This window comes from Bifidobacterium samirii, assembly GCF_003952945.1.
Lineage (GTDB): Bacteria > Actinomycetota > Actinomycetes > Actinomycetales > Bifidobacteriaceae > Bifidobacterium > Bifidobacterium samirii.
In genome coordinates this window covers 1-57,671 of record NZ_QXGK01000012.1, presented here as the reverse complement: position 1 = coordinate 57,671, position 57,671 = coordinate 1, and the positions used below count along the sequence as shown (strand labels likewise).

Sequence of the window (57,671 nt, the reverse complement as noted above, 5' to 3'; positions counted from 1 at the left end):
GTCGCGATCCACGACTCGTCGTACTCGGTCCACGTCACCGGCTCGGCGGTCACGTCGCCGTTCGACCAGGTGACCGACAAGGTCGCCGGCAGGGTCGGCTTCTTGCCGACCGTCGTGGAGACGTTGACGGCGCCGCCGTTCTCGACGCTGACCTGCGTGGCCGGGTTGACGTGCACGCTGACGGTCACGTCGAGGCCGGCGGCGGTGCCGTGCACGGTGAAGTCGCCGCCGTCACGGTTCTTGTAGCCGTCGAACGCGTCCCAGGTCACGGCTTCGGCGGTGGTGTCGCCGCCGTCGCTCCACGTCACGGTCGCGGTCTTCGGCAGCGTGGGCGCGGTGCCGGATTCCACGGTGATCGTGCTGCTGTCCGGGTCGATCGCGGCCGCGGTCGCCGTGGCCGGGTTGACGTGCACGTTGACGCTCACGGTGCCGTCCCAGCCGGCGATCGTGCCGGTGACGGTGAAGTCGCCGCCCTCGCGCTTGGTGTAGCCGTCGAACTCGGCCCAGGTCACGGCCACGTCGGACGTGTCGCCGTTGGACCAGTGCGCGGTCACGGTGGCGGGCAGCGTCGGCTTGGTGCCGGCGTCGGTGGTGACGGTGCCGGTCGGCGCGTCGACGCCGGTGATGGTCGCCGGGACGACGGTCACGCGGATCGTCACGTCAAGGCCGGCGGCCTTGCCGGTGATCGTCACCGGGGTGTCGCCCGCGGTGTCGAACGCGGACTTGTCGGGCATGTCCCAGGCGATCGTCTCGCCGGTGACGTCGCCGTTGCTCCAGGTGACGTCGACGGATGCCGGCAGCGTCGGCACGGTCTTCTGCGGCGTGCGCACGTCGGGCAGCGCGGCGGCCGATTCGGCCGTGGCCGCGTTGACGGTGACGGTGAACGGGATGTTCTGCTCCCAGCCGTCGATGCGGCCGTTCGCCGTCACCTGATGCTCGTCGCGCGGATGGTTCCAGCCGTCGGGCAGGGTGAGCGCGATGGTGCGCTGCTCCTGCGCGCCGTCGTTCCAGACGACGGTCACGTCGCCGTTGACGGCCGGCGCGGCGCCGTCCTTCGCGGTGTCGATGGCGGGCACGGAGGCGGCCGGCGTGACCGCGGTGATCGTGCGCGCCGCGACCGTGACGGTGACCGTCACGTCGAAGGACGCGCCGTCCACGCCGACCGTGCCGGTCGCTTCGAACGAGCCGGCGGCCGCGTACTGGGCGGGCTTGATCTCATTCCACTGGACCGCAGCGGTCGCGCTGGTGCCGTCCGAGTAGGCGACGGTGGCGACGACCTTGCTCAGGTCGGGCGCATGCGTGGCGATCGTGGAGACGGATGCCGGCGACACGGTGGCTCCGGTTGCGATCGGCGCGCCCACGGTGACCTTCACGCTCGCCTCGGCGGTGCGGCCGTCCACGCTGACCGTGCCGGTCGCGTCGAACGACGCGCCCTTCGTCGCGTACGCGGTCTTGTCGATCGCGTTCCATGCGACGGCGACGTCGGTCGTGGTGTCGCCGTTCGACCAGGTGACGGTCGCGGTCTTGGGCAGCCGGTCGGTCGGGTCGACGCCGGCCGGGGTGGTGAGTTCGGCCGGGTCCACGGTGACGTCCGCGATCGTCGCCGGCGTGACGGTGACGGTGAGCGTGACGGTCACGACGGACTGGTCGTCGACGGCGGCCGTGACGGCCGCGTCGGACTGGCCTACGACGCCGGTGAGCGTGAACGAGCCGCCCTCACGGTTCTTCCACGTATCGGGGACGGCCTCCCACACGACGGGCACCTGTTCGGTCTTGCCGTTGCTGAGTTCGGCCTTGACGGTCTTCGGCAGCAGGCCGGTCGGATCGGTGCCGGACTGCACGCTGATCGGGTCGGGATCGTACGCCTTGGTGATGCTCGCCTCGGCGACGGCGACCTTCCACGTCACCTTCAGGCCCGCGGCCTTGCCGGTGAACGTGTAGGTCTCGGCCTTGTCGAACGTGGCGTCGTTCGGGTCGGCGCCGGCGTCCCAGACGATCGGTTCGTCGGTGGCGTCGCCGTTCGACCAGGTGACCTTGGCCGTGGCCGGGATCGTCGGCGCGGCGCCGCCCTTGATGATGGTGGCCGCGGCCGGCTGCGCCACGGACTTGGCGGTGGCCTTGGTGACGGTCACGTGCGTGGTGACGGTGTGGTTCTTGCCGTTCACGGTGACGGTGCCGGTGACGTCGTATGCGCCGCCGTCCCTGTTCTTGTAGGAGTCGTCGGATTGCCATGCGACCGTTTCGTCGGTGGTGTCGCCGTTCGACCAGGTGGCCTTCGCGGTCGTGTCGAGCTTCGGCGCGGTGCCGGATGCGGTCGTGACCTTCGTGTTGGCGACGGTTACGCCGGTCACGGTCGCGGCGCGCACGTGCAGCGTCAGGTCGGTGCCGTCCAGGTAGCCGTCGACGTCGCCGTGGACATGCGCGTCGTGTTCGGCGCGGTTCTGGTTCCAGTCGTCCGGAATCTCTTCCCAGGCGACGTCCACGGTGCCGGTCGTTCCGTCGTCATACGTGACGGTGACCGTCTTCGGCAGCTTGTCGGTCGGCTTCGTCGTGGACGAATCGACCGTGACCGTCGCCGGCTTGGTCACCGACGCGATGGTCTTGACCTTGGCGATATAGCTCTGGAAGTCGGCGAGATAGTCGGCGGCATCATATTCATAGCCGGACGACGCCATGCCTTGCATGCCGCCGTACACCTGCGACACGGTCATGCCGTTGGGATAATCTCTCCAGATGCCGCCGCTTTGCCATCGAGCATGCTTGGCGATGGCCAGACCGGTGGTGCTGAACGGGTGGACCTTGACGCTGGTTTCATTGGCGAAGCAGATCTTGTTGGTCAGCGTTCGATAATGGCCGATCTGCTGTGACGAGCCACACTCCAGAGGATGGTCATCGTAGTTTGCGATTTCGGCATACCAGCTTTTTGCCGCTGTTGATTGGCCGTCAGAAGTCCATGGATTGTAAGAGGAGTTGGCGTGAAGATTTTCGAGTGCGAAATTCCACTGTTGTCCGTTATTTGACGCATGGCCGAACTGATGGGACGAGTAGTTGACGTTCGACTGCGATGCGGCCATCATCTTATCCGTGACTTTGAGCGGGGTAAGTCCGTCTCCGTTGTCATCACAGGCTCGTGCCGGATTGTCCGCCGCAAGATCCGTCCTGCACGGCTCGTTCGTCAACGACGAACGGAACTCGTTGATGGCGATGATCTGCTGGATCGACACTTCCATGTTCGCCAAAGCGGTCGCATCATCGGCGGCGCCGATATTGGTGTCGTCTTTGAAGTGAGCGGTGAGCAGCAGTTCCGCCGCTTCCTTGGCGGTCTGCCGTTCAGCGGAATCCGAAGCGTGCTCGGACTTCCAGACGAAGTAGCCGTAGGACGATTTCTTCTCGGTGTCGGACAGCGTCGACCAGCCGGTCGCCGCCTCCGCAGGGAGGGCGCAGAACAGCATGGCGATACCGGCGATCGCCGCGATGCCTCCCCATATCCGGTGTGTGGTTGCTCTCATAGGTACCCCTTCGAGAAACGCGGTCAGCAGCGGATCCGTCACTGGCCGCGAGGTTGCGTTACGTGTCCCACGATAGTTACCGGGGTCGGCAATTGCGGCGTGTTTCCCGGGTGCCGGAAGGGGGCGGAGACCCGGATCGGGGGAGGGCTGAGGGTACGCTGGTGAGCCGCTGCCATGATTCCGGCGTCGCATCGTCGCGGCGAACGGGACGCGCAGCCGGCCATGTCGGGGAACGGTCCCCGATGGGGCCGGACGTAATCGGACAATCGTAAGGATATTCAATGGTGACTCATCCTCATCACCCTCGTGGCATCATGCGCCGTGCGGTGACGGTCGTGGCGGCGCTCGCCATGGGCGCCTCGTTCGCCGCGCCCGCCATGGCGCTTGACGACGCCGGCATCCAGCCCGGCGAAGCCGTTCCCGCCACGGGCCAGTACAAGATCTACCCCGGAGTGCAGCACATCGATTACGGCGACGGCGCCGTCATCGTGGGGGATGCCGCGACCACGGTGGTCGAACCGGACGTGGATGCCGACACCCGGGCCCGTCTCACGGAGGTCCTGGACGTGAAGGGCGTCGCGGCCCAGGAGTCCGCCGCGGTGCCCGACGGCGCGAACGGATTGAACGTGCTGGTCGGCATCAACGGCTCCGGCGGCGTGGTCGACGCATACGCCAAGGCGCTCGTCGCAAGCGGCGAACTGGACATCGACGCCGACACGTTCGAGAAGACCGACTCGTACGTGCTGTCGGTCCTGCCGGGAACGCAGGGCCGGGCGGACACGGTCATGGTGCTCGGGCGCGACACCGACGCCGCGTTCTACGGCCTGACCACGCTGTACCAGATCGTCCAGCAGGTCTCCGGCAACAAGCTGACCGCCCTGACCGTGGCCGATTGGGCCGACGTCAAGTCGCGCGGCTTCATCGAAGGCTACTACGGCAGCCCGTGGAGCACGCAGGACCGCGTGAACCTGATGACGTGGGGCGGCTACTACAAGATGAACACCTACGTGTACGCCCCGAAGGACGACCCGCTGCACCGCAACGACTGGCGCACCTCCTACACGCAGGAGCAGATCGACGACGAGATCAGGCCGCAGGCCGAGGCCGGCAACCGCTCCAAGGTGCGCTTCGTCTACGCGATCGCCCCGTTCCACGACGCCGACGCGGCCCGCGGCAAGCAGTTCCGCTTCGACACCGAGGAGCACTATCAGGAGGACCTGCAGGTGCTCAAGGGCCGCTACCAGCAGGTCATCGACGCCGGCGTGCGCCAGATCGCGCTGCTGGCCGACGACTCCACCGACTGGGGCCGGGTGTACGGCAACGAGCAGACCTACGTGCGTCTGACGCAGGACCTCACCGACTGGCTGCATGAGCTCCAGCAGGAGAGGAACGAGGACGGCACCACCACGTACGAGGGCCTCAAGGACACGCTGCTCTACTGCCCGGCGCTCTACAGCTACACCGGCGGCGGCGAGTCCTGGTACGACAAGTTCCCCGCCAACGTGCAGATCGTGATGACCGGCCGCCGCACCTTCGGCTCCGCGACCCCCGAGTTCGCCAAGGAGTTCAAGGAGAACACCGGCCGCGCCCCCTTCATGTGGGTGAACTGGCCGTGCTCCGACATGAACCGCAACACCTCCTACCAGTATCTGGTCATGGGCGGGCAGAACAACTTCCTCAAGCCCGGCGCCGCATCCGGCGCCTTCGACGGCATCATGCTCAACCCGATGCAGCAGTCGGAGCCGAGCAAGGTCGGCATCTTCCTCGCCGCCGACTACAGCTGGAAGCTGTGGCAGACCGAGGACGAGGGCCGGCAGGCGTGGGAGGACTCGTTCAGCTACGTCGAACACAACTCGCCGGTCTCGACCCCCGGCTCCCGCGCGCTGCGCGACCTGTCGATGAACATGCGCATCCTCAACGACGGCGGCATCGACGGCCGTCACGATGACGCGGACTACGATGCGGCCAACAAGTGGTGGATCAACCAGGAGTCCATCGACTACACCGGCCGTGACGACGTCAGGGAGGCGCTGGGCGCGCTCAAGACCAAGCTCGACGCCGGCACCGCGACGGTCGCCGACCTGTCCTCGGCCAAGCGCATCTACTCCCGGCTCGCCGCCGCCGCGAAGACCTATCGCGCCGACCACGGGGACCAGAACCTGTTCGACCAGGTCGAGCCGTGGATCGGCTTCTGGGACGACATCACCGAAGCGGCGCTCGACTACATCGCCTCGATCCGGGCGTCGCTGACCGGAGACGAGACCGCCGCGCAGGAGGCTGCGACCAAGGGCCAGGAGGCGCTGACCCGATCCGACACCCACACCATCGCCGACTACTACCAGAAGAACAAGCCGGCCCAGGGCGGCCTGGTGGTCGTGCGCCCGACCGTGCTGTCGCTCAAGTCGTACGCGACCACGCTGTTGCAGCACGACACCCCCGCGCCCGCCCCGAGCGAGGCGACGCTGACCACGTCCGACGTGCACGCCGCCTACTGGAACGCGCACGTCGACCCGAAGGCCGTGACCGACGGCGACGACACGACGTTCTTCTGGATGCAGTCCGACTCCGGCGACTGCGTCGACGCCGGCGCGACCGTGACCGTCACGTACGCCGCGCCGTTCCGCTCCGATACGATCCGCTTCGTGCAGGCGGCCCCGAATCTGGACGCCATCGTCAACGGCACGGTCGAATACCAGACCGCCGACGGCAGCTGGGTGAAGGCCGGCGACATCGATGCGGACACGACGACCGAGGACGTTCCCGGACTGACCGGCAACGACCGTGCGGTGATCGCCACGTTCACGCTGCCGTCCGCGGTGACGGTCAAGGCCGTGCGCGTCACCAACACGACGAAGACCAACAAGTGGTGGAAGCTCTACGACCTGTCCGCGGTCGAAAGCGCCACGCCCGGCCCGGTCGACAAGACCGAGCTGAACAAGGCCATCGCCGACGCCGAAGCTATCGACGTGTCCGGCTGGACCGACGACACCAAGGCCGTCCTCGACGCCGCGCTGGCGACCGCACGCGACTACGCCAAGGACGACTCCATCGTCACCGATGCGCAGATCGACGCCGCCGTTGCCGCATTGCAGGCCGCGATGAACGGCACCGCGCGCTACACCGGCATGACGCTGGAGCAGCTCGAAGCCGACCGCATCGCCAACGGCGACGGCACCTACACGGCGACCAGCTACGCGGCCTACGACGCCGCCTACCAGCGGTTCGCCGTGGCGCTGGAGTATTATGCCGGCGACCTGACCGAGCAGGAGGGCGCCGATCTGGCGGCCGCCTACGAGGCTGCGAAGGCCGCGCTGCAGAAGACGGACAACAGCACCCCGGACCAGCCCGTTCAGCTCGACAAGACCGAGCTGAATGAGGCCATCAAGCGCGCCGAGGAGAAGGATCTGGACCTGTACACCGACGAGTCGGCGGCCAAGGTCGAGGAAACCCTCGCCGAGGCCAGGAAGCTGGCCGCGGACGACGCCCAGACGACGCAGGAGGAGATCGACCGGGCTGCGACGGCCCTGAACGCGGCGATCGACGCGCTGACCGAGAAGCCGGGCAACCCCGATACGCCGGACCAGCCGGACCAGCCGGACACCCCGGACCAGCCGGGCGATCCCGATACGCCGGGTACGCCGGGTACGTCGGACAAGCCCGGCACGTCCGACGGTAAGCCCGGTAAGCCCGGCAAGCCCGGCACGTCCGACACCGGCGGCAAGCTCTCCGCCACCGGTTCGTCCGTGATGCCGATCGCGGCCGTCGCCGCGATGCTGGCGCTCGCCGCCGGCGCGGCGCTGGCGATGCGTCGCCGCGCATGACGGGCGGTGTCGGGGCGTCGGCGTGATGCCGGCGCCCCGACACCCGAATCCTCCTTCATCATGCGCACGGCGAGACACGTGCCGCGGTCTTCCTTGACACGCCTGATGCGCTGTGTATAATTGCTCAGGTCGCCAAAAGCGACACCTTTCACGCGGATGTAGCTCAATGGTAGAGCCTCAGTCTTCCAAACTGATTACGCGGGTTCGATTCCCGTCATCCGCTCCACGTCGCAGGGCCACCGTCTCCGGTGGCCTTTCCGTTATGTCGTTCGTCGCGTCCGGCGGTGTCCGGTTCGGCGTTGCATTCGCGTCATACGACTCGCCATTCGCGCTCGGACGGGGTTTCCGACGGGCCTGTTTTCGGGGGGTATCTGTCTGCTGTAAATGGCGTGATTCTTGCGTTCTCGTGATTTTCGGGGATTGTTTCCCCTCTGCTGGGGTGGATGGTCGCCGTGCCGCCGTTGGTTATGTTCGCTGTATGACGCCGTGGTCGGGGAAGGGCCCCGTAGCGCGGCGGGGTGGAGTGTGATGGATATGCGTGATGTAAGAAGGCACCGGGGCAAGGGAGCCTCGCGCGCCGCGGCGGCCGTATCCGCCGTGTCGTTGCTGTGCGCTTTGGCGGTGGGCGGTGTCGCCTCCGCCGAGGACCTGTCCGGTGATGTCGTTTCCTCCGATCAGACGATCTCGGGTCAGCTCGATGCGCCCACCGTCGTGCAGGAGTCGTCCGATGACGGCGCCGGTTCCGGCGACACCGTCGTGACCGACGATCCCGGTACGTCCGGCACCGTGTCCGACGGTTCCGGCGAATCGTCCGACGGCACCGGTTCGGCCGGATCGTCCGACGATGCGTCGTCGGACGGCACCGACGACGCCGGCTCGTCCGGCGATCAGGGCGACGCCGATGATGACGGCACGTCCGACGGCGACGCCGCGGACTCGGACGCGGACGGCGACGGCGACACCGTGGGCGATGACGCTGTCGCGGACGCCGATGACGCCGCGAACGATGCGGCCGCGAACACCGTCGCGAACGACGCGACCGAGGACCTGACGAAGTACCCGCTGGTCGAATGCAAGGTCGACGCCAAGGATCCCAGCTACCGCGGCGACTACATGAAGTATGCGAACTGCAAGCGTCCCGAGGCCACGGTGGACAACAGCGTCTTCGACGGCCACATCAAGAGCGACGACGTGTCCGATCCGAACGGCACCACGGTGAACCTGTTCGACTACTGGGTGTTCCGTCAGGATGCGTCCGACCTCGTGTACAGCGAGAACGGCACCCTCAAGTCGTGGCTGGTCAAGACCGATGACGGCGTCAAGCGCATCGCCAACGGCTACGCGGACATCGGCATCAACGAAGGCCATCAGCTGAAGTTCCGCCGCTGGCAGAACGGCTGGGAGACGAACGCCAACCGCTATACGAACGACGTCACCGACCTCAAGAAGGGGTCATGGCCGTTGCAGCGCATGGTGAAGCGCGCGCTGACGCCCGACGGCTTCCCGGAGCTGTGGGAAAGCGACGACTCCAAGTCCTGGCAGGTGCCCGGCATCACGGGCGAACCCGGCACGACCGGCATCACCGACGAGGATTCGCTGGCGTACCTGTTCAACACGAACGACGGCAACGGCAAGAAGGCGTACACGAACGTCAACGGCCTGTTCCGCATGGTGGACGGCTACTACACGTACGACAGCGAAACCAACTTCGCCTCCTACGACGAGGCCACGAACCGCTTCCGCCTGTACGACGCGCACGCCGTCGCCACCAGCAGCAGGACCGAAAAGGGCATGTTCTTCCCGTTCAACAAGGCCAACGAAGTGTTCCAGACCAGCGACGGCGAACCGGTGACGAACGCCGACGGCACGCTGAAGATGGACGGCAGCGTGTGGTCCCTCGACGAGTCGATCAACCACTACTTCGGCCTGTCGATGAGCAGCCGCTTCGAGCAGGCGGACGGCGGCACGACCTCCACCGGCACGCCGGTGACGTTCCACTTCTCCGGCGACGACGACACCTGGGTGTACATCGACGGCGTGCTCGTGGGCGACCTGGGCGGCATCCACGACGCGGTGGACCTCACCATCAACTTCCAGGACGGCACGGTGCTGGTCAAGACCCAGTCGGGCAAGACCATCCAGCAGACCACGCTGCGCACCCTGTACGAGGCCGCCGGCATGGAGCACGTGACCACCTGGAGCGATGCCGCCCCCGCCACGTTCTCGGACGGCTCGGTCCACACGCTCAAGTTCTTCTACATGGAACGCGGCAACCTCGACTCCAACATGAGCCTCCAGTTCAACCTCGTGCCGGTCAAGGAAAGCTACCTCCTCAAGGTCGACCAGGCCGGCAAGCCGCTCGCCAACGTCGGATTCGAGCTCTACCGCGCGCGTAAGAACGACGCCGGCCAGTACGAGTACGACAAGACCGCCGACCTGCTCGCCGCAGGCACGACCGACTCGAACGGCCAGCTCCAGCTGCTCGCCCAAGGCTCGCAGGAGCCGATCGTCTTCGACGACCTGTACGAGCAGGATCCGGACAAGACCAGCCACTCGAACAGCACCTACTACGTGCTGAAGGAGACCAGGACCCCCGCCGGATACCGCACGCTCGCCAACGAGATCGACCTGGAATACCATCCGGCCACCGCACCCGGCTTCAAAGGCTACGTCGTGTCCTCTACGGACAGCGCGTACATGACCGGCGCCTTCGCCAACGTGTCCGTGCTCGTCACCGCGCCCAGCAGCGTCTACGCGCTCTCCGACGGAGTCAAGGACACCGACTGGCTGGGCGAGACGCTGGACGATCCGACTTACGCGCACGGAGACATCACCAAGGCGCTCGCCGACCGCAAGGGCACGATGTTCGCCGTCATCCTCGCCTACAAGGGTCCGACGATGGAGAATGAAAGCCAGATCGGGAATCTGGCGGACGGCAACAACTGGGTGGCCGTCACCGGCGACTCCGTCTCCGGATGGACGACCTCCAAGGGCCATACGATCGACGACATCATCGACGCGGCGGAGAAGCAGCCGATGACGTTCAAGCTCAAGTCGTCCGGCTCGTACGCGGTGGACATCGACGAACTGCCCGGCAATGCGGAGACGTACTACCGGCTGCTGCCGGACGGCGAGAAGCACAATACCCGCTACACCGTCGCCTACTACTACACGACGGCGAACAGCTTCGCAGACGCGACGTCGAAGAACACCACCCGCCTGTACATGGGCGAGGCCGGCGGCGACCCCGGCACCGGCGCGGACGACGACGTGTTCAACCGCCAGTTCGCCGTCAACGTGCACGTGCCGAACATCAAGAACGAACTCGTCGTACGCAAGGTCGACGAGAACGGCAACCCCGTCTACCAGGAAGGCAAGCCGGAGACGTCGGCCGAGTTCAAGCTGTACTCGGAGGAGAAGCCGTGCGTGTCGGATGCCGTCTATGGCGACAACGGCGTGGGCGGGGAGGTCGACTTCGACTATGACGCTCTGGTGAAATGCAGTGAGTCCGACACGGTCACGACCGGGACGCTCGACGTGACGCCCAGCGGCTCCGCGGGCGGCTCCGCGATGACGCTCGCCAGCGCCGCAAAGTTCCCGTCCGCGGGCAACGTGCTGTACAACGGCACGTACTGGATTGTGGAGACCAGGGCTCCCGAAGGCTACGAGCTGAGCCGTGAGGCGACCAAGGTCATCGTGAACGACACCGGCGTCTACGCGGACGCGGGCAGTTACAAGGACAACGTGAGCGTGCTGCTCGGCGTGGGTACGATCCTGCCGACCATGTCGCAGTTCGCCGCGGTCGACGATCTGGACCGCACCCTGAGCGACATCACCGCGCAGGTCAAGACCAGTTTCGAGGAGCCGGGCGATACCGGCAGCCTCGATTGGGGCGTCAATGCCGGTATAGGCGAGCCGCTGTACCTTACGTACGGTGCGCGGAACGACAAGGGCGAGACGGTGCCGTACATGTACAGTCCGCTGCGCGGCGAAGACGACGACAGTCCGATCGACGCGATGAGCGTGATGCGCAAGGTCGAGTCCGGATGGTCCGACATGATCGTCAGCCAGCTGTACAAGGGCACGGTGACCGTCAACGACCGCGAGATCACCGTCAGCAGCGATCTGAAGACCAACCAGACCGACGAACGCCGCGGCATCGTGGGCGCGATGACCAACCTGTTCACCGGATCGGTGGTCGTGCAGATCGGGGACGCCCGGTCGCTCGCCACCGCCACCGCGGCCGTGCGCAAGACCATGCAGGACACGCGCGGCAAGGACATCGCCTGGCCGGCCGGCCTGCAGTCGTTCAGCTTCGTGCTCGACTCGACCCCGTCCGGGGAGGACGTCGGCGCGCAGGTGACGACCGGCGGCCCGCTGCCGACCGGCGGCGCCGGCACAGAGACGGAGCCGGTCGATACCTGCGTACGTCCGGACACGTCGTCCGGTGACGCCGAGAACGGCGATGCGACGACCGCCGCGCCCACGACGTGCACCGTCACCGTGGAACGCCCGGCCGAGGAGACCGCGTCGACGAACGCGGTCACGCTCGGCACGTTCACCTTCGACTGGAAGACCGTCAAGGACGCGCTCGGCAAGGCCGACGCGGACGGCGTGAGGACGGCGACATACCGGTACCGCATCCGCGAGAACGGTACCGACGGCAAGCCCGGCACCGGCGGCGTGAAGAGCCTGATCCGCTACTCGCAAGCCGACTACTGGCTCGACGTGACCGTCTCGTACAAGGCCGGCGACGGACTGGCCGCGACCACCGCGCTCACCCAGATCACGGACGACGACGGCGATCCCGCCGGTCCGGGCGGCAAGGGCGATGCGATCACCACGGAGGAGAGCGGCGCCTTCGACGGCGTGCACGTCGCCGGATTCGTCAACCGCGAGGGCGAGCCGGTATCGCAACTGCCGTTCACCGGTACCGAACGGTCGGCGCGCGACTGGGTGATCGCCGGTGGCATCGCCGTCGCCATCGCCGCACTCGCGACGATGATCATCCGCGACCGCCGCCGACGCCACGGATTGGCGTGACGAGGGCGTGACCACCGGACGCCCCTCACGGGGCGTCCGCCGAAACAGAAATGTGCGGTCGCGGCGGCCTGACAGCTGCGGCCACCGCGATTGCAAAGCAGCAATCACCACCATAACCAACCAGAAAAGGAGCATCTCATGAAGATGAGGAAGCTTTTCGCCGGCCTCGCCGCCGCGGCAACGATGCTCGGCGGCCTCGCGCTCGGCGCGACCACCGCCAATGCGGCCGTCGGCGACGTCAGCATCACCCCGGCCGACATCACCATCCAGCTTCCGGAAGGCAAGGCCGACTTGCTGACGAACCGTACCGGGTTCCGTTTCGTGAAGCTGGCCGACTACGTGCTGACCGAGGCCGAGGGTGCCAAGAGCACGCTCGAACTCAAGACGACGGGCAACGAAAAGGTCGCCGCGGCCATCAAGGCCGCAGCCAAGACCGCGAACGAAAGCAAGGACGTCACCGGCGATCCGATGATCTGGGTCGCCACGAACCTGCTCGACAGCGAGACCTCGCCGTACGCGGGCAGGCTGCGTGACTTCGTGACCAGCCTCAAGGATCTGAACAAGGACGAGTTCAATGCCACGGTCACAGCATCCTCCGCCGGCGAACCGGCTACATCAGCGAGCTTCACCCTCGCTGAGCCGGGCCTGTACCTCGTGTTCGACAACACCGGCAAGGTCATGTTCGACAAGGATGGCAACGTCACTGAGAACGAAGCCGATGCCGTGAAGTCCGTGGGCGAGTCCATCCCGATGCTGGTCGGCACCAAGATCACCGTCAAGGAAGGCGTTGCCGCCGATGACGTGCAGATCCCGACCACGAACATCAACGGCGTGGTCAACATCAAGAACGACATCACGATCGTGAAGAAGAACGTTTCGCAGGCCGCCGCGTCCATCGGCGAGGAGAAGTCCTACACCGTGGAGGGCGAAGTGCCGAACTGGGTGGGCAAGAACCTGGACGCCTCCTACTACAAGTTCCGTGATGTGCTGGGCGTCGGCCAGACCATCGACTTCACCAGCATCAAGGTGACCGTCGACGGCGTGGACGGCGAGCAGGCCTTCACGCTGGCGAAGCCGGAAGGCGTGACCGCGGACACGTGGCGCGCTAACGGTTCCAACGCCTTCGAGGTCGACCTCACCGAGGTCATGCAGACGCTCGCCGTGAACGCCAATACCATCGGCAAGAAGGTGACCATGACCTACACGACCACCGTGAACAGCGACGCGCTGAAGACCAGGACCGTCGGCAACAAGGTCACCGTGTACAACAACGGCAACCCGGCCACCGACACCACCGAGTTCCCGACCAGCGAATTCAAGTTCACCAAGGTCGGCGGCGACGGCGCCACCGCTCTGGCCGGCGCCGAATTCCAGATCACCAAGGGCGATGCGACGCTGAAGTTCGTCACGCAGGCCGACGGCTCCTATGCGCTGGCCGAGGCCGGTGCCGAGGGTGCCTCCGAGACCATCGTCTCCCCGACCGGCGGCGTGGTGAAGGTGATCGGCGTGGGCGCCGGCACCTACACCGTGACGGAGACCAAGTCCCCGGAAGGCTACTGGGATTCCGGCCTCCCGTCCTTCATCGTCACCATCGACGACGAGGGCAAGGTCACGATGTCCAAGGACGTCGACCTGCTGGGCCTCGTCACCGTCAAGGATGACAAGACCACCGCGACCGTGAAGAACGTCACCAAGATCACCGAGCTGCCGCTCACCGGTGGCGCCGGTATCGCGATGTTCACCGTGGTGGCGATGCTGCTCGCCGGTGTGGCCGGCACCGTGTTCATGAAGTCCCGCTCCACCAAGCGCGCTCTCATGGCCTGACCCGTCCCATCCCATCGAGGCGGTCCTCCCACCCCGGCGCCTTCCGGCGCACCGGCCCGCCTCGACGAAACCGCCCGCCGCCCGTCTCCATCCCGGGCACGGCGGGCACCCGGCCCCCTCTGACGGCGGCCCGGCCCTCCCGGCCTTCCGTCAGAGGGGGCTACTCATGCCGGGGACGCACATCGACTCCCTACTCAACTCTAAAACGGGGGTATTGAACCCCCGATATGGGGTGTCATCACTGACGGCAGGCCACTAAGATTGGCGATACCCCAACGATGGAGCAGTCATCCCCCATAGGGGGCATCCGCGTACCGTACGGTCCCATCCGACCGGCGGCACGCGGCCGGACCATACGATCGCCGACGACGAAGCGGATGAAAGGAGCGCATCATGGCCAATGGAGGCGGCATGTTCACACCCGAGGAGATCCGATACCTCGAATCACTGCCGGCGGTATCGGCGGCCACCGCGAACCGCATCACCTACGCGGACGCGTTCAAACGCCACTGCCTGCGCCGCTACCGCGAAGGGGCCAGCCCGGTGCGGCTGTTCCGCGAAGCCGGCCTCGACCCGGCGCTCGTCGGCCACAAACGCATCGAACGCTGCTTCGCCCGCTGGCGCGACAACGAAGCCGAACTGCTCGCCGGCGAACCGACGTCATCGCAGGGAACCCGCCCCGGCGCATGGTCCACGGACCTGCAAGGCGACGACGACGGCGACCGGTTCGTCGTGGATCCACGGCGCCGAGCCGTCATGATCCCCCCATCCGACGGCGGCGTCCAGGACCTGCGCGACCTGCTCATCGCCCAGCAGATCCGCCGCATCGACGCGCTGGAACGACAGAACGACATGCTGCGCGCGATGCTCGCCGGAACGCATACGCCCGCCGAACCGGGCCGGCCGTCCGACAATGCGCCCGACGCGCCCGACGCCGCCGTGCAGGCGGGACGTTCCGGCGATAGTATGGGTCGCGGCATATCGGCTACGATCGGCGGCGATCGATCGCAATGACGGAACGAGGTGACGCATGACGCGCGAATCCACATCCCGCCACCCGGACGCGTCGATCCCCGAATCGACGCTGTCGCTGGCGGACATCGAACGCGGGCGCTCGCACCCGGTGCAGTGGGGTGCGTACATCATCGCAGTGCTGACGGCGGTCATCGCGCCGTACTGGGTGGGCCGCCTGTTCGCCGTGCAGCGCACCGACTGGCTGGTCGCGCACATGAGCGCGTTCGACCCGCGCGGTCTGGCGTTCCTCTCGTGGACGGTCACGCTCGTGGCGCTCACCGGTCTGGGCATGGCGGTGGTCGAGTCGCGCACGTGGCTGTGGCGCATCGTGTTCGTGGTCGGTCTCGCGGCGGAGCAGCTCGTGGCCGGCGTGAGCCTGCTCAACTTCAACTTCTGGAACTCCACGTACGTCGTGTACGGCGACGCGGCGCCGCTGGCGAACGCGACGAACCTGGGCATCGTCGCCGCCGGATTCGGCGTGGCCGTGTACGCGGTGCTGTGGGTCGGGCTGCTGGTGGCGATCCCGAAGCGTTCGCCGCTGAACGTGCTGACGCGCAGCTGGGCGTCGTTCATCATGTTCTTCCTGATCGAGGCCGCGGCCCTGCTCGTCGTCCTCTTCGGCGGTCTCCTCACCGCCGTCTGACCCACCCCGCCCGCAAATAAGCTACTCACGAGTAACATACTCACGAGTAGCTTACTCGTAAGTAGTATACTTACGAGCATTATCCGCGTTCTCGGGAGCGCGTAGGGAAGGGGGGATACGCATGGCATTCGTAGGTCGTGAACGGGAGCTGTCGGTGCTTCGGCGCATGTGGGGGCGCGACGGCTTCCAGATGATGGTGCTGTACGGCCGACGCCGCATCGGCAAGACCGCGCTGTTGGACGAGTTCTCGCGTGACCGCGACACGTTGTACTTCACCGCCAAGCAGCAGACGTCGGCGGCGAACCTGCGCGACTTCTCCCGCGCGGTGTACGCGTTCTTCGGCGCATCGTCGGTGCTGCCGCCGTTCGCGCTCTGGCAGGACGCGTTCGATTTCATCGTCGAACGGGCGAAGGGGCGGACCGGGGAGCCGTTCCTGTTCGTCTTCGATGAATTCCCGTATGCGGCGATGAGCGAGCCGTCTCTGCCGTCGGTGCTGCAGGTCGCCATCGACCACGGATTCGCGCAGACGCAGGTCATGATGGTGCTGTGCGGCAGCAACGAAGGGTTCATGGAAAGCGAGGTGCTCGGGTACAAGAGCCCGCTGTACGGCCGACGTACCGGACAGCTGCACCTGAGTGCGTTCGACGTGTTCGACGCGGCCCTGATGCTGCCGTCGATGTCGCCTTCGGACATCGTCCGCTACTACGCCACGTTCGGCGGAACGCCCTACTATCTCAAGCAGATCCAGTCCGACCTGACGTACGAGGCCAACGTCGAGGAGCTGCTGTTCGACACGAGCGGCCTGCTGTACGAGGAGCCGCTGATGCTGCTGCGGCAGGAGCTGCGCGACCCGTCCACCTACAATTCCGTGCTGGACGCGATCGGCATGGGGGCGACCCGGCAGAACAAGATCGCCGATCGATGCGGCATTCCCGCGTCGTCCGTAGGCAAGTACCTGAAGATCCTGTCCGACCTGGGCATGGTGGAACGTCAGGTTCCGTTCGGCGACGACTCCACGCGCTCCCGCAAGGGGCTGTGGACGGTGAAGGACCCGTTCTTCGCGTTCTGGTACCGCTTCGTGAGCCCGAACATGGCGAGCGTCGAATCGGGAGACGGCGACCTCGTGGCGCGGGGCGAGGTGTTCGGCCCCGCACTCGACACATACGTCGGTCAGCAGTTCGAGACGATGAGCCGGCAGTGGCTGATGCGGGCGAACCGCGCGGGCGGACTGCCGTTCACCGCCACCCAATTCGGCAAATGGTGGGGGACTGACGCGCGCATCCGCAAGGAGGCCGACATCGACGTGATCGCCGCCGACCCGCGCGGCCGCAGGATCCTGCTCGGCGAATGCAAGTGGAAGAATGAGCTCGACGTCGCGCAGACGATGGACACGCTGCGCTCCCGCGGCGACCTGATCGCAGGCTACGACGACCGGTCGTTCGCACTGTTCGTCAAGACCGAGGAGCTGGCCGAACGGGCCCGCCGCCGGATCGGCGACGACGGCGACTTCATGGTGGTGTCCGCCGCCGATATGTTCGCCGCCGGCGATTCGCCGGCAGTATCGGCGGACTGAGCGATCGTCCATCGGCCGTTCGCGCCGTCGTCCGGCCCGGCCCGTATAGTGTCCCCTTGGCGTGTTTCGCCCGCGGATTGAGAGCGCGCCGGCAGTGGGCCGGCAGCACCGCGCAGCAACATAAGGAGGAAGCCGTGGCACTTACGGCCGATCAGAAGCAGGAAATCATCGCCAAGTACGCTACCCACGAGGGTGACACCGGCTCCCCCGAGGTCCAGGTCGCTCTGCTGAGCAAGCGCATCGCCGACCTGACCGAGCACCTCAAGGAGCACAAGCACGACCACCACTCCCGTCGTGGTCTGCTGCTGATGGTCGGTGACCGTCGCCGTCTCCTCGATTACCTGAAGCGCGTCGACATCAACCGTTACCGCGCCCTGATCGAGAAGCTGGGTCTGCGCCGATAACTGAAATTCTTCCGCCCGGGCGTCGCATAGACGTTCGGGCGTTTTACATGCGGGCGCGTCAGCCCCGCCACCGGCCGGCAGTACGGGCTGGGAACGGCGGGGGAGGGCGCGCGACAGAGGCAAGACAGAGGTTGGGCGGCACGGTAGGCCGCGGCATGAGGTGTCGAGCGCATTCGGCATGTGAAGCATGATTCAGGTCCGCTGACAGAGGACCGTCAGAAGTAGGTATTGGAAAGCAAGCAACAAAGGAGGAACCCCATGGAGGGTCCCGAAATCAAGGCGGTTGAGGCCGTCATCGACAACGGCTCGTTCGGCACGCGCACGCTGCGCTTCGAAACGGGCCGACTCGCCCAGCAGGCGGACGGCGCCGTCGCCGCCTATCTCGACGACGACACGATGGTCCTGTCGACCACCACCGCCGGCTCCAGCCCGAAGGAGAACTACGACTTCTTCCCGCTGACCGTCGACGTCGAAGAGAAGATGTACGCCGCTGGCAAGATCCCGGGCTCGTTCTTCCGCCGCGAAGGCCGCCCGAGCACCGAGGCGATCCTCGCGTGCCGCATCATCGACCGCCCGCTGCGCCCGCTGTTCCCGCACACGCTGCGCAACGAGGTGCAGGTCGTCGAGACGATCCTCGCCGTCAACCCGGAGGATGCGTACGACGTCGTGGCCCTCAACGCCGCGTCCGCGTCGACGATGATCTCCGGCCTGCCGTTCTCCGGCCCGGTCTCCGGCGTGCGTCTGGCGCTCATCGACGGCCAGTGGGTCGCGTTCCCGACGTGGAGCGAGCGTGAGCGCGCCGTGTTCGAGATCGTGGTCGCCGGCCGCGTCGTCGAGAACGGCGACGTCGCGATCGCGATGATCGAGGCGGGCGCCGGCAAGAACGCGTGGACGCTGATCTACGACGAGGGCCAGATCAAGCCGGACGAGGAGGTCGTCGCCGGCGGTCTGGAAGCCGCCAAGCCGTTCATCAAGGTCATCTGCGAGGCTCAGGACGAGCTCAAGCGCATCGCCGCCAAGGAGACCAAGGAGTTCCAGCTCTTCCCGGAGTACACCGACGAGCTGTACGCCCGCATCGACGAGATCGCCCACGCCGACCTCGACGAGGCGCTGTCCATCGCGGAGAAGCTGCCGCGCCAGGACCGCATCCACGAGATCAAGGAGCACGTGCGCGAGGTCCTCGCCGGCGAGTTCACCGAGATGGACGACGCCGAGAAGGAGAAGGAGCTCGGCAACGCGTTCAAGGAGCTGCAGCGCCAGATCGTGCGCCGCCGCATCCTGACCGAGGACTACCGCATCGACGGCCGCGGCCTCAAGGACATCCGCACCCTGTCCGCCGAGGTGGACATCGTGCCGCGCGTCCACGGCTCCGCCCTGTTCCAGCGCGGCGAGACCCAGATCCTGGGCGTCACCACGCTGAACATGCTCAAGATGGAGCAGCAGATCGACGCGCTGTCCGGCCCGCAGTCGAAGCGCTACATGCACAACTACGAGATGCCGCCGTACTCCACCGGCGAGACCGGCCGCGTCGGCTCCCCGAAGCGCCGCGAGATCGGCCACGGCGCCCTCGCCGAGAAGGCGATCGTGCCGGTGCTGCCGGGCCGCGAGGAGTTCCCGTACGCGATCCGCCAGGTGTCCGAGGCGATCGGCTCCAACGGCTCCACCTCGATGGGCTCCGTGTGCGCGTCCACCCTGTCGCTGCTGGCGGCGGGCGTGCCGCTGAAGGCCCCGGTCGCGGGCATCGCCATGGGCCTGGTGTCCGGCGACATCGACGGCCAGCACGTCTTCAAGACCCTGACCGACATCCTGGGCGCCGAGGACGCGTTCGGCGACATGGACTTCAAGGTCGCCGGCACCTCCGAGTTCATCACCGCCCTGCAGCTCGACACCAAGCTCGACGGCATCCCGGCCGACATCCTCGCCGGCGCGCTGCAGCAGGCCAAGGAGGCCCGCACCACGATCCTCGACCTCATCAACGAGTGCATCGACGGCCCGGCCGAGATGAGCGAGTTCGCGCCGCGCATCATCACCACCACCGTCCCGGTGGACAAGATCGGCGAGATCATCGGCCCGAAGGGCAAGATGATCAACCAGATCCAGGAGGACACCGGCGCCGAGATCGCGATCGAGGACGACGGCACCGTCTACATCTCCTCCGAAGGCGGCGACGCCGCGGAGAAGGCGAAGGCCATCATCGACCAGATCGCCAACCCGCACGTGCCGGAGGCCGGCGAAACGTACAACGGCAAGGTCGTCAAGACCACGTCGTTCGGCGCGTTCGTCAACCTGACCCCGGGCACCGATGGCCTGCTGCACATCTCGCAGATCCGCAACCTCGCCAACGGCGAGCGCATCGACGCGGTCGAGGATGTGCTCAAGGAAGGCGACACCGTCGAGGTGATCGTCCAGGGCGTCGACGACCGCGGCAAGATCTCGCTGGCGATCCCCGGCTTCGAGGATCAGGAGTCGGGCCGCGGCTCCCGTGGCGGCGACCGTGGCGAGCGCCGCGGCGACCGTGACGATCGTCCGCGCCGCCGCCGCGAGGATCGCGACGACCGCCGCGACCGCGACTATGACGACCGTCCGCGCCGCCGTCGCGACGACCGCGACGACGACTACGACGACCGCCCGCGTCGCCGCCGCGCCGAGCGCGACTACGACGAGCGTGACGACCGCGACTACGACGATCGTCCGCGCCGCCGCCGCGACGACCGCGACTACGACGACCGCGACGACCGTCGTGACGACCGCCGCGCCCCGCGTGCCGACCGTGACGATCGCGACGACCGCCGTTCCGAGCGCCGCGACGACCGCGACGAGCGTCGCTCCGAGCGTCCGCGCCGCCGTCGTCTGGACGACCGCAACCCGCGCTACGCCGCGGACGAGAACTACGACGAGTACCGTGCGGAGCGCGTCGAGCGTACCGAGCGTCCGCGTCGCCGCGTCCGCCGCGACTTCGATCCGTTCGAGGACTGATCGAGACCCTGCGGCCGGCCGTCATCGGCGTCGGCCGCACCCGGTCCGGTGAACCGGACCGCATGAATCGCGCCATGTGATGTGTTGGGAGCATCGCATGGCGCGATTCGCGTATGTGGAGGCGATACGGATGCAAGGGCGCATCCGGACCGCCGTCTCACCATTCGGTTCCGGGAGTCGGCTGGCACACGCCTGAGTGCCTGTTTGTCCGCGGGGGGGGGGGTAGATTAACAGCCGTTGGTTTTCTTGTGAGGGGGAGAATCAGCAATTCCGGGCATATTCGAAGGTGTCCCGCTCGGAACGGCTATAACTAACTACTGAAGGAAGACTGCGAAGGATTCCAAAAATGGCTTTTAAGAAGAAAATTGTAGGCGGTGTCGTCGCAGCTGCCATGCTGGCTGCTGTCGTGCCCGCCGCCACCGCGCTTGCGACCGATGCGGCCAAGTACAAGGTGAACTTCTGCCTGGATACGGATAACACGAACTGCATCGCGCTCGAAGGCAATGCGACCGATTCGTTCTCCAACATTTGGGGTGAGGCCGCCGAGTTCGCCGCCAAGAACGCCGCCGATGGCCAGACGCTCGCCGGCTGGTACTATTACGGCTCCGGCACGCTGATCAACGCGACCGACCCGATCGCCGACGGTGTGACCGTGTACGCGAAGTACGAGGCCGCCGAAACCCCGGCCGCCAAGTACACCGTGACGTTCCGTCTGGATGCAGACGATGAGTCCGGCGCTTCCGACGTCAAGGCCACCGGTGAGTCGACCGCGTCGTTCGCGGACGTCTGGGACGAGGCCAACGCGGCCGCCGCCGCGAAGGCCGCCGCCGATGGCAAGGAGTTCGTCGGCTGGTACTACTACGGCTCCGGCACGCTGATCAACGCGACCGACCCGATCGCCGACGGCGTGACCGTGAACGCGAAGTACGAGACCGCCGAGACCCCGGCCGCCGAGTACACGTTCCACTTCGTGAACGAGGACAACAGCACGATCAAGGACGTGACCCTGGAGAACACCGAGTCCGGCCTGTCGTTCTGGGACTTCTCCAAGGACGTGACCGCTCCGACCGTCAAGGGCAAGAAGTTCGTCGGCTGGGCCAACGTCGCCGGTGACCGCATCAACGCCACCGACACCTTCACGGGTGCCGGCGAGGCTTGGGCCTACCCGGTCTACGAGGCCGAGACCCCGGCCGCCAAGGAACACACCGTGACCTTCTACATGGGCGCTGACGACGAGACCGGCACCCCGGTCAAGGCCTCCGGCTCCTTCATGAACTTCTCCGCCAAGGTGACCGCTCCGGCCGTCGAGGGCAAGAAGTTCGTGGGCTGGGCCGCCACCGGCTCCACCGATGTCATCGCTGACGACACCGAGGTCACCGGCAACTGGTACGTCACCCCGATCTACGAGGACGCTCCGGCCAAGGTCGTCTACTACACCGTCTCCTTCCTGAACGCGGACGGCAACGTGTTCGCCACCACTTCCTACGACGCTGGTCGTAAGTTCGGCGAGTGGGCTCAGCCGGCTCCGGAGGTCGAGGGCAAGGTGTTCGCCGGTTGGGTGAACGCCGAGACCGGCGAGGCCATCGATCCGGACATGGCCGTCACGTCCGACCTGCAGGTCGTCGCGACCTACAAGGACGCCCCGGCCGAGACCGTGTGGCACACCGTGTACTTCCACGACATCAACGACGAGCTGTTCGCCACCACTTCCTACGATGACGGTCGTGCGTTCGGCGAGTGGGCGCAGCCCGCTCCGGCCGTCGAGGGCAAGGTGTTCGCCGGCTGGAAGTACGCCACCGGCGAGGACGTCGATGCGGATACCCCGATCAAGGGCGACATCCACGTCTACGCGACCTACAAGGATGCCCCGGCCGAGACCGTGTGGCATCAGGTCTCCTTCTACGACGGCGACGATACGCTGATCGCCACCGTCACCTACGACGACGGTCGTGCGTTCGGCGAGTGGGCCCAGCAGGCTCCGGCTGTCGAGGGCAAGGTGTTCGTCGGCTGGAAGTACGCCACCGGTGAGACCGTCGACCCGACCATGCCGGTCAAGGGCGACATCCACGTCTACGCCGCCTACGAGGATGCTCCGGTCGAGGAGGATAAGACCGAGAACGTCGTGTCCTTCTACGATGCGGACCAGAACCTGATCCAGACCGTCGGCTACTACGCCAAGGACAAGGTCGCCTTCTCCACCTACGCCGCTGGCATCCAGGCTCCGGCCGTCGAGGGCAAGGTGTTCACCGGTTGGGGCTTCGCCTCCAACGAGGGTGACGTTGCCGTCGACGTCGATGCCGTCGTGACCGGCAACTGGGCCGTCTACGCGATGTACGAGGACGCTCCGGCCGAGGATGACACCACCCAGAACGTGGTCTCCTTCTACGATGCGGACCAGAACCTGATCCAGACCGTCGGCTACTACGCCAAGGACCAGGTCAAGTTCTCCCAGTACGCGCTCGGCATCCAGGCTCCGGCCGTCGAGGGCAAGGTGTTCACCGGTTGGGGCTTCGCCTCCAACGAGGGTGACGTCCCGGTGAACGTCGATGACGTGGTCACCGGCGATTGGGCCGTCTACGCGATGTACACCGACGCTCCGGCCGAGGACGACACCACGCAGAACGTCGTGTCCTTCTACGATGCGGACCAGAACCTGATCCAGACCGTCGGCTACTACGCCAAGGACCAGGTCAAGTTCTCCCAGTACGCGCTCGGCATCCAGGCTCCGGCTATCGAGGGCAAGGTGTTCACCGGTTGGGGCTTCGCCTCCAACGAGGGTGACGTCCCGGTTGACGTTGACTCCGTCGTGACCGGTGATTGGGCCGTCTACGCGATGTACGAGGATGCTCCGGCCAAGGAGGATCCGAAGGACGACACCAAGAAGGCCGACACCAAGGCCGACGAGACCAAGACCGACACCAAGGCCGAGCAGAAGACCGCCAAGAAGGCTGCCAAGAAGCTCAGCTCCACCGGTGCCGCCGTGGTGTCCGTGGCCGTCATGGCCGTCATCGCCCTCGCCGGCGGTGCCGCCGTGCTCACCATGCGCAAGCGTGCGTGAATGATTGAGACTTGATTGCCTCCCGATGCGACCCTCAACCTTGCAGATGAGAACGTGACATAGCCTTCGAAACATACTCACGTTTGATGCATCGCGCATCGGGGGCAACCAAGGGGGCTTCCGGACCTCACTCCGGAAGCCCCATTTTTGTATCCGGACCCCGGGACGAGCCGTCATCCGACGCGCCCCGGGGTCCGGTCATATCCGGTCATGCCTGTTCGGTCCGTTCGGCCCGTTCAGGGTTCGCGATGATGGGATGGGCCATGTCGAAGAAGTCGAGCACGTCCTCGCCGTCGTCGAACATACGGTCCAGTTCTTCGGCGCTGATGCGGCGCTTGCCGTGTTCAGCGCCGATTATGGATTGCTTCCTCGTTCCGGCTCGAACGGCGCGATGCTCATATGGGACTGTGGGCGTGGTTCGTATGGTCATTGGCTGTACTGCTTGCGTACGGCCTCGCCGCTGATGTTCATGAGTTCACCGATGGCGTTCCATGATGTGCCACGGCGGCGTAGTTCGTCCACGATGATACGTGTCTGCCGTTTGTTCTCACGCTCGAAGACGCGCTTCTGGTAGACCAGTCGTTTAAGACGCGCGCCTGGGTTCGGGTCGTCGGAGATGTCGGTCGGCTCCGGATATTCCGTCGCCGTCATGTCCATGTCGATCTGCTCCCCGAGTCGTTCGTAGTAGGAGAGGTCGGCTGCGGTGCCGTGTGGCGTGTCGGTCATCGTGATCACCTCCGGATCGCGTTCCAATACCGTATCTGATAGCTGTGTCGCGCCGGCATGGCATGACAGATCATGATGCTGCCGGTGTCGGCTCCGTAGGGAGCCTCGAAGTAGCCGATCTCGTAGAGTCGGTTGCCTTGCGGGTCGGGACCGACCACGATGTAGGTTGGTGGGTCCCGGTCGGTGTTCGCGCCTACGTCCTCGCCGTGCGCGTATGCGTGCAAGATGATGTCGTCCGGCACCGGCGGTACGACGGTTCCTCTGATCAGATGCGGTTTGCGCGCGCTCCTGAGGATGATCGGCTGGTCATCATCATAGCTCATGTCGCAACCTTGGTTGTCGTTGAGTGGGTGGGGATGGGCGTCCATGTCATCGTGATCCTTTCGCCGTGCGGTATCCGATACGGCGAGCGTAGGAAAGCCACGCGTTGCGCGCAGCGAAAAACGGCCTATGTGGTCGAATGGTAGAGGCGCCGGCGTGTTGTGGATAACTCGCTGTGGATAACCTGCGGCCTGTGGACAACCGGTCGTGCACCCCACCTGTCAGCGGAAACGGACGGGACATGCCGAGGCGAGCACGCCCCTGCGATAATGGAACGACGTGACCGCACGCCGCGATGCAGCGACGACGACGGTCGCACGCAAGGGAGTGGTCATATGCGTATCGGGAAAGCCATCGGCGCGGCGGTTACGGGACTGCTGGCCGCCGTCGTCACCATCGGCATCATCGTCGCGGTCGGCATCGCCGCCGGCGACGACGCCGACCTCACCTACCGCACCCTCGACTACGAGACGACCATCCTGCCCGACGGCGGCCTGCGCATCGAACAGCACATCGACATGCGGCTGCGCGAACGCGACGACGATGACGGCGACGCGCGCCCGTGGAAGCAGCTGTACCAGCAGTACCGGCTCAGCGCCGACGGTCTGGCCGACATCACCGACATCAGTGTGCGCAACGTCACCGACGGCACCGACTACACGCGCACCGACCCGGCCACGCCGGACGGCATCGGCGACGCGCAATGGGACGCCGACTACGCCGGCCACTGGTACATCGCCGACGTGACCGACTCCGCCGCCGACCCGCAGCTCTACGAACCCGGCCGCGACGGTTACGCGCTCGACGGGCCCGGGCGGCTGCCGGACGTCGGCGGCGACAGCGGCGACACGGCAACCGACGCATCCGCTGACAGCCGGCTCATCGAAATCGGATGGAACATCCCCGTGACCACGGAAGCTGACTCGCTGCGCTTCGACGTGACGATGACGTTCGTCGGCGCCGTCACCCGCTACGATGACATCGCCGCCTTCCAATGGGAACCGGTCGGCGTCACCAACCCGATTCCCGTCGGCACGCTCACCGGCGTCGTCCGCTTCCCCGACGGCGTCGCCGCCTCCGACGCGCCCGCCTGGCTGCACTCCGCCGGCGCCGCCGACACGACGCGCGACGACGACGGCACGCTGCGCTTCACGATCCGCGACATCCGCGCCGGCCAGTACGTCGACCTCGTCGCCGCCTACCCGGCCGACGCAACCCGCGCGCCGGACGGATGGGCGGACACGGCCGTCGGCACCGGCGGCGACTGGATCCGCCGCGGCGACGGCGACCGGCTCGACGCACTCACCGCCTCCGAAACCGTGCAGGAACAGGCATGGCGCGATTCGCAGCGCGTCCGCGCGCGCATCAGCGTCATCGCATGGTCGATCGCGGCCGTGGTCGGCGTCTCGATCGCGGTCGCCGCGCTCGTGCTCGCCATCCGCAACCGTCGCGCCGCCCAATACCACGGCGACGTCGACATCCGCTACGATCCGCCGGCGATGAGCCCCGCCGCAGCCGCCCGCATGGCCGACTTCCTGCACCTCGACGCCACCGCCGCGACGGAGCACGGTGACGACGACCAGACGCTCGAAACCCGGCAGCTGACCGCCACGCTACTGTCGCTCGCCGCCAAACACGCGATCGCCATCCACCCCGGCCCCGCGAAGCTCTACCGCGGCATCGACCTCGCCGCAGCCGCCCCCGCCCGGCTCGCCCTCATGATCAGCGCCGACAGCGGCCGCCTCCACGACGCCGGCACCACCAGCACCATCGTGCTGTTGCGCGACGACCCCGGCAGATACGAGAGCGACGACGCCGACGCCGACGCGGCGGGCGGGACTGCCGGCACGCAGACGGTGGACGGATCCGGCCGTTCGACGGCCATCGACGCCTCCACCCAGTCGGTCCTCACCGCGTTGGACCCCGCCCGGGACCTCACCCCGTCGGAACGCGCGCTCCTGCACCTGCTGCACAAGATCGGCCGCCGCCTGAACACGCGCGTCTTCGACATGCGGCAGATGCGCAAGACCTGCAAGAAATGGAAAAGCGGCTACAAGACGCTCGCCGACTACACGCAGGCCTGCACCGACGAATACGACGCCCTCGACGCGACCGAACCCCGCCGCGGCGCCACCATCATCGGACTGGCCGGCTGCGCCATCGCAGTCATCGGCGCGATCGTCGCCGTCGCCGGCGGCAACGCGACCCTCGCCATCATCTTCGGCACGCCGCTGCTCGCCGTCAGCGTGGCCGCACTGTGCGTCACGTCGCAGACGGTCCTCACCGACCGCGGCCAGGCGCTCGCCGGCGACGTCATCGGATTCCACCGCTACCTCGCCGCATACGGGACGGTCGGCGGCGGGACCGCGTTCGGCGGGACGGCCGATGACGACCGCGCCGCAGTCCCGCAGCTGCAACGCTGCGACCAGTACCTCGTGTACGCGACCGCGTTCGGATTCTCCGGCCGGTTGCTCGCCGACCTCGCCGACGCCTACCCGCAGCTCGTCGACCCCGACTGGCTCGACGCGTACGCCGCGTCGTCGCCGCTCTACTGGAGCTACCGGCCGTACGGATGGTACGGGATCGGCTGGGGGTACAGGTACGGAGATGACTTCGACGGGCCGTCCGACGGGCGCGCCGACGGCAGGCAGGTCGCCGGCGACGGCATGAACCGCCGCGCCGGCGCCGGCTCCGACGGCGATTCCGGAATCAGCGACGGACGCGGGCCGATCGGCGGCGTCGGACCGTCCGCGTTCGGACTGGACGTCGGCGACTTCGGCACCCAGCTCGCCGCCGGCTTCGCCGACCTCACCGCGACGATCCAGGCCGCGGCGCCCACCTCCGACGGCGGCTCCGGCGGACTGGGCGGATCGGGCGGATCGTTCTCCGGCGGCTCATTCGGCGGATCATCCGGCGGCGCCGGCGGCGGCTCCTTCGGCGGTCGTTGATCGGGCGCGCGGCTCGGTCCGAATCTTGAGGGCAGGATGCGGTTGCCGGTTCTGCGCCAGTGGGTGAACGGGCGTTCGCGCGGGCATGGGACGGTCGGCTTCCACCGATTGCGTCTCTCCCGATAAGACAGGCCCTGATTCGATCCGCCGAATCGTCCCAGCCTCGTCTGCCAGGTGCCGGGGCGGTCGAATCTGCATGAATTCCCGGTCTGAGGGGAAGAATCGGGGCCTTGCACGCTGCTTTCGGCTAACTGAGGGGAAAGATTCCCGTGATCCGAGGGACGGATTCCAAGGGTTTCCGGACGAAATGGCGCAACTAGGCCGGGGGTCTCCGAGAGGATTGTCCCCTCAGATCGCGAAAAGAAGCATGCAAGGCCCCGATTCTTCCCCTCACTTGGCGAAACGCATTCCAGCCGTGTCTCGGAGAAGCCTGCGGCGCCAGCCATCCGCATCATCCAACGGGACGCCTACGCTGGGACGGAAGGGTTCGCGCCGGCCGACACCGGCCGCCATCGACGAACCGACGAACGCCACGACCACCAAAGGAGCACGTCATGCTGTACCGCGATCTCGGACCGTTCCGCACCACCGCCATCGGCCACGGCGAAATGCCGCTCACCATCGAAAACAACCGCGGCCACGACGTCGGCATCGACACGCTGCACGCGTCCCTCGACGCTGGCTGCCGCCACATCGACACCGCGTGGGCGTACTACACGCCCGGCGAGGAGGAGCAGACCGGCGAAAAGCTGGTGCGCGAGGCGCTCGCCACGTGGAAGGGCCCGCGCGAGGAGGTGACCGTCGCCACCAAGATCGGTCTGCGCCGCGCGTGGGAGGGCGACAAGCCGGTGTGGCCGCGCGACGGCAAGCCGGAGCACCTCATCGCATACGGCAAGCAGTCGGCGATGGCGCTCGGCGTCGACACCATCGACCTGCTGTACATGCACCGCCACGATCCGGAGGTCCCGTACGGCGAGTCCATCGAAGCGCTCAGGCAGCTGCTCGACGAAGGCGTGGCGCAGTACGCGGGCGTGTCGAACGTGACGATCGAACAGCTCGACATCGCGCGCGCGATCTTGGGCGACCGACTCGTGGCCGTGCAGAACCAGTATTCGCCGATCCATCTCGATACGCAGGACACGCTCGACTACTGCGCGAAGCTCGGCCTCGCGTTCGTGTGCTGGAGCCCGCTGGGCGGCTACCGCCACCCGTACGACGAGTCGAAGTTCGACCCGTTCCGCCAGGTCGCGGCCGCGCACGGCGTCAGCTACCAGCAGGTCGTGCTCGCGTGGGAGCTCGCCAAGGGCGACCACATGTTCGTGATCCCCGGCGCGCACCGTCCCGAGACGATTCTCGACTCGCTCAAGGCCTCCGACCTGGAACTCACCCCCGACGAGCTCGCCTTCCTCGGCTGAGCCGGGCTTCGCTACATGCCGCGCACCACGTCGGCGAGGGTTTCGGCGGCGGCCGCGAACTCCTCCGGCGTGGTGTACGAGTAGCTCAGCCGCAGCGAATTGTCGCCCTCGAAATCGTAGATGTCGCCGGGGTTGAGCAGCACGCCGCGCCGCAATGCGAGCTGGAACAGGCGGCTGACGCGGATCGGCCGGTCGAACGTCAGCCAGATGTAGAATCCGCCGCGCGGCGTGCGCCAGTGCGCGATCCCCGACGCGCCGAACAGCCGGTCGAGCGTCTCCAACGCGGCGTCGCGGCGGCGGCGCAGCTCGCGGCGCAGGCCGACCAGATACTCGTCGTAGAGTCCGCTGGTCAGGAACCGCGCGTACACCCACTGGCTGAGCACGCTCGCGCCGTAGTCCATCTGCATCTTCACGTCGCCCAGCCGCTGCACGATCGGCTCGCTCGCCACCAGCCAGCCGATGCGCAGACCCGGTGCCAGCGCCTTCGACGCGCTGCCGAGCATGATCACCATGCCGGTCTCGTCGAGCGCCTTGAGCGGCGCCGGCGTCTCGCCCTCGTACACGAGATCCTGATACGCGCAGTCCTCGATGATCGGCAGCCGTTCGGCGACGCACACGTCGATGAGCGCGCGCCGCCGTTCGGCGCTCATCGTGATGCCGGTCGGATTGTGGTTGGTGGGGATCGTGTACAGCAGCGCGTTCCCGCCGTGGCGGGCCGGTATGGTCATCGGCGCCGACGATGCGGTCTGCGGCGCTGCGGCTCCCGGACCGTCGCCGACGACGGTCGCCGCGTTGCCGGCCGCGTTGCCGCCGGGCCCGCCGTCGGGGGAGAGGAGGTGGTGCAGCGCGTCGGCGCGGATGCCGTCGTCGTCCATCGGGACGCCGGCGAGCCGCATGCCGGCCGACTGGAACACCTGCAGCGACTTGATGTAGCTGGGCGCTTCGGCGAGCACGGTCGAACCGGACGGCAGCAGGCTCACGGAGATCATCTGCAGCGCCTGCAGTGCGCCCGACGTGACGAGGATCCGGTCGGCGGTGCACGGCACGCCGGTCGCGGTCATGCGCTCGGCGATCGCCTCGCGCAGCCACGGCATGCCTTCCGGCGGCGGGTAGCCGAGCGAGTCGATCTCGGCGGCCGCCTCGCCGGCGATGCGCCGCCACATGGCGCGCGGGAAGAGCCGCGGGTCGAGTTCGCCGGTGCCGAGCCGGGTGACGCCGTCGACGAACTCCTTGCGGTTGATGGTCTGGATGGTCGCGTTGTTGGCCTTGAAGAAGCCGGATGCGACGTAGTCGGCCCAGTCGGGTGCGCCGGGCAGCATCAGCGACCAGGTGTTGCTGACGATGCGCGTGCCGGCGCCGTGCATCCCTTCGACGATCCCGTAGTCGGCGAGTTCGTCGATGGCGGCGATGACGGTGGACCGGTTCACGCCGAACGATTCGGCGAGCGCCCGCTGCGACGGCAGTCGTGAGCCGATCGGCCACGCGCCGCTGGACACCTGCCGGCACATGTAGTCGACGATCTGCTCGGTGACGGGCGTCGCCGACGTGCGGTCGGGCGTCCAGTCGATGGTGAGCGGCGCGATGCGTGCCATGCGGCTCCTTTCGGTTGCGGGGCGGGTTGGGGCGGATGGGCGGTTCGGGCCGGCTGGGTTGATTGTGCCGGTTGTGCCGGTCGTGGCGGTTGTGCCGGTTATGCCGGTCGTGGCGGTCGGGTGGTCGGGCGTTGAGGGGGCTGTCCGTGGATTTGTATGCGTCCCGACGTGACCGCCGCATGCAAATCCACGTTTTGGCCGGCCGTTTCGTGGATTTGTATGCGGCCGTTTCGTTCCGCCGCATACAAATCCACAGACTCTCACGTTTCCGCTTCCGCTTCCGGTTGGGGCCGGTCTTGTCGGGGCCGGTCGAACTCCGGCCGGGTTCCGGTCCTGCGTCCGGGTTCCGCCTGTTCGGTCGCCACCTCCACCGTTGTTTGGTGGGGCGACGGCCTGCGGTTTTGGCTGGTTGCTGCTTGTATTGTAATCCATATACTGAAATTCCGTGGCGTCGAAAGGCGCTTATTTTATGCATTCATGCCGGATTGCCGATCATATGCTTGGTTGATTTGGCTGGGTGCATTAGACCCAGCCAAACGGTTTGGCTGATGTTCGGAAGGTGGTGCGACATGGGCTTCTACTTGCAGGGACTGACGATGGGACTGGCGTACGTCGCGCCCATCGGCATGCAGAACCTGTTCGTCATCAACTCGGCGCTCACCAAGACGCGACGCAAGGCGCTGCTGACGGCGCTCATCGTCATCGTGTTCGACGTGATCCTGTCGCTCGCCTGCTTCTTCGGCGTCGGCGCGCTGATCCAGCGCTACGAGTGGCTGCAGCTGGGCGTGCTGGCCGTCGGCGGCGCCGTCGTCATCCGCATCGGCCTGGGACTGCTGTTCCCGCGTCTGTTCGACCGCTCGGCGACGAAGGACGACGCGGCCGGCCCGTCGTCGTCCGCTGAGTCGTCCGCCGTCGCCGCGGCCGCCGACGACCATACGAGCTGGTGGAAGACCATCTCGACCGCGTGCGTCGTCACCTGGTTCAACCCGCAGGCGATCGTCGACGGCACGCTGATGCTCGGCGCGTTCAGCGCGACGCTGACCGCCCAGCAGTCGACCCCGTTCATCACGGGCGTGGAGACCGCGTCGGTGGTCTGGTTCATCGGCGTGACGCTGCTGATCTCCGCGTTCAGCCACAAGTTCAGCCCGAAGGTCATCGAGGGCCTCAACAAGGTGTGCGGCGGCATCATCGTCGCCTACGGCCTCAAGCTGCTGTTCGACTTCGCCGTCGCCGTCATCTGACCGCGGCCCGTCACCCGGTCCGACGTGCGTCATCCGACCGACGTACGCCGGCCGACCGCCGCGCGTCGCCGTCCGCCGGCCGGGGCGCGGCTGACGGTACACTGGCGGTCGTGTCCGATACCGTCAACCCCGATACCGTCAACAACGTGAAGAACGCCATGAACCGTCGAACCAAACCTGAAGTGCTCGCCCCCGCCGGCAACCTGCGCGGGCTGAAGACCGCCGTCGATTTCGGCGCCGACGCCGTCTACTGCGGCGGCAAGGCGTTCGGCATGCGCAGCGCACCGAAGAACCTGACCCTCGAGGATTTCGAGGAGGGCTCCCGCTACGCGCACGAACGCGGCGCCCGCGTGTACGTGACCTGCAACATCCTGCCGCGCAACGCCGAGGTCAAGGCGATGCGCGAGTACATCGGCCAGCTGAAGGACACGGGCGTCGACGCGCTCATCGTCACCGACATCGGCATCCTCATGGAGGCGCGCCGCATCGCGCCGGAACTCGAACTGCACGTCTCCACGCAGGCGGGCGTCACCAACTGGGGCGCCGCGAACGCGCTGTACGAGCTGGGCGCGCGCCGCGTGGTCCTCGCGCGCGAGATGGACATGCAGGCCGTGCGCGACATCCGCGCCAACATCCCCGCCGACATGGACGTCGAATGCTTCGTGCACGGGTCGATGTGCATGGCATTCTCCGGCCGCTGCCTGATCTCCAACTACCTGACCGGCCGCGACGGCAACCACGGCGAATGCGCGCAGCCGTGCCGCTGGAAGTATTCGCTGGTCGAAGAGAAGCGCCCCGGCCAGGTGTTCCCGATCGAGGAGACCGCCGAAGGCACGTACCTGTTCAACTCGCAGGACATGTGCATGATGGAGCATCTCGACGAGCTCATCGACTCGGGCGCCACGAGCCTCAAGATCGAAGGCCGCGCGAAGAGCGCCTACTACATCGCCGCCATCACCAACGCGTACCGGACCGCCGTCGACGAGTACATGGTCCAGCGCGGCTTCGAATCGCGCGACGGCGAGATCCTGCGCCCGTTCCACGACCGCGTCGTCGTGCCCGGGCAGCCCGCCCCCGCATGGCTGCTCGACGAGCGCGCCGCCGCGGCGGACGTTGACGCCGCCGTCGTCGCCGATGCCGATCCGTCCGTCCCGACGGCCGTCGCCGACGGCGACGCGCCGGTCGACGCCGTCCTGCGCAACGCCGACGCCGCCTTCTCCGGCGTCCCCGACCTCGTGTCCGAGGATCCGGCGGAGCCGACCGACGCGACTGCGTCGGAAGGGGCCGATGCTGCGGATACCGCCGTCGTCGCCGACTTGGTCGCGACGCCGTCCGCCGCGACGTGCGCGTGCGGTCGCACCGACGCGACGCAGTCCGACGGATGCTGCGGCGGCCATGACGACGCCGCGTCGTCCGACGGCTGCTGCGGCCGCGGCGACGGATCGTGCCGACGTGCCGATGCCGACGCTGCCGGCGTCGCCGAGTCCACCGCGCCGTCCGCCGGCGACGACCCGCTCGCGCCGGTCGAATCGGACGAATCCGGCTGGATCCACGCGCGCGTCGTGCCCGCGCCGAAGGTGACGCTGCCCGACTGGCTGAAGGAGGAGCCGTACAAGGTCGCCCACCGCGACTATTCGACCGGCTTCTACTATCCGGAGCAGAAGGTCGTGCAGAACACCGACCGGTCCGCGTACTTCCGCTCGTGGCTGATCGTCGGCGAGGTACTCGACTGGACCGCGGACGAAGGCGGCCGCGTCACGATCATGAGCCGCAACAAGATCGAAGCCGGCCAGGAGATCGAATTCCTGCTGCCGGGCCGCGCGCCGCTCGCGTACACGGTGCCCGGCGGCGCGTTCCGCGACGAGAACGGCGAACCGGTCGACGCGATCAACAATCCGGCGCACGTGTTCTCGTTCCCGTGCTCCGAACCGGTCCCGCACAACGCGGCGATCCGCTCGCGCACCAAGCGCCCCACCCTCAAGGCCGCCTGAGGCCGGCCTGACATCGGCCCGACCCCGGTCTGTGCCATACGAATCCCGACGCGGACATCATCCCCCCGCGTCGGGATTTGCATATTCGGGCCGCCTCCCATACAGATTGCGACGCTAACGGGCGGTCCCGCGTCGTAATCCGCACACTGAACCGGATTCCCATGCGGATTGCGACGCAAACGGATGTACCGGCGTCGTAATTTGCATGTGGGATCGGCTTTCCATACAGGTCGCGACGCAAACGGGCCCGTCTGCGTCGGGAATCGCTGCGATGTGAGACCTTCCAGTGCGCGGCCGCGAAGCAATTGGCCGAGTGAGGGGAAGAATCGGGGCCTTGCACGCTTCTTTCGGCGATCTGAGGGGACGGCCTGACGGGAGATCTCCGGTCCCATCGGTCACTTTCGAACGGAAATCGTTGGTTTCCGGGCTTCGGTTCGAGGGAATCCTTCCCCCTCAGTCAGGAGAAAGAAGCCTGCAAGGCCCCGATTCTTCCCCTCAGATCGAGAATTCATGCGAATCCGATCGACTATGAAGACGCACGGCCCATGCCCGCCACAATACGAAGCGCCCGCTTCCCGTACCGAGATAACGCAATCCGCCGCCAAACCCCGGATTCACGGGCCGGGATAGAGTAGGGAACCATGACCAAGCAGCAATACGACGACGCGATCCTCGACAGCAACGAGATCAGCCCGACCGACAAGGCCGGCAACCCCATCCCCGTGACCATCCCGATCGCGCTGGCCCCCGGCGTGACCGTCACCTACACGACGCGCCTCGGCGGCGTGAGCGGCGCCGACTTCGGCGGCTGCAACCTCGGCGGCAAGACCGGCGACGCCCCGACCGCCGTCGCCGCCAACCGCCGCGCGCTCGCCGACCAGCTCGGCCGACGCCTGTCGCTGCTCAGCCAGGTGCATTCCGGCATCGCCGTCGACGTCGACGACCTGTGGGAGGAGAACGCCGACTACGGGTTCGACGCGTCCGGTTTCGCCGCCGCCGATACGTCCGACGATACGTCCGACGCCGCCGGCGATGTCGCCGTCCCGCGCCTGATCGAAGCCGACGCGCAGGTCACGTCCCGCCGCGGCATCGCCCTCGGCGTGTTCGCCGCCGACTGTCTGCCCGTCCTGCTCGCCGACGCCGAAGCCGGCGTCATCGGCGTCGCCCACTGCGGCCGCCGCGGCCTGGAGGGGGGCGTCATCGGCGCGACCGTCAATCTGATGACCGCCAAGGGCGCGGCGACGGAACGCATCGTCGCCACGCTCGGCCCGTGCATCTGCGGCGACTGCTACGAGGTCGGCGGCGACATGGCCGACGCGTTCGATGCCCGGTTCCCCGGCACGTTCACGCTGAGCCGCTTCGGCCAGCCCGGCATCGACATCGCGGCCGCGGCGCGCGCCGAACTCGCCGCCGCCGGCATCCCGCTTGACAACATCGTCGAATCGCGCCCGCGCGTGGCCGCCGCCACCCAGTACCTGTGCGAGGATGAGGAGCTGGCCGGCCTGTGCGACACGGACGGCGAAGGCCCGGCGCTCGCCGACCGCATCGGTCAGGTGCGTCACAGCATGTGCACGGTCGAGAACCCGCTGTGGCATTCGCACCGACGCGCCGCGCTCGCCGGCAAGCGGACCGAAGGCCGCATGCTCGCCCTGATCGCCCTCGACTGAGCCGGGGGCGGCGGCCCATGTGACGTCGCGCCTCCCATCATCCTGATGCGACACGCCCGGAGTGGTCATACAGAACCCCGGATATGGTCCCGATTCGCCTGATTCAGAGACCCATCCCTCGTTCTGTATGCCCACTCCGGGCGCGTCGCATATCGGGGAGTCGAGAAAGGGTCGTTCGAGAGAGGGACTACGTCGTCTTCGAGGGCTGTCCAAGGCGGAATGGGGTGGGACGGGATATCCCGGAAACACGCCCGGAGTGGTCGTACGGAACGTCCGATACCTCTCGAAACACCCTGTTTTCAGGACCCATCTCCGGTTCTGTATGCCCACTCCGGGCGTGTCGCCGTATGGGATCGCCCCGCCGGGCGCGCGCCCGGCACAGTCCGTGCCAAGGCGACCACGCCGGGGACTACGGTTGAGCACATGAGCCAGAGAGAACATGCCCCCCAGTCCGTCCCGGTCGTGGCCGTCGTGCTCGCCGCGGGATTCGGCACCCGCTTCGACCCGGACAACCCCAAGCAGCTCGTGTCGGTCGGCGGCAAGCCGATCGTGTGCTGGAGCATCGAGGCGTTCGACTCGAATCCGCGCGTCAGCGACGTCATCGTCGTCGTCAATCCGGCCGTGCGTGACGCGGTCGAACGGCTGGTCGACCGCGCCGGCTATCCGAAGGTCCGCATGATCGTCGACGGCGGCCGCGAACGCGTCGACAGCACGATGGCCGCCCTCGACGCGCTCGCCGCGGCCGGCATCCCCGCCGACGCGAAGATCCTCATCCACGATTCGGTGCGCCCGTTCGTCGAACGCGAGTCGGTCGACGGCTGCATCGACGCGCTCGACGAATTCGATGCGGCGACGGTCGCGCTCGCCAGCACCGATACGATCCTGCTGACCCAGGACCGCGACGGCCGCGAGATCGTGTCGCGCGTGCCGGACCGTCCGCATACGTTCCGCGCGCAGACCCCGCAGGCGTTCCGATTCGCCACGATCCGCCGCGCGTACGAGCGCGCCGCCGTCGACCCGTCGTTCCACCCGACCGACGACACGCGCGTCGTGGTCGACTACCTGCCGGCCACGCCGGTCGCCGTGGTCGCCGGCAGCGAGTCGAATCTGAAGATCACGACGCTCGCCGACATGCCGCTCGCCGAGCGCATCGCCGCGGCCCGCCTAGGCGAACCGACGGCCGCCGCGACGACGGCCGCGACGGCCGTCCCGGCCGTCCCGTCCGACATGGCCAAGGAGGAGGCGCGCGCCCGCATGCACGCGATGCTCGCCCAGGCCGCCGCCCAGCTGCACTGACCGGCATCGAACGACACAGACCGACACAGACCGACACCGACCGACGTGAAGGAGCATGACATGAGCGAACCCACCGACGACAGGCGCGAACTGACCGTGGTGATGTCCGGATTCGACCATTACGACGGTGTCGCCGTGAACCCGGCGCTCGAAGTGCCGCGGATGCTCGCCGCCGAGCCGATCGACGTGGACGGCGTCACCGTGCGCGTCCACCCGGTCGCCCTGCCGGTCAGCTTCGCGAACGCGTGGCCGGAGCTGCGCGCGGCGATCGACGCGACGCACCCCGACATCGTCATCGCCACCGGGTTGAAGCACGAGGCGCGCGGCGTGATGCTGGAACGCTGCGCGACGAACCTGATGGACGCGAGCACGCCCGACGCGGACAACGCGACGCCGCGCCGCGAGCCGATCGACCCGTCCGGCCCGGCCGCGTACTGGACGCGCCTGCCGCTGCGTTCGATCCTCAAGGACTTCGCCGGCGACGGCATCCCCGCGTCGCTCAGCTCCGACGCGGGCACGTTCGTGTGCAACTCGCTGTTCTACAGCCTGCTCGCCTGGACGTCGACGCAGGACCGCGTGCTCAGCGGCTTCGTGAGCCTGCCGTGCGTCGCCGCGGGGGAGCGGCGCGCCGACGACTCGGCATCGCCGGCCGCGCCGGCCACCTCGTCCGCGCCGGCCGCCGTCCCGTCGCCGGCCGCGTCGCGCGGACTGACGTTGGAACGCCTGACCGAGGCCGTGCGCGACGTGGTGCGCGAGACGGTCCGCTACCATCTGGCCCCGTCCGCCGGCGACGTGGTCCTCGTCTGACATCGTTCCCCGCGGCCGTCCTCCCGCCGTCGGTCTGCCATGCGACCGCGAGCGCGGCCGCCGTGCGACGCCCGCCGCGTCCGCGTTCCGTCCACACTGCGACGCGCTCTGTGTGGATAAGGTGTGCCCCAGCATTTCTGGCGCGGCGTATGCGCTAGAGTGCCTGTAGTGATGTCCTGATGGGGGTCGTCAGGACGCGCCGTATGGTGATGAAAGGAATACAGGCATGGTGGATCGCTTTCCGATCACGTTGCGCGGATACGACAAGGACCGGGTCGACGAGGCCTTCGACGCGGCCCAGGAGACGCTGACTTCGCTGCGCGAGCAGGTCCGTCAGTACGACGAGCGCATTCTCCGACTTCAGGCCCAGCTGCAGGAGGAACGCAACAAGAAGGCCGGCCAGCCCGCCACCTTCGCATCGCTGGGCGCGAACGCCCAGCAGATGCTCGCCTCCGCCGAGCAGACCAGTTCCGAACTGCTGTCGCGCGCCAAGCAGGACGCGACCTCCACCCGCCAGGCCGCCCAGGCGCAGGCCGAGACGCTCATCAACAACGCCAAGCTCGACGCCCAGCACATCGTCGACGAGGCCTCGTCCAAGGCGAAGGCCACGCTCGACGCCGCCAACGAGAAGGCCGAGACGATCACCGTCGCCGCCCAGGAGGAGGCGGCCCAGCTGCGCGCCGAGACCGCGCGCATCGTGTCCGAGCAGCGCCAGTCCACCGACCTGGAGCTGTCGAACTCGCGCGAGGAGCACAAGAAGCGCATGGCGTCCGAACGCGCCACGCAGGAGCGCGAGCTGTCCGACATGAAGGCCGAGGCCGCGCAGCAGATCGCCGAACAGCGCCGCACCGCCAACGAGGAGATCTCCCGCCTCAAGAGCGAGACGAACGACCAGATCGAGTCGGCGCTCGCCGAGGCGAACCGCAAGCTCGCGGACGTGCGCGAGCAGGTGTCGAAGATGATGTCGGAGGCGCAGCGCAAGGCCGCGGAGATCACCGACACGGCCACGTCGAAGGCGCAGGAGATCGTCGACGACGCCGAGGTGCACCGCACGAAGACGATGAGCCAGGTCAACGCCGAGGTCGAGCAGATCCGCGCCGACATCGCCGCCCAGCAGGACGAGGCGACGAAGAAGGTCGACGAGCTGCTGGAGCATCTCGAGGAGCGCCGCACCGCAGCCAAGGACGAGGTCGACGAGCAGATCGCGCAGGCGAAGACCGTGCGCGAGGAGGCCGACGAGTACGCGCAGTCCAAGCGCGCCGAGGCCGACGCGCAGGCCGCTGAGATCATCCGCCGGGCCGACGAGGAGGCCGCCGCGCAGGTCGAGGAGCGCCGTCAGGCCGCGCAGGTCGAGATCGACGGTCTGGAGAGCCACATCGCCGACCTGCAGCAGCGCGAGTCGAGCATCACGCAGCGCGTGTCCGAGCTGCGCGCCATGTTCGCGAACGTGTTCAGCGGGTTCGCGGCCGAGACGATGCCGCTCAACCCGGCCGTCATCGAATCGTCCGTCGTCGACGCGACCGTCGACGATGACGACGCCGACGACGCGACCGTCGCCATCGGCCAGGGCGACTGACATCCGTCCGGCACCGGCGATCCGTCGCCGATCCGCCGCCGTCGTGACGGCGTCATGACGCCACGAACGACCCGCCGCGGGATTCCCGCCGGCGGGTCGTCGCATATCCGGCGCGCCGACGGGGCCGCGCCGACCCGGTCGCGGCGGTCGTCATCGTGTCAACCGACGCCCGGCGCGTGGCGAGTACACTATGTAGCTGTTTGTCGGTACGGCATCCGCCGTGCGACGCCCGACGCCATGCGCGCCGGCCCGCCGCGCTGCGGATGCCGTCGTTGTGTCGGCCCACAAGGCCGGCCGGATCAAAGGAGAATCGCATGAGTGACATCACCGCGCTGAGCGCCGAGGCGCTCGGCAGCCTGCGTGACGAATTCGACGCCAACGCCACGAACCGTCTGGCGATGAACGCCGTCACCGCCGCCGGCATCGACAAGGTGGCCCGCAACTACGATCGCGCCCGCCAGCTGCAGCGCCGCTTCTCGACCGTCGTCGACAACGGCGAGGCGACCCACCAGGACCGCTCCGGCCGCTGCTGGCTGTTCAGCTCGCTGAACGTGGCCCGCTTCGTCGCCAAGAAGAACATGAACCTCAAGGAGTTCGAGTTCTCCCAGAACTATGCGATGTACTTCGACAAGCTGGAGCGCGTCAACTACTTCCTCAAGGACGTCGCCGCACTGATCGAGGCCGGCGAGACCGCCGACTCGCGTCTCATCCAGCACCTGCTCGCCGACGTGATGGGCGACGGCGGCCAGTGGACGATGGCGATGAACGTGTACAAGAAGTACGGCGCCGTCCCGAAGGACCTGTTCCCGGAGACCGAGTCGTCGAAGAACACCGGCCCGATGAACACGCAGCTGCGCCACCTGCTGCACACCGCCGTCGCGCACCTGTTCGACGCGGCCGGCGACGCCGAGGCCACCGCGAAGATCGTCGCCGACGCGACCGCCGCCGGCCACCGCATCCTCACCATCCACCTGGGCGAGCCGCCGGTCTCCTTCGACTGGGAGTGGACCGACAAGGACGGCGAGTTCCACCGCGACGGCGAGATCACGCCGGTCGAGTTCTGGAACAAGTACGTCGGCCCGGCCGACCTGGAAAGCTACGTGTGCCTGGTCGACGACCCGCGCCGCGAGCATCCGAAGGGCAAGAAGATCGGCATCGAGCACCTGGGCAACGTGGCCGGCGGCGACGCGACCGAGTACCTGAACGTGCCGAACCAGTTCATGAAGGACTGCGTGCGCCAGATCCTCACCGAGCAGGGCATCCCGGTGTGGTTCGGCGCCGACTGCGGCCCGTTCATGGACCGCCAGTCGGGCGCGTGGGCGACCGACCTGTTCGAGTACGACCGCGTGTACGGCGTCGACTTCGACATGGACAAGGAGGCGCGCGTGCGCTTCGGCGACTCGGCGATGAACCACGCGATGGCGTTCGCCGGCGTCGACGTGGCCGAGGACGGCGTCACCACCCGCCGCTGGCGCGTCGAGAACTCGTGGGGCACCGACATCGCCGACAAGGGCTACTTCACGATGAGCGACGACTGGTTCACCGAGTACGTGTACGAGGTCGCCGTCCCGAAGGCGATGCTCCCGGCCGAGTACCAGGCCGCGCTCGACGAGCCGGCCCAGATGCTCCCGGCCTGGGATCCGATGGGCGCCCTCGCCTGATCGTTTCCCCGGTTCCCACGGTCTCCTTGCGTCGCAATCCGTACACGACCCGACGGTCCGTTACGGATTGCGACGCGGGGACTACATGCAGCGTCGCAATCGGTACGTGATCTGACCGTCGGTTACCGATTGCGACGCGGAACACCTGCGTTGCGTCGCAATCCGCATATGATCAATGACGGACATACGGATTGCGACGCGACCGTCCTGCCCTGTGTCGGGATTCGTACGGGATGGGCCTGATTTCATACGACTTGCGACGCGGGAGTCGCGTGTTGCGTCGTGATTCGTATGGGATGGTCCCGATTCTTACGACTTGCGACGCGCACGGCCTGCGTCGCGTCGGGATTCGTACATGACAACCCGGTTCCGTGCGGATTGCGACGCAACCATCCGTCGTCCGCCGGTCCCGCCCGTGCCGGTCCCGGCCGTGCCGGCCCCGGCCGCGCCGCCCCCGTCCCACGTTGCGGTCGGGCCGGGCTCCGACGCCGACCCATCCGTTAAGGTATGGTCGATATCGGCGGCCCGCCCGCGGGCCCGGCCGCCGCATCCGTATGACCGCAAGGAGAGGAAGAGGCACGATGGCAGGGTTGCGAGGTCCGGACAGTTCCGAGGACGCGCGTCGACTGGACGAGCACGCCGTGTTCCCGGAGACGGTGGATGTGAACATCCGTCAGCTCGACCCGATCCCCGCGCCACGGTATTTCCTCAAGGAGCTGCCGCTGACCGACGCGATGAGCGACCTGGTGCTGCGCTCGCGTCAGGAGATCCGCGACATCCTGCACGGCCGCGACGACCGTCTGCTGGTGATCGTCGGCCCCTGCTCGATCCACGATCCGAAGGCCGCGCACGACTATGCGACCCGCCTGGCCGCCGTCAACGAGGAGCTGCGCGACCGGCTGATGATCGTCATGCGCGTGTACTTCGAGAAGCCGCGCACGACGATCGGCTGGAAGGGTCTGATCAACGACCCTGATCTGGACGGCCGCTTCAACATCCGCAAGGGCATGTGGCTGGCGCGCAAGGTGCTGACCGACGTGCTGGAGCTGGGCCTGCCGACCGCGACCGAATGGCTCGACCCGATCACCCCGCAGTACATCTGCGACCTGATCAGCTGGGGCGCGATCGGCGCGCGCAACACCGAATCGCAGGTGCACCGCGAGCTGGCGAGCGGCCTGTCGATGCCGGTCGGCTTCAAGAACGCCACCGACGGCTCGGTCAAGCCGGCCGCCGACTCGTGCTATGCGGCCGCGTTCGAGCACCATTTCCTGTCGATCAACCTCGACGGCCGCGTCATCTCCGCCGAGACGAAGGGCAACCCCGACTGCCATCTGGTGCTGCGCGGCTCCAACCACGGCCCGAACTACGACGCGGCATCCGTCGCGCAGGCGCTGGCCGATCTGAAGCGTTCCAAGGCGGCCGGCCCCAGCGAGCACGGTCTCGTCATCGACGCGGCGCACGGCAACTGCGGCAAAGACGAGACGGTCGAGGCCGAGGTCGTGGAGAACATCGCCGAGCGCGTCGCCGCCGGCGAGCAGGGCATCCTCGGCGTGATGATGGAAAGCTTCCTCAAGGCCGGCAACCAGAAGCCCGCGCCGCTCGACCAGCTCGAATACGGCAAGTCGGTCACCGACTCGTGCGTCCCGTGGGACCGCACCGAACAGCTGCTGCACACGCTCGCCGACGCCGTCGCCGCCCGCCGCGCCGCCTGACCGCCGCGGGCGACGCGCCCGACACCCGGCCCGCCGACCGCGCCGACCGCGCGCCGGCGGGCCGATCCGTGACGACCGAAGGAGGTTCCGTCATGCACCCCGTCCTGCGCTGCGCGATCGTCGACGACGTCGCCGACCACCGCGACCGGCTCGCGTCGTCCGTGGCCTCCTACTGCGCCGCGCGCGCGATCGGCTGCGGAATCGAACGGTTCGACTCTCCCGCCGCATTCGTCGCCGCGTTCCGCGCGGCCCGGTTCGACGTGGTGTTCCTCGACGGCTACTTCGACACGCTCGACTCGCCCGACGACGCGCGCACGACCGGCATGGACGCGGCCCGATGGCTACGTCGCCACGGCTTCGACGTGCCGGTCGTGTTCACCACGGTCAGCACCGACTTCGCGGTCGCCGGCTACGGCGTGGACGCCGCCGGCTATCTCGTCAAACCGTTCCTGCAATCCGAACTGGCCGTCGTGCTCGACAAGATCGTCTCCCGGATGCCCGGCGTCGGCGCAGGCGCCGGCGGTGCGGCGACGGCCGGATCCGCCCCGCCGGTCCCGCCGTCCGTCATCGACCTGCCGATCGGCGCGCACGACGCCGACCTGCTGCGCACGCGCGTTCTCGACGCCGCGGCGATGGCCGCCATCATCACCCCCGAGCCGACGGACGCGTCCGTCGCGTCCGTCGCATCCGTCGCATCCGGGGCATCCGGGGCGTCCGTGGCATCCGCCGCATCGTCCGCATCCGCGCCGACGTCCGTATCCGACGCGCAGCCGGTCCTGCGCGTCGATACGGAACGGCTGGCATACTGCCGCGCCGACCTGCACCGGGTCGCGTTCCACGACGCGCTCGACCCGGCCCGACCGGCGTTCAGCGTGCGCATGAGCTTCTCCACGCTCGAATCGGCGCTCGCAGGCATGCCGTGGTTCTTCGTGTGCGCCCGCGGCTACGTCGTCAACCTCGACTGTGTGGCCGGACTCGACGGCGACGCGTTCGTCCTGTCCCGCGGCGGCGTGCGCGTGCCGGTGAGCCGCCGCCGCGCCGCCGAGGCGCGCGCCCGCTACGCCGACCACGTCTTCAGCATGATGCGCGACGATCCGCCCGCCGCATTCGCGTCCGCCGCGCCCCCATCCGCCGCGTCCGCCGCGTCCGCCGCGCCCCCGTCCGCCGCGTCCATCACCTCCGGGAGCCGCCCATGATCGCCTCGATCCACGTCGCCGCGACCGTTCCGGCCGTGGCCTCGCCCGTCCCGTCCATCTTGGCCGCCATATACGTCGTCGCGCCGCCGCTCGCGTTCCTCTACGATTCGTCGACGATCGCGCCGCTGACGCCGTCCACGCTGCTCATCGTCCTGGCCGAGCATGCGACGCTCGTCCCGGCGATCGTCCTGTGCTTCGCGATCGCGTGGGATCTGCTGCGCGTGCCGCATCGCATGGTGGTCGTATCGACCGTGGCCGCGGTCGTCGGCTACCTGCTGGCGTCGGTGTGGCTGTACTTCTTCGCCCCCGTGTCCGATGTGGTGGGCGCGTCGCTGTCGCTCGCGTTCGCCGCGTTCGTATGCCTGTGGTTCTGGCATGTGACGGACCTCGACCTGCCGCGCGCCCTGTTCACGTCGCTGTCGTGCGCGGCGATGATGGCCGTCTGCGTGTTCGTCGGCCAGATGGCCGACATGGTCGCCAACGACGAGTGGCGTGCGCTCGGCCCGTACTCGTCGTTCGCGGGCGTCATCGCCGAATACGGGCTGGCGGTCGCGGCGGTGGCGCTGCTGTGGCGGCCGGCGCGCACGATGATGCCGCGCATCCTGCGCAGTCCGGTCATCGAACCGGTCGCGTGGCGCGTGCTGTGGCTGGCGCCGTTCGGCCTGTACGTGCTGCTCATGATGTACCACGGCCGTCAGATGGACGTGATGACGGATGCGACCGCCCAGCTGGGCGTGTTCGCGGTGACGATGTACTGCGCGCTGCTGCTGATGCTGTACTGGCTGCTTGCGAAGGTGGACTGCGAGGCGTCGCGTCGCGTCGAGGCGGAGCAGTCGGCCCGCCAGCTCGAACTGGGTCGCGCGCAGGTGAGGTCGCTCACCGATCGCATGGCGCAGGCGCGCCGGTCGCGCCATGACCTGCGGCAGCATATGGTCGCGTTGCACGGGTATGCGCGCAACGACGACCTGCCGGGATTGCGTCGCTATCTCGACGCGATGGTCGCCGACCTGGGCGTCGATGAGCCGCTCGCGGTATGCGACCATGTGGTCGTCAACGCGGTCGTCTCGTATTACGTGGCGGCGGTCCGTTCGCTCGGCGTGCGTCCGGATGTGCGTCTCGACGTGCCCGCCGACCTGTCGTTCGACGCGACCGACCTGACCGTCGTGTTCGGCAATCTGCTGGAGAACGCGCTCGCCGCGCTGCGCGGGCAGTGCGCGCAGGAGGCGCGCCCCGCGTTCCTGACGGTGCGCTCGCGCACGGGTCGCGGCGGCGAACTGTTCCTCACGATCGACAACTCGTTCGTGGGCGGACCCCGCCGCGACCGGTCGGGCCATTGGCTGTCGTCGCACCATGACGGTGCGGGCGTCGGTCTGGAGTCGGTGCGTTCGACGGTGGAACGTCTGGGCGGCGAGATGCGCGTCGACGCGTCCGACGGGATCTTCCGCGTCTCGATCATGCTTCCCGACGGCGGGCGCACGGCCGTCGCGGCCTGAGCGGCCGGCCGCCGACGCATCCGTGTGCCCCCGTCGTGGGCGTCCCACGCCGTCGCGCGCCGACGCGGCGACGGCCTGATGCCGGCGTCCTTGCCGTTCATGACGCACGGGACGCCATTCGTGCCGCGTCGGGACCGTTCGTGCCGCGAGCGTGGCGGACCATGCCCCCGAAACCGTACCCTCGAAAGGGACGCCGGATGCGCTCTGTCCCGGCGTGGGGGAGGTACGATCATGACGGATGCCGAGATGACGATGCCGGGCGACGGCGCCGGTGCCGTCGATGGCGCCGCGGGCGGAAACGGCTCGCCGGCAAGGGACCATACGGTCTGGGAGCGGCTTTCCCGGGAGGTGATCCACCGCTTCTACACGGGCGACGTCGTCTGGCTGTCGGAACGTTTGGACGGTGATTTCGCCGGCATCGGCGCGCAGCCGGAACAGTACCGCATATCGACGCAGGGCATCCTGTTCAACGCGATCGCCCTGCCCGATCTGGTGTTCACGTCGGAACGCTACGAATGGGTCGCGTCCTGCGACGGACTGACGGTCGTGATGGGCCAGTACGAGGCGTATACGGCGCCCGATCAGGGAATCGTGTTCGCCGATACGCAGCGGTTCACGATGGTCTGGCGCGGCGAGCCGGCCCACGCGCGGCTGGTCCACTGGCATGTGTCGAACCCGCTGCGCGCGGCCGAGGAGGGCGAGCAGTTCCCCTACCGGGCCGGCGCGGCCGGATTGCGCGCGGTGTCGCTCATGGCCGAACAGAAACGGTACCGTCGCGAACTGCGCATCCAGGACGTGGCCGGCGCGATCCACCGGCTGCTGCCGTTCGACCTGCGCTACCTGTCGGTCGACGGGCATAACACGGTGCTGCACATGACCGACGGCAGCACGTACACGGTGCACGAGGGGCTGTCGTCGTTCCTCGCCGCGAACGGACTGGACGGTCCGGACGGCGGATTCGTGCGCATCCACCGCGGATACGTGGTGAACGCCCTGTACGTGCGCAGCGTGTCCGACAAGGTGGTGATGACCGACGGCATGGAACTGCCTCTGCCGTCGCGCCGGCAGAGCGAGATCCGCGAGGCCATCGCCGCCGCCCGGCGCGACTGACCGCGGGCGCGCCCGCCCGTCCGCACCGCTTCGGCCGGGCGTGAACAGTGCATGGCCTATCCTTGGGGAAGACCAACGAGCCAAGGAGAGACCATGCCGTCGCAACAGCATCAGCAGCCGTGCGCCGACGCCGCACTGTGCGGCGCGCCCGCATCGGGCGAAGCGCCCGCGTCCGCGCACCCGCTGCACGTCGGCCAGCAGCCGCTCAACACCCCCGAGGACCTGCACGTCATCCGCAAGGCGATCCGCGACGGCAAGAACCCGCTGACCGCCACCGACGTGCCGCGCTGGGAGGACCAGGTCGGCATCGACCGCATCATCAACCGCCGCGTCGTCGAACTCGAACCGCTGCCCACGCCCGCCCAGGTGCTCGCCGACCTGCCGCTCGACGCCGCCGCCCAGGCGGTCGTCGCCGGCTCGCGCGACGAGATCCGCGCCTGCCTGTACGGCCAGGACGACCGCCTGCTCGTCATCGTCGGCCCCTGCTCCGTGCACGACCCGGCCGCCGCGCTCGACTACGCGCACCGGCTCGCCGGCGTCATGGCCGACGTCGACGGCGAACTGCTCATCGTCATGCGCGTCTACTTCGAGAAGCCGCGCACCACCGTCGGCTGGAAGGGCCTCATCAACGACCCCGACATCGACGGCTCGCACAACATCCGCAAGGGCCTGCTGCTCGCACGTCGCACCCTGCTCGGCGTGCTCGGCGAAGGCCTCGCCGCCGCCACCGAATTCCTCGAACCCACGTCGCCGCAGTTCATCTCCGACGCGGTCAGCTGGGGCGCGATCGGCGCGCGCAACACCGAATCGCAGGTCCACCGCCAGCTCGCCAGCGGCATGTCCATGCCGATCGGCTTCAAGAACGCGACCGACGGCTCCGTCAAGGCCGCCGTCAACGGCTGCTACGCGTCCGCCCAGCAGCACACGTTCTTCGGCATCGACCATCTGGGCCGCGCCTGCGCCGTCGAAACGCTCGGCAACCCCGACTGCCACGTCGTGCTGCGCGGCTCCATCCACGGCCCCAACTACGACACCGCATCCGTCGCCGCCGCCATGGCCGACGTGCGCGCCATGATGCCCGCCGACTCCGCCGCCGCGCACGGCGTCATCGTCGACTGCTCGCACGGCAACTCCGGCAAGGACGAACGACGCCAGGCCGAAGTCGTGCGCGACATCGCCCGCCGCATCGCCGACGGCGAGACCGGCATCACCGGCATCATGATGGAAAGCTTCATCGAACCCGGCAACCAGCCCGCCGGGCCGCTCGACAGCCTCGTCTACGGCAAGTCCATCACCGACAAGTGCATCGGCTGGGACGAGACCGAACGGCTTCTGCGCGAACTCGCCGACGCCGTCGCCGCCCGCCGGCGCAAGTGACGACCGCGACGCACCAGCAGCGGCAACGAGCGGACCAGCCGCCGGAACCAACGAACGAAAGGAACGACATGACCACCATCGCCATCATCGGAGCCATGGACGAAGAGGTCGCGCACATCGCCGACAGCCTCGAGCACGTCGCCCACGACCACGCCGCCAGCCTCGACGTGACCCGCGGCACCATCACCGCCGACTCCGGCACCGTCATCGACGTGGCCGCCACCGTCGGCGGCATGGGCCTCGTCAACGCGGCCGCCACCACCCAGCACCTCATCGACACGTACCATCCCGACGCGATCGTCTTCTCCGGCATCGCCGGCAACCTCAACAAGACGCTCCACATCAACGACGTCGTCCTCGGCGGCACCCTGCGCTACCTCGACACCGACATGCGGCTCGTCGGCCAGTGGACGCCCGGCACGCACGACGCGCCCGTCGAGGAGTTCCACTCCGACCCGCGGCTCGTGGCGCTCGCCGACGCCGCCCTCGACGACATGGGCATCACGCATGTGACCGGCACGATCGCGTCCGGCAACTACTTCGTGGACGACCCGGCCAAGGTGGCCGAGGTGATCGCGCTGACCGGCGCCGACGCGGTCGAGATGGAGGGCGCGGCGGTCGCGCACGTCGCCGCCCGCAACGGCGTGCCCGCGCTCGTGATCCGCGCGCTGTCCGACAACGCCGACACCGACTACGAGGTGTTCCGCGAGTTCGACATCACCGAATACGCGGACACGGCGGCGCGACTGACCGTCAACATCCTGCGCCGGTTCTGACCGGTTCGCGGCGTCCTGAGGGGCGCCGCTTTTCGTAGGCGCGGGTGCGCGTTCCGCCGGCCGGTCGCGGCGAAGGTGAACGGAAGGCGAACTCGCGGCGACGGCTGGGCGAGCGCCGCGTTGCCGCCGGGTGTCCGCCGGTAGTCTGGAAGCGGAAGCGATCGTGGCCGCGGCGTGACGTGGCCGACGGGCATGGCATGGCCGATGACGGTGACGAAGGGAGGCGGCATGGACTGGTGGCGGGTCGCCCTGCTGGTGGGCGTGGCGCTGGCCGTGGTCGGCGTGATCGTGTTCCACGCGTACGAGCTGGGCCTGGACGCGGGGGAGCGGCTGGCCCGTTCCGGCGGCCGTCGCGGCGGCCGGCGTGGCGGCCGTGCCTCCGACGGTCCGTCGGGCGACGGCGGCTCGCTGTTCGACGACGCCCGGTCCGACCGCCCGGTGCGGGCGTTGGAACGCGGGCTGATCGAGGCGATGCCCGAGGCGGTGATCGTGCGCAGGGGTGACGGCCGCATCGTGTACGCGAGCGACAAGGCGGCCGATCTGGGCGTCGTGGCCGGCGGCCGCGTCGTCTCCTCCGAACTCGAACGGATCACGCAGCGGTTCCTCGCCGACCGGATCGCGCGCGAACGCGAGATGGCGTTGTCTGGTCGGTCGGATGCCGGCGGGCCGCGTGCCGACGGCCGCGGCGTGCGGGCGGGGGAGCGGACCGTGGCGGACGGCCGTCATGTGCGCGTGCGCGTCAGGCCGCTCGGCGACGACCTGTACGTCGTGTTCCTCACGGACGTGAGCGACCGGCGGCGGTTCGAGTCGATGCGCCGCGACTTCGTCACCAATGTGTCGCACGAGCTGAAGACCCCGGTGGGCGCGATCGCGCTGCTCGCCGAGACGATCGGCGACGCCGCCGACGACCCGGATGCGGTGCGCTACTTCGCGGGCCGTGTCGCCAAGGAGTCGGAGCGTCTGTCCGCGCTGGTGCGCCGGCTCATCGACCTGCAGAAGGCCGAGTCGATGGACGAATCCGTGACGCTTGCGCCCACGTCCGCGACGGCGGTCGCGCGCGCCGCGATCGCGGAGAACCGCGTGCAGGCCGACGCGCACGGCATCGCGGTCCGGCTGACCGTCGGCGGCATCGACGTCGCCGCCGAGGGCGACGCCGCGCCCGGCGGCGACGCCCTCGACGAGCCGTCCGATGTGACGGTCATGGCCGACCGCGAGGCGCTCGTCATGGCGGTGAAGAACCTCGTGGAGAACGCGATCCACTATTCGCCCGACCATACGACCGTCGTCGTCGTGGTCGACAGGCGCGACGACCGCGCGACGATCCGCGTCATCGACCAGGGCATCGGCATCCCCGCCGACAAGCTCGACCGCGTGTTCGAACGGTTCTACCGGGTCGATCCGGCCCGCTCGCGCGAGACCGGCGGCAGCGGACTCGGCCTGTCGATCGTGCGGCACTGCGTCGAGCAGTGCGGCGGCACCGTCTCGGTATGGTCGCACGAGGGCAGCGGATCGACGTTCACGATCGAACTGGACGCCGCCTAGCCGGCGGCCGCATCGCCCGCCGGCGCGTGCGCGTCACGGCGGGGAAGGAAAGGAGAAGGACATGACGCACATTCTCATCGTCGAGGACGAGGAGTCCTACCGCGAACCATTGGTCTACCAGCTGACGCGCGAAGGCTACGACGTGTCCGCCGCGGCCACCGGCGAGGAGGGGTTGGAGACGTTCACGCGTGGCGGCATCGACCTCGTGCTGCTCGACCTCATGCTGCCCGGCATCGACGGCACCGCGCTGTGCCGGCGCATCCGCGAGCAGAGCCGCGTGCCGATCATCATGCTCACCGCCAAAAGCGCCGAGATCGACAAGGTCGTCGGCCTGGAGATCGGCGCCGACGACTACGTGACCAAGCCGTACTCGTTCCGCGAACTGCTCGCGCGCATCCGCGCCGTGCTGCGACGCAACCTGATCGTCGAGGAGCGCGCATCCGGCGGGCCGGACGCGGAGCCGCCGCTGGTGTGCGGCGACGTCGTCATGCGCGTCGCCCGCCACGAGGTGAGCGTGCGCGGCACCAGCGTGTTCTTCCCCCTCAAGGAGTTCGAACTGCTCGAATACCTCATGCGCAACAAGGGGCGCGTGGTCACCCGCCACCAGCTCATCGACCGCGTGTGGGGCGCCGACTACGTGGGCGACACGAAGACGCTCGACGTGCACGTCAAACGCGTGCGCGCCAAGATCGAACCCGACCCGTCGCGGCCCGTCCACCTGACCACCGTGCGCGGCCTCGGCTACCGCATCGACGACCCCGCCGCGTGACGGACGTCTGTCCGCCGGATGGGCGTCGGACGGCCGCGAACTGTTCACCCGGCGTTCACCCAAACCGGTCCGGACGGCGCTCCGGCTCCCATAGGCTTGAACTGTCAAACGAAATGCAGACAGCACAGATTGACAGCAAAGAGAGACACGATCATGCGTAAGAATGTTGCGATCCGTTCCATCGCCGCCCTGTCGGCGCTTGCGATGCTGGGCGCGCTCGCCGCCTGCGGCGACAACGCCCCCGCCACCTCCTCCGGCCAGACCACGACCGATCAGAACACGACGGCCGCCGAGATCTCCGGCAAGTTCTCCGGAGCGGGCGCCTCCTCCCAGCAGGCCGCCGTCGAGGCGTGGATCAACGGCTTCCAGGAGACCAACCCCGACGCCGACATCTCCTACGACCCGTCCGGTTCCGGCGCGGGCGTCACCACCTTCCTGACCGGCGCCACCGCGTGGGCCGGCTCCGACAAGGCCCTGTCCGACGACGAGGTCGACAAGTCCGCCTCCGTGTGCGCCGACGGCACCGCGTTCGACGTGCCCGTCTACATCTCCCCGATCGCCGTGATCTTCAACCTCAAGGGTGTCTCCGACGCGGGCAAGCACGTCAACATGGACGCCTCGACCATCGCGAAGATCTTCGACGGCAAGATCACCACATGGAACGACCCGGCCATCGCCGACCAGAACAAGGACCTCGACCTGCCCGACACGCCCATCACCGTCGTGCACCGCTCCGACAAGTCCGGCACCACGCAGAACTTCGTCAGCTACTTCAAGGACGTCGCCCCCGACGACTGGACCTACGACCTGTCCGAGAACTGGCCGAACGAGGTCGGCCAGGGCGCCAAGGGCACGTCCGGCGTGGTCAACACCGTCGGCCAGGCCGACGGCACCATCGGCTACGCCGACCTCTCCCAGGTGGGCGACCTGGGCACCGTCGCCGTCAAGGTCGGCGACTCGTACACCGAGATCTCCGCCGACGCCGGCTCCAAGGTCATCGAGGACTCCCAGCTCGACGAGACCGTCAAGGGCGAGCACCGCGTCGTCGTCACCATCAACCACACCACGCAGGCCGACGGCGCGTACCCGATCGTGCTCGTCTCCTACGACATCGCCTGCCCCGCCTACAAGGACGCCGACACCGCCGCATTCGTCAAGTCCTGGCTCACCTACGTGACCAGCGACGCCGGCCAGCAGACCGCCTCCGCCAACGCCGGATCGGCGCCCCTGCCCGCCAACATCGCCGACAAGGTCGCCGACTCCATCGACGCCATCGCCGTCAAGTAAACCCCGGCCCCAAGCCCCCTTCGCCGAAGGGGGCCTGCGGCGCGTCCGGAACCGCCGGACGCACCCGCCCACGCACAAGGAGAAGCTGTGAGTTCACAAGCATCATCGCCGGCCGCACACCCCACGCGGCCCGCGCGCGCCGCCGGTGAAGGCAGATCCGGCAAGACCGCCGACAAGGTCTTCCGCGCCGTCGCCAACGCCGCCGGCATCCTCATCCTCGTGGTCCTCGCCGCGGTGTTCCTCTTCCTGCTGTACCGCGCCTGGCCGCTCATCGGCGGCGACCGCGACGCCAACGTCGCCACCATCGAATCGTTCACCGGCGGCAAGGCCCACGGATTCTGGCAGTACGTCGGACCGCTGGTCTTCGGCACCGTGCTCGTCTCGGCGCTCTCGCTCATCATCGCGTTCTTCGTCGCCCTGGGCATCGCGCTGTTCATCTCCCACTACGCGCCCAAACGGCTCGCCGCCGCGCTCAGCTACGTCGTCGACCTGCTCGCCGCCATCCCCTCCGTCATCTACGGCCTGTGGGGTGGCCTGATCCTCGTGCCCGCCATCCACCCCTTCTGGAACTGGGTGGCCACCTACCTGGGCTGGATCCCGATCTTCGCCGGACCGGCCGCCAACCCGTCACGCACCGTCGCCACCGTCTCCGTCGTGCTCGCCGTCATGATCCTGCCGATCATCACGTCCGTGTCACGCGACATCTTCCTCCAGACGCCCCGCCTCCAGGAGGAGGCGGCGCTCGCATTGGGCGCCACCAAATGGGAGATGATCCGACTGGCCGTCCTGCCGTTCGGCAAATCCGGCATCATCTCCGCATCCATGCTCGGCCTGGGCCGCGCCCTCGGCGAGACCATGGCCGTGCTCATGATCCTGTCGCCCGGACTCAACTACTCCATCCGCCTGCTGCAGGCGTCGCAGAACCAGACCATCGCCGCCAACATCGCCGCCCAGTACGGCGAAGCCAACGAACTGGGCGTCTCCACGCTCATCGGCACCGGTCTGGTGCTGTTCGTCATCACGTTCCTCGTGAACTTCATCGCCCGTAAGATCACCGAGAAAGCGAGCGCGCAATGACCGCCGAACCGAAATCCGCGATGGACGGCGCGCCCGTCATCGACTTCGACAAGTTCACCCCCACCCGCTCGTTCATCGCCTCGCGCAAACGCCGCGACGCGATGATGCGCGTGTTCATCTCGCTGGCCTTCCTCATCGCCTGCATCCCGCTCGTCTCCGTGCTGTGGACCACCGTCGCCAACGGCGTCAAGCGCTTCAACGTCGACTTCCTGACCCACAACATGCGCGGCGTCGTCGGCGGTGCCATGACCGGCTCCGGCGGCTACGGCGGCGTGCTGCACGCGATGATCGGCACGCTGGAGATCACGTTCGGCGCGATGCTCATCTCCGTGCCCGTCGGCCTCATGTGCGCCGTATACCTCATCGAATACTCGCGCGGCAGCCGCCTCGCCCGCTCGATCGAACTGCTCGTTGACGTCATGAGCGGCATCCCCTCGATCGTCGCCGGCCTGTTCGCGTTCTCGATGTTCACGATCTTCTTCGGCCCCGGCACCATCAACGGCATCGAAGGATCCGTGGCGCTCTCCCTGCTCATGATCCCCACCGTTGTCAAGACCAGCGAGGAGATGCTGCGCATCGTGCCCAACGACCTACGCGAAGCCTCCTATGCGCTGGGCGTCACCAAACAGCGCACCATCACCAAGATTGTGCTGCGCACCGCCCTGCCCGGCATCGTCTCCGGCGTGATCCTCGCCATCGCGCGCGTCATCGGCGAGACCGCGCCGCTGCTCATGACCGCCGGCTACACCGCCTCCACGAACCTCAACCCGTTCGACGGCAAGATGACCACCCTGCCCGTCTACGTCTACCAGGAGTATTCGAAGCTGCGCGCCAACTGCCCCGCCGGCTCCGACGCCACCTGCGTGACCACCATCCCGATGGAACGCGCATGGGCCGCGGCGCTCGTGCTCATCGTCATCGTGCTCATCCTCAACCTGATCGGCCGGCTCGTGGCGAAGGTGTTCGCCGTCAAGACGGAACGCTGACGCCGCCCGCTCCCCATCCGTCCCCCGCAACCGCAAGCAAGCAAATCCAAGGAAATCCCATGGGACAACGCATTGATGTCAACCATCTGAACATCTACTACGGCGACTTCCTCGCCGTGGAGGACGTCAACCTCAACATCGAGGCCAACAAGGTCACCGCGTTCATCGGCCCGTCCGGCTGCGGCAAGTCGACCGTGCTGCGCAGCCTCGACCGCATGCACGAAATCATCCCCGGCGCGCACGTGACCGGCGAGGTGCTGCTCGAAGGCCGTAACCTGTACGCCAAGGACGTGGACCCGGTCGAGGTGCGCCGCGACGTGGGCATGGTGTTCCAGCGCCCCAACCCGTTCCCCACGATGTCGATCCGCGAGAACGTGCTCGCCGGCGTGCGCCTCAACAACCGCCGCATCAGCAAGTCCGACGCGGACGATCTGGTCGAGTGGGCGCTGCGCGGCGCGAACCTGTGGAACGAGGTCAAGGACCGGCTCGACAATCCGGGTGTCGGCCTCTCCGGCGGCCAGCAGCAGCGCCTGTGCATCGCGCGCGCCGTGGCCGTGCATCCGCAGGTGCTCCTCATGGACGAACCGTGCTCGGCACTCGACCCGATCTCCACGCTCGCCGTCGAGGACCTCATCGAGGAGCTCAAGGGCGACTACACGATCGTGATCGTCACGCACAACATGCAGCAGGCGGCGCGCATCGCCGACTACACCGCGTTCTTCAACCTCAAGGCCGTGGGCCAGCCGGGCCACCTCGAATACTTCACCGACACGGTCACCATGTTCAACAACCCGCAGAACGCCGAGGCCGAACGCTACGTCTCCGGTCGCTTCGGCTGATCGGCCGCCGCCATGTCCGCATCGCCGCGTCCCATGACCCGCGGCGATGCTATGGTGAGCGTGTCCGTCGCCGATTGCTCCGCGGCGGACGTGGGCGAGTCGCAATTCTCGCCGGGGCCCGCGGCATCGATGATGCAGTGGCATCGCCGCGCCGTCCCTAACAACCCACGATAAGGACAGAAAGAAGTTATGGAGAAGTTCTTCCATCTCAAGGAGAACGGCACGACCGTGTCCACCGAGGTCATGGCCGGTCTGACCACGTTCTTCGCGATGAGCTACATCATCGTCGTCAACCCGCAGATTCTGAGCCAGACGGGCATGCCGTGGGGCGGCGTGTTCCTGGCCACCATCATCGCCGCGATCATCGGCACGCTGGTCATGGGCCTGTTCGCGAACGTGCCGTACGCGCAGGCCGCCGGCATGGGCCTGAACGCGTTCTTCACCTACACCGTGTGCTTCGGCCTGGGCTTCACCTGGCAGGAGACGCTGTGCATGGTGTTCCTGTGCGGTCTGATCAACATCCTGATCACCGTCACCAAGGTGCGCAAGATGATCATCAAGTCGATCCCCGAGTCGCTGCAGCAGGCGATCGGCGGCGGCATCGGCCTGTTCGTCGCGTACGTCGGCATGCTCAACGTCGGCCTGATCACGTTCACCACCAAGGACGCCGAGTCCGCCGGCCAGGGTCTGGCGACCGCCGCCACCCCGGGTCTGGCCACGTTCGACAACAAGACGCTGTGGGTGTTCCTCATCGGCCTGCTGCTGGCCGTCGTGTTCACCGTGCTCAAGGTCAAGGGCGGCATGCTGCTGGCCATCGCGATCACCACGGTAATCGGCATCCCGTTCGGCGAGACGAACTTCGGCTCGTCCGTGTCGATCGGCGAGACGTTCTCCCAGCTGCCGACCACGTTCGGCGCGATCTTCTCCGCCGACGGCTTCCCGGCCCTGTTCTCCGACATGTCGCGTCTGCCGCTGGTGCTGGTGACGATCTTCGCGTTCTCGATGTCCGACACGTTCGACACGCTCGGCACGTTCATCGGCACCGGCCGCCGCACCGGCATCTTCTCCGCCGAGGACGAGAAGGCCCTGGAGAACGGCTCCGGCTTCTCGTCGAAGATGGACAAGGCGCTGTTCGCCGACTCGATCGCCACGTCGATCGGCGCGATCTGCGGCACGTCGAACACCACCACCTACGTCGAGTCGTCCGCCGGCATCGCCGCGGGCGGTCGTACCGGCCTGACGTCCGTGGTCGTGGCGATCTGCTTCGCCCTGTCCGCGTTCCTGTCCCCGATCATCTCCGCCGTGCCGTCGTCCGCGACCGCGGGCGTGCTGGTGATCGTCGGCTGCATGATGGCCGCGTCCCTCAAGGACGTCGACTGGACCGACATCACCGAGGCGATCCCGGCGTTCTTCGCCGCCGTGTTCATGGCGTTCTCGTACTCGATCTCGTACGGCATCGCCGGCGGCTTCATCATGTACTGCATCGTCATGACCTGCAAGAAGAAGGCGAAGGAGGTCCACCCGGTCATCTGGACCGTGGCGATCCTGTTCGTCCTCGACTTCATCCTCAACGCGGTCCTGTAGTGGCCCTGTAGGCGGGCCGCAAAGTCCGTTCAGCCGTCGCGTCGCCTCGTTGCGCGGACATATGACGGCCTTTCGTATGGTCCCCGTCGGGGTTTCCGGCGGGACCATCGTATATCCTCTCTTCAGGTTTTGACGTGCAGGGCCCGTACGGTCTCACACGCCGGTCGAATTCGCATGAATTCCTGATCTGAGGGGAGAAATCGGGGCCCTGCACGCTTCTTTTCGCAAACTGAGGGGAAGGATTCCCCTGATTCGAAGGTCGGATTCCAAGGGTCTTCTGCCGAAAGCGCACGATGGGGCCGGAGGTTTCCGACCAGATCATCCCCTCAGATCGCCGAAAGAAGCGTGCAGGGCCCGGATTCTTCCTCTCGCTCGGCCAATCGCTTCGTCGCCGTGCTCTGGAAGATCCTGCGCCATAGTGATTCCCGTTGCCGATCCGATACTCGTACGGTTCGCTTCCTTCACGCGCCAAATGAAGCCATACGGCCCTTGCACGTCGAAAACGGAAGAGCGATGTTGTCCGCGCCCGTGTCCTCCAGGCGTAGGCAACGCTTATCTGGCACGCTGAGGGCAGATTGTCGACGTCGCACAGTGCTATACGGCAAACTGAGGGCACTCGTACTTCCCCACACCTGCCATGCCCCTTAGACCTTGGCCACATGTTGCGCCTTATGTAACGACTGCGGAGAGTCGAGGTGCCTCATTTGAAAATGAGCGCGTAATCCGGAGTGGTGCCTCACCTGTGGTGAGCGTGAAATCCTAGTCCGCGTCGGCTTGTGGGGTTTCGTCGTCTTCCGGTTCGACGCCCGCGATCCGG

At 67.6% G+C, this 57,671-nt stretch carries 35 protein-coding genes and 1 tRNA gene (1 of these 36 running past the window's edge); 32 read left to right on the top strand and 4 right to left on the bottom strand.

Annotated elements, in window-relative coordinates; all coding sequences use genetic code 11:
- On the bottom strand, positions 1-3,509 hold the 5' portion of the coding sequence (locus D2E24_RS06770) for an Ig-like domain-containing protein (RefSeq protein ID WP_164521047.1). Its footprint begins 280 nt before the window's first position; only the first 3,509 of its 3,789 coding nucleotides appear in the window; it begins with the start codon at positions 3,507-3,509; the stop codon falls past the left edge of the window.
- A gap of 281 nt (positions 3,510-3,790) precedes the next feature.
- On the opposite strand from D2E24_RS06770, the gene D2E24_RS06765 reads away from it, so the two are divergent.
- The 10 genes from D2E24_RS06765 (at position 3,791) to D2E24_RS06720 (ending at position 23,865) form a co-directional block, all read left to right on the top strand.
- Positions 3,791-7,330 carry a beta-N-acetylglucosaminidase domain-containing protein gene (locus D2E24_RS06765; protein ID WP_125968584.1) on the top strand — a complete coding sequence of 1,180 codons (3,540 nt, stop codon included), beginning with the start codon at positions 3,791-3,793 and terminating at the stop codon, positions 7,328-7,330.
- Between the two features lie 152 nt (positions 7,331-7,482).
- Positions 7,483-7,556, top strand: a tRNA-Gly gene (locus tag D2E24_RS06760).
- 308 nt (positions 7,557-7,864) lie between these two features.
- Positions 7,865-12,373, top strand: coding sequence for a SpaA isopeptide-forming pilin-related protein (locus D2E24_RS06755; protein ID WP_125968583.1), 4,509 nt, complete (start codon positions 7,865-7,867; stop codon positions 12,371-12,373).
- A 138-nt stretch (positions 12,374-12,511) separates the two neighbouring features.
- Positions 12,512-14,197 carry a SpaA isopeptide-forming pilin-related protein gene (locus D2E24_RS06750; RefSeq protein WP_125968582.1) on the top strand — a complete coding sequence of 562 codons (1,686 nt, stop codon included), beginning with the start codon at positions 12,512-12,514 and terminating at the stop codon, positions 14,195-14,197.
- A gap of 393 nt (positions 14,198-14,590) precedes the next feature.
- On the top strand, positions 14,591-15,211 hold the full coding sequence (locus D2E24_RS10615) for a hypothetical protein (RefSeq protein ID WP_241222898.1): 621 nt from the start codon (positions 14,591-14,593) through the stop codon (positions 15,209-15,211).
- Between the two features lie 16 nt (positions 15,212-15,227).
- Positions 15,228-15,854, top strand: a complete 627-nt coding sequence (locus D2E24_RS06740) for a hypothetical protein (protein ID WP_241222897.1) — start codon at positions 15,228-15,230, stop codon at positions 15,852-15,854.
- Positions 15,855-15,975: 121 nt separating this feature from the next.
- Positions 15,976-17,427 (top strand): ATP-binding protein, encoded by a 1,452-nt coding sequence (locus D2E24_RS06735; protein WP_125968581.1) that lies wholly within the window; start codon positions 15,976-15,978, stop codon positions 17,425-17,427.
- Positions 17,428-17,561: 134 nt separating this feature from the next.
- A complete protein-coding gene (gene rpsO / locus D2E24_RS06730) occupies positions 17,562-17,831 on the top strand; it encodes a 30S ribosomal protein S15 (RefSeq protein WP_125968580.1) in 270 nt (89 codons plus the stop codon).
- A 258-nt stretch (positions 17,832-18,089) separates the two neighbouring features.
- Positions 18,090-20,807 carry a polyribonucleotide nucleotidyltransferase gene (locus D2E24_RS06725; protein WP_125968579.1) on the top strand — a complete coding sequence of 906 codons (2,718 nt, stop codon included), beginning with the start codon at positions 18,090-18,092 and terminating at the stop codon, positions 20,805-20,807.
- Positions 20,808-21,153: 346 nt separating this feature from the next.
- Entirely contained in the window at positions 21,154-23,865 is a 2,712-nt protein-coding gene (locus D2E24_RS06720; RefSeq protein WP_125968578.1) for an InlB B-repeat-containing protein, read from the top strand.
- Between the two features lie 426 nt (positions 23,866-24,291).
- On the opposite strand, the gene D2E24_RS06715 is transcribed toward D2E24_RS06720, so the two are convergent.
- On the bottom strand, positions 24,292-24,591 hold the full coding sequence (locus tag D2E24_RS06715) for a hypothetical protein (protein ID WP_125968577.1): 300 nt from the start codon (positions 24,589-24,591) through the stop codon (positions 24,292-24,294).
- A gap of 5 nt (positions 24,592-24,596) precedes the next feature.
- A complete protein-coding gene (locus D2E24_RS06710; RefSeq protein WP_125968576.1) occupies positions 24,597-24,959 on the bottom strand; it encodes a hypothetical protein in 363 nt (120 codons plus the stop codon).
- Positions 24,960-25,247: 288 nt separating this feature from the next.
- On the opposite strand from D2E24_RS06710, the gene D2E24_RS06705 reads away from it, so the two are divergent.
- Both D2E24_RS06705 and D2E24_RS06700 read left to right on the top strand, forming a co-directional pair.
- Complete coding sequence (locus D2E24_RS06705; protein ID WP_164521046.1) at positions 25,248-27,860, top strand: DUF2207 family protein; 2,613 nt, start codon at positions 25,248-25,250, stop codon at positions 27,858-27,860.
- A gap of 554 nt (positions 27,861-28,414) precedes the next feature.
- Positions 28,415-29,275: an aldo/keto reductase gene (locus tag D2E24_RS06700; protein ID WP_125968574.1), complete on the top strand. Its 861-nt coding sequence runs from the start codon at positions 28,415-28,417 to the stop codon at positions 29,273-29,275.
- 11 nt (positions 29,276-29,286) lie between these two features.
- Here D2E24_RS06700 and D2E24_RS06695 read toward each other — a convergent pair whose 3' ends face one another.
- Positions 29,287-30,867, bottom strand: coding sequence for an aminotransferase-like domain-containing protein (locus D2E24_RS06695; protein ID WP_125968573.1), 1,581 nt, complete (start codon positions 30,865-30,867; stop codon positions 29,287-29,289).
- 569 nt (positions 30,868-31,436) lie between these two features.
- Here D2E24_RS06695 and D2E24_RS06690 point away from each other — a divergent pair.
- The 20 genes from D2E24_RS06690 (at position 31,437) to D2E24_RS06590 (ending at position 56,854) form a co-directional block, all read left to right on the top strand.
- The gene (locus tag D2E24_RS06690; protein WP_125968572.1) at positions 31,437-32,108 is read left to right on the top strand and encodes a LysE/ArgO family amino acid transporter; all 672 of its coding nucleotides are present in this window, start codon (positions 31,437-31,439) and stop codon (positions 32,106-32,108) included.
- 158 nt (positions 32,109-32,266) lie between these two features.
- Positions 32,267-34,099 carry a peptidase U32 family protein gene (locus D2E24_RS06685; RefSeq protein WP_125968592.1) on the top strand — a complete coding sequence of 611 codons (1,833 nt, stop codon included), beginning with the start codon at positions 32,267-32,269 and terminating at the stop codon, positions 34,097-34,099.
- Positions 34,100-34,740: 641 nt separating this feature from the next.
- Entirely contained in the window at positions 34,741-35,766 is a 1,026-nt protein-coding gene (locus tag D2E24_RS06680; RefSeq protein WP_125968571.1) for a purine nucleoside phosphorylase YfiH/LACC1 family protein, read from the top strand.
- A 423-nt stretch (positions 35,767-36,189) separates the two neighbouring features.
- Positions 36,190-37,062: an IspD/TarI family cytidylyltransferase gene (locus D2E24_RS06675; protein WP_125968570.1), complete on the top strand. Its 873-nt coding sequence runs from the start codon at positions 36,190-36,192 to the stop codon at positions 37,060-37,062.
- A 60-nt stretch (positions 37,063-37,122) separates the two neighbouring features.
- Positions 37,123-37,869: a pyroglutamyl-peptidase I gene (locus D2E24_RS06670; RefSeq protein WP_125968569.1), complete on the top strand. Its 747-nt coding sequence runs from the start codon at positions 37,123-37,125 to the stop codon at positions 37,867-37,869.
- 226 nt (positions 37,870-38,095) lie between these two features.
- The gene (locus tag D2E24_RS06665; protein WP_125968568.1) at positions 38,096-39,445 is read left to right on the top strand and encodes a DivIVA domain-containing protein; all 1,350 of its coding nucleotides are present in this window, start codon (positions 38,096-38,098) and stop codon (positions 39,443-39,445) included.
- A 314-nt stretch (positions 39,446-39,759) separates the two neighbouring features.
- On the top strand, positions 39,760-41,106 hold the full coding sequence (locus tag D2E24_RS06660) for a C1 family peptidase (protein WP_125968567.1): 1,347 nt from the start codon (positions 39,760-39,762) through the stop codon (positions 41,104-41,106).
- Between the two features lie 581 nt (positions 41,107-41,687).
- Positions 41,688-42,818, top strand: coding sequence for a 3-deoxy-7-phosphoheptulonate synthase (locus D2E24_RS06650; protein ID WP_125968565.1), 1,131 nt, complete (start codon positions 41,688-41,690; stop codon positions 42,816-42,818).
- Between the two features lie 92 nt (positions 42,819-42,910).
- Positions 42,911-44,014, top strand: a complete 1,104-nt coding sequence (locus D2E24_RS06645) for a LytR/AlgR family response regulator transcription factor (protein WP_125968564.1) — start codon at positions 42,911-42,913, stop codon at positions 44,012-44,014.
- Entirely contained in the window at positions 44,011-45,507 is a 1,497-nt protein-coding gene (locus D2E24_RS06640; protein WP_125968563.1) for a sensor histidine kinase, read from the top strand. Before D2E24_RS06645 ends, D2E24_RS06640 begins: the two co-directional genes overlap by 4 nt.
- 231 nt (positions 45,508-45,738) lie before the next feature.
- Complete coding sequence (locus D2E24_RS06635) at positions 45,739-46,617, top strand: LytTR family DNA-binding domain-containing protein (RefSeq protein ID WP_164521045.1); 879 nt, start codon at positions 45,739-45,741, stop codon at positions 46,615-46,617.
- 93 nt (positions 46,618-46,710) lie between these two features.
- Positions 46,711-47,994 (top strand): 3-deoxy-7-phosphoheptulonate synthase, encoded by a 1,284-nt coding sequence (locus D2E24_RS06630; protein ID WP_125968561.1) that lies wholly within the window; start codon positions 46,711-46,713, stop codon positions 47,992-47,994.
- 68 nt (positions 47,995-48,062) lie between these two features.
- Complete coding sequence (gene mtnN, locus D2E24_RS06625) at positions 48,063-48,770, top strand: 5'-methylthioadenosine/S-adenosylhomocysteine nucleosidase (protein WP_125968560.1); 708 nt, start codon at positions 48,063-48,065, stop codon at positions 48,768-48,770.
- A 228-nt stretch (positions 48,771-48,998) separates the two neighbouring features.
- Positions 48,999-50,312, top strand: a complete 1,314-nt coding sequence (locus D2E24_RS06620; protein WP_125968591.1) for an ATP-binding protein — start codon at positions 48,999-49,001, stop codon at positions 50,310-50,312.
- Between the two features lie 61 nt (positions 50,313-50,373).
- Positions 50,374-51,081, top strand: a complete 708-nt coding sequence (locus D2E24_RS06615) for a response regulator transcription factor (protein WP_125968559.1) — start codon at positions 50,374-50,376, stop codon at positions 51,079-51,081.
- A 153-nt stretch (positions 51,082-51,234) separates the two neighbouring features.
- Positions 51,235-52,368 carry a phosphate ABC transporter substrate-binding protein PstS gene (pstS, locus tag D2E24_RS06610; protein WP_125968558.1) on the top strand — a complete coding sequence of 378 codons (1,134 nt, stop codon included), beginning with the start codon at positions 51,235-51,237 and terminating at the stop codon, positions 52,366-52,368.
- An 87-nt stretch (positions 52,369-52,455) separates the two neighbouring features.
- Positions 52,456-53,445 (top strand): phosphate ABC transporter permease subunit PstC, encoded by a 990-nt coding sequence (pstC, locus tag D2E24_RS06605; protein ID WP_125968557.1) that lies wholly within the window; start codon positions 52,456-52,458, stop codon positions 53,443-53,445.
- The gene (gene pstA, locus D2E24_RS06600; RefSeq protein WP_164521044.1) at positions 53,442-54,431 is read left to right on the top strand and encodes a phosphate ABC transporter permease PstA; all 990 of its coding nucleotides are present in this window, start codon (positions 53,442-53,444) and stop codon (positions 54,429-54,431) included. The genes pstC and pstA overlap by 4 nt, the downstream gene beginning before the upstream one ends.
- Positions 54,432-54,490: 59 nt before the next feature.
- Entirely contained in the window at positions 54,491-55,270 is a 780-nt protein-coding gene (gene pstB / locus D2E24_RS06595) for a phosphate ABC transporter ATP-binding protein PstB (protein WP_125968556.1), read from the top strand.
- A 189-nt stretch (positions 55,271-55,459) separates the two neighbouring features.
- On the top strand, positions 55,460-56,854 hold the full coding sequence (locus D2E24_RS06590) for an NCS2 family permease (protein WP_125968555.1): 1,395 nt from the start codon (positions 55,460-55,462) through the stop codon (positions 56,852-56,854).
- Positions 56,855-57,671: the final 817 nt, after the last annotated feature.

Coding starts and splice junctions, on each gene's coding strand:
- D2E24_RS06665 (WP_125968568.1), top strand. CDS start 38,096: ATGGTGGATCGCTTTCCGATCACGTTGCGCGGATACGACAAGGACCGG.
- D2E24_RS06680 (WP_125968571.1), top strand. CDS start 34,741: ATGACCAAGCAGCAATACGACGACGCGATCCTCGACAGCAACGAGATC.
- D2E24_RS06590 (WP_125968555.1), top strand. CDS start 55,460: ATGGAGAAGTTCTTCCATCTCAAGGAGAACGGCACGACCGTGTCCACC.
- D2E24_RS06670 (WP_125968569.1), top strand. CDS start 37,123: ATGAGCGAACCCACCGACGACAGGCGCGAACTGACCGTGGTGATGTCC.
- D2E24_RS06695 (WP_125968573.1), bottom strand. CDS start 30,867: ATGGCACGCATCGCGCCGCTCACCATCGACTGGACGCCCGACCGCACG.
- D2E24_RS06725 (WP_125968579.1), top strand. CDS start 18,090: ATGGAGGGTCCCGAAATCAAGGCGGTTGAGGCCGTCATCGACAACGGC.
- D2E24_RS06675 (WP_125968570.1), top strand. CDS start 36,190: ATGAGCCAGAGAGAACATGCCCCCCAGTCCGTCCCGGTCGTGGCCGTC.
- D2E24_RS06685 (WP_125968592.1), top strand. CDS start 32,267: ATGAACCGTCGAACCAAACCTGAAGTGCTCGCCCCCGCCGGCAACCTG.
- D2E24_RS06640 (WP_125968563.1), top strand. CDS start 44,011: ATGATCGCCTCGATCCACGTCGCCGCGACCGTTCCGGCCGTGGCCTCG.
- D2E24_RS06740 (WP_241222897.1), top strand. CDS start 15,228: ATGACGCGCGAATCCACATCCCGCCACCCGGACGCGTCGATCCCCGAA.
- pstA (WP_164521044.1), top strand. CDS start 53,442: ATGACCGCCGAACCGAAATCCGCGATGGACGGCGCGCCCGTCATCGAC.
- D2E24_RS06615 (WP_125968559.1), top strand. CDS start 50,374: ATGACGCACATTCTCATCGTCGAGGACGAGGAGTCCTACCGCGAACCA.
- D2E24_RS06765 (WP_125968584.1), top strand. CDS start 3,791: ATGGTGACTCATCCTCATCACCCTCGTGGCATCATGCGCCGTGCGGTG.
- D2E24_RS06660 (WP_125968567.1), top strand. CDS start 39,760: ATGAGTGACATCACCGCGCTGAGCGCCGAGGCGCTCGGCAGCCTGCGT.
- mtnN (WP_125968560.1), top strand. CDS start 48,063: ATGACCACCATCGCCATCATCGGAGCCATGGACGAAGAGGTCGCGCAC.
- D2E24_RS06750 (WP_125968582.1), top strand. CDS start 12,512: ATGAAGATGAGGAAGCTTTTCGCCGGCCTCGCCGCCGCGGCAACGATG.
- D2E24_RS06700 (WP_125968574.1), top strand. CDS start 28,415: ATGCTGTACCGCGATCTCGGACCGTTCCGCACCACCGCCATCGGCCAC.
- D2E24_RS06620 (WP_125968591.1), top strand. CDS start 48,999: ATGGACTGGTGGCGGGTCGCCCTGCTGGTGGGCGTGGCGCTGGCCGTG.
- pstB (WP_125968556.1), top strand. CDS start 54,491: ATGGGACAACGCATTGATGTCAACCATCTGAACATCTACTACGGCGAC.
- D2E24_RS06630 (WP_125968561.1), top strand. CDS start 46,711: ATGCCGTCGCAACAGCATCAGCAGCCGTGCGCCGACGCCGCACTGTGC.
- D2E24_RS10615 (WP_241222898.1), top strand. CDS start 14,591: ATGGCCAATGGAGGCGGCATGTTCACACCCGAGGAGATCCGATACCTC.
- D2E24_RS06705 (WP_164521046.1), top strand. CDS start 25,248: ATGCGTATCGGGAAAGCCATCGGCGCGGCGGTTACGGGACTGCTGGCC.
- D2E24_RS06710 (WP_125968576.1), bottom strand. CDS start 24,959: ATGGACGCCCATCCCCACCCACTCAACGACAACCAAGGTTGCGACATG.
- D2E24_RS06690 (WP_125968572.1), top strand. CDS start 31,437: ATGGGCTTCTACTTGCAGGGACTGACGATGGGACTGGCGTACGTCGCG.
- D2E24_RS06645 (WP_125968564.1), top strand. CDS start 42,911: ATGCACCCCGTCCTGCGCTGCGCGATCGTCGACGACGTCGCCGACCAC.
- D2E24_RS06650 (WP_125968565.1), top strand. CDS start 41,688: ATGGCAGGGTTGCGAGGTCCGGACAGTTCCGAGGACGCGCGTCGACTG.
- D2E24_RS06715 (WP_125968577.1), bottom strand. CDS start 24,591: ATGACCGACACGCCACACGGCACCGCAGCCGACCTCTCCTACTACGAA.
- D2E24_RS06735 (WP_125968581.1), top strand. CDS start 15,976: ATGGCATTCGTAGGTCGTGAACGGGAGCTGTCGGTGCTTCGGCGCATG.
- D2E24_RS06755 (WP_125968583.1), top strand. CDS start 7,865: ATGCGTGATGTAAGAAGGCACCGGGGCAAGGGAGCCTCGCGCGCCGCG.
- pstS (WP_125968558.1), top strand. CDS start 51,235: ATGCGTAAGAATGTTGCGATCCGTTCCATCGCCGCCCTGTCGGCGCTT.
- D2E24_RS06635 (WP_164521045.1), top strand. CDS start 45,739: ATGACGGATGCCGAGATGACGATGCCGGGCGACGGCGCCGGTGCCGTC.
- D2E24_RS06720 (WP_125968578.1), top strand. CDS start 21,154: ATGGCTTTTAAGAAGAAAATTGTAGGCGGTGTCGTCGCAGCTGCCATG.